This window comes from Marinovum sp. 2_MG-2023, assembly GCF_030548265.1.
Lineage (GTDB): Bacteria > Pseudomonadota > Alphaproteobacteria > Rhodobacterales > Rhodobacteraceae > Marinovum.
This window is the reverse complement of record NZ_JAUOSD010000011.1, coordinates 110,761-161,111: the sequence shown is the minus strand read 5'-3', so window position 1 is coordinate 161,111 and position 50,351 is coordinate 110,761. Positions and strand designations below refer to the sequence as shown.

Annotated in this window: 49 protein-coding genes, 1 tRNA gene and 3 pseudogenes (1 of these 53 running past the window's edge); 25 read left to right on the top strand and 28 right to left on the bottom strand. The window is 59.5% G+C overall.

The window, feature by feature from the left end:
• Window positions 1-87 precede the first annotated feature (87 nt).
• Both Q4577_RS14140 and Q4577_RS14135 read right to left on the bottom strand, forming a co-directional pair.
• The gene (locus tag Q4577_RS14140; protein WP_303467951.1) at window positions 88-237 is read right to left on the bottom strand and encodes a hypothetical protein; all 150 of its coding nucleotides are present in this window, start codon (window positions 235-237) and stop codon (window positions 88-90) included.
• 226 nt (window positions 238-463) lie between these two features.
• Window positions 464-747: pseudogene (locus tag Q4577_RS14135) on the bottom strand (transposase); the annotation flags it as partial.
• A gap of 143 nt (window positions 748-890) precedes the next feature.
• On the opposite strand from Q4577_RS14135, the gene Q4577_RS14130 reads away from it, so the two are divergent.
• Complete coding sequence (locus tag Q4577_RS14130) at window positions 891-1,145, top strand: hypothetical protein (protein WP_303467950.1); 255 nt, start codon at window positions 891-893, stop codon at window positions 1,143-1,145.
• Between the two features lie 211 nt (window positions 1,146-1,356).
• Here Q4577_RS14130 and Q4577_RS14125 read toward each other — a convergent pair whose 3' ends face one another.
• The 9 genes from Q4577_RS14125 to Q4577_RS14085 form a co-directional block, all read right to left on the bottom strand.
• Window positions 1,357-2,202, bottom strand: a complete 846-nt coding sequence (locus Q4577_RS14125) for a fumarylacetoacetate hydrolase family protein (RefSeq protein WP_303467949.1) — start codon at window positions 2,200-2,202, stop codon at window positions 1,357-1,359.
• A gap of 69 nt (window positions 2,203-2,271) precedes the next feature.
• Window positions 2,272-4,053, bottom strand: coding sequence for an IlvD/Edd family dehydratase (locus Q4577_RS14120; protein ID WP_303467948.1), 1,782 nt, complete (start codon window positions 4,051-4,053; stop codon window positions 2,272-2,274).
• Between the two features lie 10 nt (window positions 4,054-4,063).
• The gene (locus Q4577_RS14115; RefSeq protein WP_303467947.1) at window positions 4,064-5,107 is read right to left on the bottom strand and encodes an aldo/keto reductase; all 1,044 of its coding nucleotides are present in this window, start codon (window positions 5,105-5,107) and stop codon (window positions 4,064-4,066) included.
• Window positions 5,104-6,138: an ABC transporter permease gene (locus tag Q4577_RS14110; RefSeq protein ID WP_303467946.1), complete on the bottom strand. Its 1,035-nt coding sequence runs from the start codon at window positions 6,136-6,138 to the stop codon at window positions 5,104-5,106. Before Q4577_RS14110 ends, Q4577_RS14115 begins: the two co-directional genes overlap by 4 nt.
• Window positions 6,135-7,670 (bottom strand): sugar ABC transporter ATP-binding protein, encoded by a 1,536-nt coding sequence (locus Q4577_RS14105; RefSeq protein ID WP_303467945.1) that lies wholly within the window; start codon window positions 7,668-7,670, stop codon window positions 6,135-6,137. Before Q4577_RS14105 ends, Q4577_RS14110 begins: the two co-directional genes overlap by 4 nt.
• 64 nt (window positions 7,671-7,734) lie before the next feature.
• Window positions 7,735-8,697, bottom strand: a complete 963-nt coding sequence (locus tag Q4577_RS14100; RefSeq protein ID WP_303467944.1) for a substrate-binding domain-containing protein — start codon at window positions 8,695-8,697, stop codon at window positions 7,735-7,737.
• A gap of 35 nt (window positions 8,698-8,732) precedes the next feature.
• Window positions 8,733-9,473 (bottom strand): SDR family oxidoreductase, encoded by a 741-nt coding sequence (locus Q4577_RS14095; protein ID WP_303467943.1) that lies wholly within the window; start codon window positions 9,471-9,473, stop codon window positions 8,733-8,735.
• A gap of 64 nt (window positions 9,474-9,537) precedes the next feature.
• On the bottom strand, window positions 9,538-10,431 hold the full coding sequence (locus tag Q4577_RS14090) for an amidohydrolase (RefSeq protein WP_303467942.1): 894 nt from the start codon (window positions 10,429-10,431) through the stop codon (window positions 9,538-9,540).
• The gene (locus tag Q4577_RS14085; RefSeq protein ID WP_303467941.1) at window positions 10,428-11,537 is read right to left on the bottom strand and encodes a LacI family DNA-binding transcriptional regulator; all 1,110 of its coding nucleotides are present in this window, start codon (window positions 11,535-11,537) and stop codon (window positions 10,428-10,430) included. Before Q4577_RS14085 ends, Q4577_RS14090 begins: the two co-directional genes overlap by 4 nt.
• Window positions 11,538-11,736: 199 nt before the next feature.
• Between Q4577_RS14085 and Q4577_RS14080 the strand changes: the two are divergent.
• Window positions 11,737-11,931, top strand: a pseudogene (locus Q4577_RS14080) (IS5/IS1182 family transposase); the annotation flags it as partial.
• A gap of 941 nt (window positions 11,932-12,872) precedes the next feature.
• Here the strand turns inward: Q4577_RS14080 and Q4577_RS14075 are convergent.
• Complete coding sequence (locus Q4577_RS14075; RefSeq protein WP_303467939.1) at window positions 12,873-13,256, bottom strand: DUF1636 domain-containing protein; 384 nt, start codon at window positions 13,254-13,256, stop codon at window positions 12,873-12,875.
• A gap of 477 nt (window positions 13,257-13,733) precedes the next feature.
• Between Q4577_RS14075 and nthB the strand changes: the two genes are divergently transcribed.
• The 10 genes from nthB to Q4577_RS14025 all read left to right on the top strand — a co-directional run bounded on the left by nthB (window position 13,734) and on the right by Q4577_RS14025 (window position 20,740).
• Complete coding sequence (gene nthB, locus Q4577_RS14070) at window positions 13,734-14,408, top strand: nitrile hydratase subunit beta (RefSeq protein ID WP_244690333.1); 675 nt, start codon at window positions 13,734-13,736, stop codon at window positions 14,406-14,408.
• Window positions 14,409-14,479: 71 nt separating this feature from the next.
• Window positions 14,480-15,100 (top strand): nitrile hydratase subunit alpha, encoded by a 621-nt coding sequence (nthA, locus tag Q4577_RS14065; protein ID WP_244690331.1) that lies wholly within the window; start codon window positions 14,480-14,482, stop codon window positions 15,098-15,100.
• A gap of 44 nt (window positions 15,101-15,144) precedes the next feature.
• Window positions 15,145-15,330 carry a CbtB-domain containing protein gene (locus Q4577_RS14060; RefSeq protein ID WP_244690329.1) on the top strand — a complete coding sequence of 62 codons (186 nt, stop codon included), beginning with the start codon at window positions 15,145-15,147 and terminating at the stop codon, window positions 15,328-15,330.
• Window positions 15,331-15,497: 167 nt separating this feature from the next.
• Entirely contained in the window at window positions 15,498-16,028 is a 531-nt protein-coding gene (locus Q4577_RS14055) for a DUF1097 domain-containing protein (protein WP_303467938.1), read from the top strand.
• 60 nt (window positions 16,029-16,088) lie between these two features.
• Window positions 16,089-17,288, top strand: a complete 1,200-nt coding sequence (locus Q4577_RS14050; RefSeq protein ID WP_303467937.1) for a transporter substrate-binding domain-containing protein — start codon at window positions 16,089-16,091, stop codon at window positions 17,286-17,288.
• On the top strand, window positions 17,285-17,956 hold the full coding sequence (locus Q4577_RS14045; protein WP_303467936.1) for an ANTAR domain-containing response regulator: 672 nt from the start codon (window positions 17,285-17,287) through the stop codon (window positions 17,954-17,956). The genes Q4577_RS14050 and Q4577_RS14045 overlap by 4 nt, the downstream gene beginning before the upstream one ends.
• 10 nt (window positions 17,957-17,966) lie before the next feature.
• Window positions 17,967-18,944, top strand: a complete 978-nt coding sequence (locus tag Q4577_RS14040) for an acetamidase/formamidase family protein (protein ID WP_303467969.1) — start codon at window positions 17,967-17,969, stop codon at window positions 18,942-18,944.
• A gap of 30 nt (window positions 18,945-18,974) precedes the next feature.
• Window positions 18,975-19,451 carry a hypothetical protein gene (locus Q4577_RS14035; protein ID WP_303467935.1) on the top strand — a complete coding sequence of 159 codons (477 nt, stop codon included), beginning with the start codon at window positions 18,975-18,977 and terminating at the stop codon, window positions 19,449-19,451.
• Window positions 19,452-19,536: 85 nt separating this feature from the next.
• Complete coding sequence (locus Q4577_RS14030) at window positions 19,537-19,920, top strand: nitrile hydratase accessory protein (protein ID WP_303467934.1); 384 nt, start codon at window positions 19,537-19,539, stop codon at window positions 19,918-19,920.
• 58 nt (window positions 19,921-19,978) lie between these two features.
• On the top strand, window positions 19,979-20,740 hold the full coding sequence (locus Q4577_RS14025; protein WP_303467932.1) for a CbtA family protein: 762 nt from the start codon (window positions 19,979-19,981) through the stop codon (window positions 20,738-20,740).
• A 255-nt stretch (window positions 20,741-20,995) separates the two neighbouring features.
• Here the strand turns inward: Q4577_RS14025 and Q4577_RS14020 are convergent, their stop codons facing one another.
• Window positions 20,996-21,823 (bottom strand): HNH endonuclease, encoded by an 828-nt coding sequence (locus tag Q4577_RS14020; protein ID WP_303467931.1) that lies wholly within the window; start codon window positions 21,821-21,823, stop codon window positions 20,996-20,998.
• 548 nt (window positions 21,824-22,371) lie between these two features.
• Between Q4577_RS14020 and Q4577_RS14015 the strand changes: the two genes are divergently transcribed.
• A complete protein-coding gene (locus tag Q4577_RS14015; protein ID WP_303467930.1) occupies window positions 22,372-23,391 on the top strand; it encodes a GIY-YIG nuclease family protein in 1,020 nt (339 codons plus the stop codon).
• A 351-nt stretch (window positions 23,392-23,742) separates the two neighbouring features.
• Here Q4577_RS14015 and Q4577_RS14010 read toward each other — a convergent pair whose 3' ends face one another.
• The 9 genes from Q4577_RS14010 to Q4577_RS13970 all read right to left on the bottom strand — a co-directional run bounded on the left by Q4577_RS14010 (window position 23,743) and on the right by Q4577_RS13970 (window position 32,343).
• Window positions 23,743-24,075, bottom strand: coding sequence for a cupin domain-containing protein (locus Q4577_RS14010; protein ID WP_244690287.1), 333 nt, complete (start codon window positions 24,073-24,075; stop codon window positions 23,743-23,745).
• Window positions 24,068-24,733 carry a cysteine hydrolase family protein gene (locus tag Q4577_RS14005; RefSeq protein ID WP_303467929.1) on the bottom strand — a complete coding sequence of 222 codons (666 nt, stop codon included), beginning with the start codon at window positions 24,731-24,733 and terminating at the stop codon, window positions 24,068-24,070. The genes Q4577_RS14010 and Q4577_RS14005 overlap by 8 nt, the downstream gene beginning before the upstream one ends.
• The gene (locus tag Q4577_RS14000; protein ID WP_303467927.1) at window positions 24,733-26,259 is read right to left on the bottom strand and encodes an ABC transporter ATP-binding protein; all 1,527 of its coding nucleotides are present in this window, start codon (window positions 26,257-26,259) and stop codon (window positions 24,733-24,735) included. Before Q4577_RS14000 ends, Q4577_RS14005 begins: the two co-directional genes overlap by 1 nt.
• A 67-nt stretch (window positions 26,260-26,326) precedes the next feature.
• Window positions 26,327-27,004, bottom strand: a complete 678-nt coding sequence (locus tag Q4577_RS13995) for a cysteine hydrolase family protein (protein WP_303467926.1) — start codon at window positions 27,002-27,004, stop codon at window positions 26,327-26,329.
• Entirely contained in the window at window positions 27,001-28,011 is a 1,011-nt protein-coding gene (locus Q4577_RS13990) for a formamidase (RefSeq protein WP_303467925.1), read from the bottom strand. Before Q4577_RS13990 ends, Q4577_RS13995 begins: the two co-directional genes overlap by 4 nt.
• 26 nt (window positions 28,012-28,037) lie before the next feature.
• Entirely contained in the window at window positions 28,038-28,964 is a 927-nt protein-coding gene (locus Q4577_RS13985) for an ABC transporter permease (RefSeq protein WP_303467924.1), read from the bottom strand.
• Window positions 28,964-30,073, bottom strand: a complete 1,110-nt coding sequence (locus Q4577_RS13980; RefSeq protein ID WP_303467923.1) for an ABC transporter permease — start codon at window positions 30,071-30,073, stop codon at window positions 28,964-28,966. The genes Q4577_RS13985 and Q4577_RS13980 overlap by 1 nt, the downstream gene beginning before the upstream one ends.
• A gap of 1 nt (window position 30,074) precedes the next feature.
• Window positions 30,075-31,193 carry a BMP family ABC transporter substrate-binding protein gene (locus Q4577_RS13975; RefSeq protein WP_244690271.1) on the bottom strand — a complete coding sequence of 373 codons (1,119 nt, stop codon included), beginning with the start codon at window positions 31,191-31,193 and terminating at the stop codon, window positions 30,075-30,077.
• 247 nt (window positions 31,194-31,440) lie between these two features.
• Window positions 31,441-32,343 carry a LysR family transcriptional regulator gene (locus tag Q4577_RS13970; protein ID WP_303467922.1) on the bottom strand — a complete coding sequence of 301 codons (903 nt, stop codon included), beginning with the start codon at window positions 32,341-32,343 and terminating at the stop codon, window positions 31,441-31,443.
• A gap of 141 nt (window positions 32,344-32,484) precedes the next feature.
• Between Q4577_RS13970 and atzF the strand changes: the two genes are divergently transcribed.
• Together atzF and Q4577_RS13960 are read left to right on the top strand one after the other, a co-directional pair.
• On the top strand, window positions 32,485-34,293 hold the full coding sequence (atzF, locus tag Q4577_RS13965; protein WP_303467921.1) for an allophanate hydrolase: 1,809 nt from the start codon (window positions 32,485-32,487) through the stop codon (window positions 34,291-34,293).
• Window positions 34,294-34,381: 88 nt separating this feature from the next.
• Window positions 34,382-35,218, top strand: coding sequence for an IclR family transcriptional regulator (locus tag Q4577_RS13960; RefSeq protein ID WP_303467920.1), 837 nt, complete (start codon window positions 34,382-34,384; stop codon window positions 35,216-35,218).
• A 153-nt stretch (window positions 35,219-35,371) separates the two neighbouring features.
• Here Q4577_RS13960 and Q4577_RS13955 read toward each other — a convergent pair whose 3' ends face one another.
• The 5 genes from Q4577_RS13955 to Q4577_RS13935 are packed head-to-tail and all read right to left on the bottom strand — an operon-like array spanning window position 35,372 to window position 41,433.
• The gene (locus Q4577_RS13955) at window positions 35,372-36,808 is read right to left on the bottom strand and encodes an aldehyde dehydrogenase family protein (protein WP_303467919.1); all 1,437 of its coding nucleotides are present in this window, start codon (window positions 36,806-36,808) and stop codon (window positions 35,372-35,374) included.
• Window positions 36,808-38,592: a thiamine pyrophosphate-binding protein gene (locus Q4577_RS13950; protein ID WP_303467918.1), complete on the bottom strand. Its 1,785-nt coding sequence runs from the start codon at window positions 38,590-38,592 to the stop codon at window positions 36,808-36,810. Before Q4577_RS13950 ends, Q4577_RS13955 begins: the two co-directional genes overlap by 1 nt.
• A complete protein-coding gene (locus tag Q4577_RS13945; protein WP_303467917.1) occupies window positions 38,589-39,452 on the bottom strand; it encodes a sugar phosphate isomerase/epimerase in 864 nt (287 codons plus the stop codon). The genes Q4577_RS13950 and Q4577_RS13945 overlap by 4 nt, the downstream gene beginning before the upstream one ends.
• Window positions 39,453-39,479: 27 nt before the next feature.
• A complete protein-coding gene (locus Q4577_RS13940) occupies window positions 39,480-40,352 on the bottom strand; it encodes an NAD(P)-dependent oxidoreductase (protein WP_303467916.1) in 873 nt (290 codons plus the stop codon).
• A 25-nt stretch (window positions 40,353-40,377) separates the two neighbouring features.
• Window positions 40,378-41,433, bottom strand: a complete 1,056-nt coding sequence (locus Q4577_RS13935; RefSeq protein WP_303467915.1) for a Gfo/Idh/MocA family protein — start codon at window positions 41,431-41,433, stop codon at window positions 40,378-40,380.
• A gap of 707 nt (window positions 41,434-42,140) precedes the next feature.
• On the opposite strand from Q4577_RS13935, the gene Q4577_RS13930 reads away from it, so the two are divergent.
• The 5 genes and pseudogenes from Q4577_RS13930 to Q4577_RS13910 all read left to right on the top strand — a co-directional run bounded on the left by Q4577_RS13930 (window position 42,141) and on the right by Q4577_RS13910 (window position 46,568).
• On the top strand, window positions 42,141-43,151 hold the full coding sequence (locus Q4577_RS13930; RefSeq protein ID WP_244690250.1) for a tripartite tricarboxylate transporter substrate binding protein: 1,011 nt from the start codon (window positions 42,141-42,143) through the stop codon (window positions 43,149-43,151).
• A gap of 69 nt (window positions 43,152-43,220) precedes the next feature.
• The gene (locus Q4577_RS13925; protein WP_303467914.1) at window positions 43,221-43,748 is read left to right on the top strand and encodes a tripartite tricarboxylate transporter TctB family protein; all 528 of its coding nucleotides are present in this window, start codon (window positions 43,221-43,223) and stop codon (window positions 43,746-43,748) included.
• A 28-nt stretch (window positions 43,749-43,776) separates the two neighbouring features.
• Window positions 43,777-45,297, top strand: a complete 1,521-nt coding sequence (locus Q4577_RS13920; RefSeq protein ID WP_303467913.1) for a tripartite tricarboxylate transporter permease — start codon at window positions 43,777-43,779, stop codon at window positions 45,295-45,297.
• Between the two features lie 113 nt (window positions 45,298-45,410).
• Window positions 45,411-46,163, top strand: a pseudogene (locus tag Q4577_RS23740) (NADH:flavin oxidoreductase); the annotation flags it as partial.
• A 6-nt stretch (window positions 46,164-46,169) separates the two neighbouring features.
• Window positions 46,170-46,568, top strand: coding sequence for a hypothetical protein (locus tag Q4577_RS13910; protein ID WP_303467911.1), 399 nt, complete (start codon window positions 46,170-46,172; stop codon window positions 46,566-46,568).
• A 332-nt stretch (window positions 46,569-46,900) separates the two neighbouring features.
• On the opposite strand, the gene Q4577_RS13905 is transcribed toward Q4577_RS13910, so the two are convergent.
• Window positions 46,901-46,984, bottom strand: a tRNA-Tyr gene (locus Q4577_RS13905).
• 179 nt (window positions 46,985-47,163) lie between these two features.
• Between Q4577_RS13905 and rlmB the strand changes: the two genes are divergently transcribed.
• The 5 genes from rlmB to Q4577_RS13880 all read left to right on the top strand — a co-directional run.
• Window positions 47,164-47,946 carry a 23S rRNA (guanosine(2251)-2'-O)-methyltransferase RlmB gene (gene rlmB / locus Q4577_RS13900; RefSeq protein WP_244690239.1) on the top strand — a complete coding sequence of 261 codons (783 nt, stop codon included), beginning with the start codon at window positions 47,164-47,166 and terminating at the stop codon, window positions 47,944-47,946.
• A gap of 83 nt (window positions 47,947-48,029) precedes the next feature.
• Complete coding sequence (locus Q4577_RS13895) at window positions 48,030-48,362, top strand: hypothetical protein (RefSeq protein WP_244690237.1); 333 nt, start codon at window positions 48,030-48,032, stop codon at window positions 48,360-48,362.
• Window positions 48,363-48,374: 12 nt separating this feature from the next.
• On the top strand, window positions 48,375-49,010 hold the full coding sequence (locus Q4577_RS13890; RefSeq protein WP_303467908.1) for a CDGSH iron-sulfur domain-containing protein: 636 nt from the start codon (window positions 48,375-48,377) through the stop codon (window positions 49,008-49,010).
• Window positions 49,011-49,091: 81 nt separating this feature from the next.
• Window positions 49,092-50,204: a 3,4-dihydroxy-2-butanone-4-phosphate synthase gene (gene ribB / locus Q4577_RS13885; RefSeq protein WP_244690233.1), complete on the top strand. Its 1,113-nt coding sequence runs from the start codon at window positions 49,092-49,094 to the stop codon at window positions 50,202-50,204.
• A 6-nt stretch (window positions 50,205-50,210) separates the two neighbouring features.
• Window positions 50,211-50,351: the beginning of a 6,7-dimethyl-8-ribityllumazine synthase gene (locus tag Q4577_RS13880; protein ID WP_303467904.1), read on the top strand. The gene runs 411 nt beyond the window's last position; the window shows 141 of its 552 coding nt (coding positions 1-141); its start codon is at window positions 50,211-50,213; its stop codon lies beyond the right edge, outside the window.

Genomic DNA, 50,351 nt, shown 5'->3' with positions numbered 1-50,351 from the left:
ACAATGCACAGCGCGACGTCCTCGATATGGTCGCGTGAAATGAAGCTAAAGGTCTCCGGTAAAACCGGGGCGATTCACGTGCAAATCCTAAGTGAATGTCCCGAAGGCGCGCACTGGCATGATATCGGCGTCAGGGTTCACAGCGGCCATGTGCATCGTCGAGCCGATGTCGATCGCGGCCGCCTGAGGGTTGACCATCTTCAGGTCCGGGTGGCCACCGGTTTTGCGCTTCGTCATGGCATCTCCTCCGTTCAAGGCAAAGGGCGTGGGCCATGCAAGTTCGTCATCTTCCTAACCGGGATCACCGCGATGGCGGCGTCACCACTCTCAAGTGCGCATCGGCCCATGTGCCACGTTTTTTAACGGGGTCCAGCCCACCAATAAGCCATCGGCAACTGCCCTCCCGGCGAAGCATAGCACAGGCTGTTTATACCGTGCACAGGCGGGTCGCGGCCCGGAACGGTTTTTTTAACACTTCCCTTTCCTCCTTGAGGATGCGGTTCTCGCGCCGAATCTGGTCATTCTCTTGGGCGAGGCTCAAATCCTCTTTCGAAATCACATCCATGTCTCGGTGTGCCGAAATCCATTTGTTCAGCGTCGACATGCCAACACCCACCCTCTCGGGACATTGCTGCGCAATACCCTGTCGGGCAATGGATCATCAGCAACTTGCTTGCGTGTCAGCCCACTCGTCAGCGCGATACGTACCGCATCCTGGCGGAATTCGTCCGTCCGTTTCAGTCCCATAGTCAGTCTCCTTTGTGGCAGTAAATGCTATCAAAGGAGCGGCATCAAACCGCGACGGGTCCACTGGGTGTTCATCGCCGTGGCGCTCTGGGATCGCAGTCCCGATCTACGCCCGCCTCGATGACTGGAAACGGGGGGCAGAGATGATCGCAGCGCTCCTCACCAGGTTAGCTGCCCGGCCATGGATGCGGTCGGCTCTGCGCTACGGCGCCATCGTCCTCGCCGTGCTCCAGTTCCTGCTTTCGCTTCGGCGGTCTGGCGAGCACGTCAGGCGGATTGCTGAACGTCTCGAAACCACGGAGAAAACCAATGGTTTACAACGCCGTATGCTGGAGGCGGCTTGTCGTCCTCGCAATCGCGACGAACTGGTTGACCGGCCGCGCGATGGCGGGTTTTGAGGCCGGCCGCGCAAAGGGATGCCCGCCGGTTTTGGATCATCGCAGGTTTTTTCTGTCCGGCTTGCGGCAGAAACAACGCATTGGACCCGAGGCGATTATCACGCAGCGTCATTATGGATGTCGGGCGCCACTAATGTCTCGAAAGTCATTGCCATGTGGCTCTCTGTAATGGTTACGCTCACCGCAGGCAGTGCCGCGCGTGTTTCAGAGCCTATTGCTTTTCCACCACGCAGACCTGAGCCTGTTCACCCAAACCTGAAATGCCCAGTTCCACGGTGTCTCCGGCCTTTAGATAGCGGGGAGGCGTGAAGCCCAATCCGACACCCGGAGGCGTGCCTGTCGAAATGATATCACCCGGGTGCAGCGTGAAGAACTGGCTCAGATAACTGATGAGGTGAGCCACTCCGTAGACCATTGTCCGGGTTGAGCCGTCCTGCATCCGCTCGCCGTTCACGTCCAGCCACATGGCCAGATCGTCGATGTCAACCTCGTCCGGTGTGACGAGCCACGGACCGATCTGGCCGAAGTTGTCGCAGGATTTGCCCTTGGACCACTGACCCTGACGTTCTAGTTGAAAGCTGCGCTCGCTGACGTCATTGATCACGCAATATCCTGCCACATGCGCCAGGGCGGCGTCTTCGGGCACGTATTTGGCGGGCTTGCCAATCACCACCCCAAGCTCGACTTCCCAATCGGTCTTTGTTGAGCCACGGGGGATGATGATCGGATCGTTGGGGCCGCAGATTGCCGACGTGGCCTTCATGAAGAGCACCGGTTCCGACGGCACCGCCATGCCGCTTTCCTCGGCGTGGTCGGCATAGTTCAAGCCTATGCACATGAATTTGCCGGTGCCGGCGACGCAGGGGCCAAGGCGGGTGGTGTCGGCCACGACCGGAAGTGTCGACACATCGATTTCTGCAATCTTTGCGAGACCGTCGGGAATGAGCGTCGCGCCGCCGATGTCCGGGACGATTCCGGAAAGATCGCGGATCTGGCCCTCTGCATCCAGAATGCCGGGCTTCTCGGCACCTTCGGGGCCGTATCTAAGGAGTTTCATATGGGGTTGGCCTTCTTTTGTCTGGTGGGGATGGGGCGAAAAGACTCCCCACACGGTATCACTGAGCTGTCAGTGGTTGTCGCGCGGCACGCCGAATGTCTGGGCAATGCGTTGATAGTTGGGGCCGTTCTTCAGCCCCATGCCCTTGTCGAATTGCTCGATCATCGACCGTTGGATTTCCTGCCACGGGGTTTGGTCTGCAGGGTAGTCATAGCCTCCGCTCTCGGCCAGCTTCACCCGGCGCTCGGTGATCTCTGCCTCGCTCAGCAGCAGATCGACGCGCCGTTTGCGTAGGTCGACCCGCAGCCTGTCACCGGTCTCGACAATCGCGAGGCCGCCAAGGATCGCGGCTTCTGGCGCGACGTTGAGGATTGAGGGCGAGCCTGAGGTGCCCGATTGTCGGCCATCGCCGATGCAGGGCAGTTCGGTGATGCCTTGCTTAATCAGATAGGCGGGGGGCTGCATATTCACGACCTCGGCGCCGCCCGGATAGCCAATCGGTCCAGCGCCGCGCATGACAAGAATGCAGTTGGCGTCGATTCCCAACGTAGGGTTGTCGATGTCGCGGTGATAATGTTCGGGCCCGTCAAACACGATGGCGCGGCCTTCAAAAGCGTCAGGATCATCGGGGTTGGACAGATAGCTGGCCTGAAACCCTTCGGAAATCACCGAGGTCTTCATGATTGCGCTGTCCCAGATATTGCCGGTGAGGTTCAGGAACCCAGCGCTTGCTTTCAAAGGGTTATCATAGGGCACGATGACATTGTCGTTGGTCACCTGCACCTCTGCGTATATCTCGCCCATGGTCTGACCGGTGACATTGACAGCATTCGGATCGGGCAGGGCGCCAGCCCGCAGCAGCGTGCCCATCACCGCGGCGACCCCGCCAGCGCGGTGGAAATCTTCGGCCAGATAATACCCTGCCGGCTGCATATCGACGATCAGCGGGACGTCATGGCCCAGGTTGCTCCAGTCCTCGTTATTCAGCGGCACCCCCATGTGCGCCGCGACGGCGTTTAGGTGGATGGGAGCATTGGTCGACCCGCCAATGGCCGAATTTACGACGATGGCATTCTCAAATGCTCCGCGAGTCATGATGTCCGACGGTTTCAGGTCCTCATGCACCATATCGACGATGCGCTTGCCTGTGAGATAGGAGATCTGGCCGCGTTCGCGGTAGGGCGCCGGGATCGCGCCGGAGCCCGGCAATTGCATGCCCAAGGCCTCGGCGAGGTTGTTCATCGTGCTCGCCGTGCCCATCGAGTTGCAATAGCCGACCGAAGGCGCGGCATCGGCCGCCAGCCGCATGAATTCCTCTTGGTCGATCTCGCCCACCGCCAGCTTTTGCCGCGAATTCCAGATCACGGTGCCAGAGCCTGAGCGTTCTTCGCCCTCCCAGCCGTTCAGCATCGGGCCGACAGACAAGGCAATCGCCGGGATGTTCACCGTGGCCGCTGCCATCAACAGCGCCGGCGTTGTCTTGTCACAGCCGATGGTCAGCACCACGCCGTCGAGCGGATAGCCATAGAGCATTTCCACCAGCCCCAGATAGGCGAGGTTGCGGTCCAGCGAGGCGGTCGGGCGTTTGCCGGTTTCCTGAATGGTGTGGACCGGAAATTCGAAACAGATGCCACCTGCCGCGACGATGCCTTCGCGGACACGTTTTGCCAGCTCGATATGGTGGCGGTTGCAGGGCGACAGGTCATTGCCGGTCTGGGCGATGCCGATCAACGGTTTGCCGGATTGCAGCTCTTCCCGGGTGAGGCCGTAGTTCAGATAACGCTCAAGATAGAGCGCGGTCATGGCGGGGTTTTCAGGGTTGGAGAACCATTGTTGCGAACGAAGCTTCATGATGATGACCTCAGGTGGGATCTTGGGTGGGGCAGGGTGCGTCCTGCCGGAGCAGGCCCTCGGCTTTCAGTTCAGCCCAAAGATCGGATGGGATTGTGGCGTCGAAAGCGGCGGTGTTCGCGGCCACATGATCGGGTTTCAACGCGCCGGGGATTACGCTGGCGACGCTGGGGTGGAACGCCGGGAATTGCAGGGCTGCGGCCACCATCGAGGTGTCATGCCGATGGCAGACCTCCTGAATGCGGGTGACCTTGGCCATGATCTCTGGCGGGGCTGGTTCATAGTTGAACTTGGCACCGGGCACGGGGCCGGTGGCCAGAATGCCGGAATTGAACGCCCCGCCAATGACGATACCGATATTCGCGGCCTCGCAACGCGGCAATTCGAGGTCGAGTATATCGTTGTCCAGCAACGTGTAGCGCAGCGCGAGCAGGAAGAAGTCCACCTCAAGATGGTCCAGAAACCACGTCATGGTCTGACGGTCGTTCAGGCCCGCACCCACGGCCTTGACGATGCCTGAGCGCTTCAATTCCTCCAACGCCTTCCAGCCGCTGGAGAGCAAGGCTTTACGGTGGTCGGCGAGGGTGTCCGGGTCGGGGTGGAACCACGTGTCCAGATCATGGATCAGCAGCATGTCAATCTGCGTCATACCAAGCCGCATATAGCTGTCTTCGACCGAGCGCATAATGCCGGAATAGCTGTAGTCAAAGGTCAGCTTGAACGGCAGCGCGCCGACCCAGCCGTCGGGACGAAAACTGATGGGGTCCGCGGGGCGACGAAAGAGCCGCCCCACTTTTGTCGACAGTGCAAAGTCGCCGCGGGGGCGTGCATAGAGCCCACGTCCGACGCGGATTTCCGATTGCCCGTGTCCATAAAACGGCGAAGTGTCGAAGTAGCGACAGCCCGCATTCCACGCGGCGTCCATCACGGCTTGGGCATCCTGTTCCGGCACCTGCTCGAACAGATCGCCGAGACCCGCCGTTCCAAGTCCCAGCGCAGAGAGCTGAACCTCGGTCGCGCCAAGCTGGCGTTTTGTGCGATGATCCAACATCATGCGGCCTGACCCGAAAGACGTTTTTGCAGTGCGTTGAGGATGACCGCCCCCATGATGATAGCTCCGGTGGCAAAGTCCTGCCAGAAGATGTCGATCCGGGCGAGGTTGAGGAAATTGCGGATCAACACGATGATGATCACTCCGAGGATCGTGCCCAGCACATTTCCGCGTCCGCCGGACAGCGACGTTCCACCAATGACCACGGCGGCGATCACCTCGAACTCCAGCCCCTGGCCCGAATTTGGCGACACTGCCCCGATGCGGGCCACGTTCAGCACTCCGGCGATCGATGCGCAGAGACCGACGATGGCAAAGGAGGCCAGCTTGATGCGAGTGGTGTTGATCCCGGCTAGCCGTGCGACAACCGGGTTGGCGCCGACAGCATAGACCTTACGGCCAAAGGCCATGCGGCTCATCAGGAACCAGCCCAGCACGTAGATCGCCACGGCGACAAGAAAGACGCTTGGCACCTTGAGGGCGGCGTCGTTCAATGGCAGCGGAATCTCCAGCGGGCGAGAGACGCCGAAGGCCTTGACCGGGTCGGGAATGCCGGCAATCGGCTGACCGCCGGTGACCACGAGGGTCAGCGACCTGGCGATCATCAGCATGCCCAGCGTCACGATGAAGCTGGGGATGTTGAACTGTGTTACCAGAAGCCCGCTGATCACCGCGAGGATCGGCCCGACGGTCAGCGCGACCAACACACCGAGGACGATCAGAAGCGCTTGGTTCTGTTGCCAGAAATCGACGTCGCCATTGGCTGGCATGACCACCAGAAACCAGCCCATGACCGCGCCTGTCAGGCCGAGAAGCGAGCCGACCGAGATGTCGAACTCACCGTTGATGATGATGATTGTCATGCCCAAGGCTACGACCAGAATGGTTACCATCTGGCCCAGAAGATTCGACAGATTCACCACCGACAGGAACCTCGGGTTTAGGCTATAGATGGTGATGCAGAGGACGATCAGGACCAGCACCAGCTGGATGGTGTTCAGGTGCTGGCGCACGAAGGGGGGAAGGCGTGTCACAGGGCGTTCTCCATGATGTTTGCGGCGCGGTCCCTTTGGACGTCCGCGGAATTGTTGGCGGCAGTGGTCAGGTCGGCCTGCGTGAAGCCGGGCTCATCGAGGCGCGCCACCACATGCCCGCGGAACAGGACGATGGCGCGGTCGGCGATCTCGGCGAGCTCTTCCATCTCGCTCGACAGGATGATTACTGCGCAGCCCTCAGCGGCCTTCCGGCAAATCAAATCCTTGATCGCCTGTTTGGCTCCGATATCGACGCCAATCGTCGGCTCATCGAGGATCAGTACGCGCGGCGAGGTCATGAACCATTTGGCCAGCATGACCTTTTGTTGGTTGCCACCCGAGAGGCTCGACAGAGCGGCCTGAGGTCCGGTGCATTTCACCGAGAGGCTGTCGATCTGTTCGGTGACCTTGCCCTGCAACCCGGCCATCTTCAGCACCCCGGCGCGGTTGGAAAACCGAGCCAGCGAAGGCAGCGCCATGTTCTCGGCAATCGAGAAGTCCACCAGTGCGCCGGTGCGGTGCCGGTCGTTGGTGACCAGCGCCACGCCGGCCTGCATTGCATCGGCTGGGGTTTTCCAACCGACCGGCTTGCCGTCGATCAGGATCTCGCCTGCGTCCTTGTGATAACCGCTGTCGGAAAAGATTAACCGCGCCAGATCGCCCAGACCGGCACCAATCAACCCACCGATCCCGAGGATTTCCCCGGGGCGCACGGCAAACGAGATCTCAGTCAGTTTCTCGCCCAGCGAAATGTTACGCAATTCAATGGCGTTTTCGGCGACCCTGTTGGCGGTCGAAACCCGGTGCTCGCTGTTGCGAAGGCGCTCGCCGATCATTTTGTGAACGGCCTCTGACACGGTGATATCTTTGGTTCGTCCATGCCAGACGGTGCGGCCATCCCGAAGCACGGTAAGTCCCTGGGTGTGCTCGAAAACCTCGTTAAGGTAATGCGAGATGTAGAGCACGCTGACCCCGGTCGCGGCGATGCCCTTAACCTGCTTGATCAGGATATCGACTTCGGCTGCTGTCAGCGAAGACGTCGGCTCATCCAGCAGCAGAACCTTGGGGTTTTGCCGCAGTGCGCGGGCCAATTGCACCATCTTGCGCATGTCGGTGGGCAGGGTGCCAAGGATTGTGTCTGCCGCAGCCTCGACTTCCAGAAGCTTCAGCAAACGCGCGGTTTCCGCAAACATGTGCTTGCGATCCAGCACGATCCCATTGAGTTTTTCGGCATTGAGAAAGACGTTTTCGGCAATGGTCATCGATTCAATCAGGTTAACGTCCTGATGAACCGTCACCAGCCCCGATTGAATGGCCGCTTCCGGTGACCAGCGTGAAATGCGAGTGCCGCCGATCTCGATTGTGCCGGAATCTGCCGTGTGAACGCCGCAGAGGGTCTTGACCAGGGTGGATTTGCCAGCGCCGTTTTCGCCAATCAACCCGTGGATTTCACCCGGTTCCAGCCGTATGCTCACATCGTCCAGCGCCAGCGTTGCGCCGAAGGCCTTGGTTATGTTCTGTGCTACAAGCATTTGGAAAAGCTTTCAAAGCGCAGAGGGAAGACCTCCCTCTGCTTATTGATATTGAACGGGTCGCTTATTTGCCCGTCACCTGCGGATCGTTGGCGAAATCATCCGCGTTTTCCGGGGTCAGTAACTTGGTGTCGAGACCGATGAACTCCTGCGCTTCTCCACCAGAGATGACCGCCATCACCTGATCGAGGCCGGCTTTGCCCATGGCGTAGGGGTCTTGCACCACCAGCCCGTCAAGCTTGCCCTCCTTGACCATCTGATAGGACACCGGGTCGAGATCGAAGCCGACCAGCTTGACCTCGCCAACCCTGCCACCGCTTTCCAGCGCAGTATATGCGCCTTGCAGGATCACCTGATTGAACGAGAACATGCCGGCGATGTCAGGTTCGGCCACCAGCAGATCCTCGGTCGAGCGGCGGCCGTTTTCCAGCGTCATGTCCGGCGGCAGCGCCGCTTCGGGCAGAACCGTCAGCCCCAGTTCGGCGGCGCGTTCTTCAAAACCCTGCTGGCGCAGTTGCGCATTGTCGTTGGTGGGGGCGAAATCCAGCGTGATGACTTTGCCGCCCTCTGGAAGAAGCTCGGCCATACGCTCGGCGGCCAGACGGCCACCGGCGAGGTTGTCGGTGATCACCAGCGAGGCGATCTTACCCTTGCGCACGCCAATGTCGGTGACGACCACGGGCAGATTGCTGTCATTGTAGAGGTTGCTGATCGGCTCGCCCACCAACACGCTGTCGCCGGGAAAGATCAGCAGGCCATCGACGCCTTGGGCAAACAGGTCTTCGAGATCGTTGACCTGCCGGGATTTGTCGGTATCGCCGCCGTTGGTGACAATAATGTCGATGTCGTAACCCTTGTCTTTCCACTCGGCCGCGGCGGCCTTGGCGCCGTTGACCATGGTCACAAGAAACGGGTTGGTGCCCCAGAACACCGAGTAGCCGATGGTTACGTCCTCGGCAAAGGCCATGGGGGCGGTCGCCGCCCAGAGGCCAAGGGCAAGGGCCGATTTTCTCAAAGTATTTCGCATGTTAGTCTCCTCCTTGATGAATTCTGTAAAGTTGGTCAGATCGTCCAGCCGCCGTCGACCGCAAGTGCTTGACCGGTGATGAAGTCGGCGTTGGGGTCGGCAAGGAACACCGCAAGTGCGGCAATTTCCTCTGGTACGCCCAGTCGCCCCATCGGTTGCCGCGCGATAAAGGCGTGACGCTGGGCTTGGACGTCAGGGCCGCTATCCTCGATGCGCTGACCGAGCGAGGGGGTCTCGACCGTGCCGGGGCAGATGCAGTTTGAGCGGATGCCCTGTTTGACGAAATCCGCCGCTATGGATTTCGACAGGCCGAGCACCGCGGCCTTAGACGCGCCATAGACCGCGCGGTTGGGCACGCCCTTGATTGAACTGGCGACCGAAGCGATGAACACCAGCGAGCCTGACTGGCGCGCCACCATGCCCGGCAGCACGGCCTGGGCCATGCGAAAGGCGGCTCTGACGTTGAGGTCGAAGCTGAAGTCATAGTCGGCGTCAGACAGATCAAGAACGGTGCCGCTGTGCACGAAACCGGCGCAATGGAACAGCATGTCGGTCTGCGACAGCCTCTCTTGCAGCGCGGCAATCGCGGCAGGGTCGGTGACGTCGAGCTGGGCGGTTTCAATGCCATGATCGCTGCGCAGATCTGCGAGCAAGTCGGCGCGCAGGTCGGTGGCAAAGACCTCGTGACCCGCGGCGCGCAGACCGATGGCAATGGCGCGCCCGATCCCCTGGCCGGCGGCGGTCACGAAACATGTTTTGGCGGTGCTCTGGGTCAAATTTCCAGTCCTTGATCTATTTTAACGTTAAAATTCCCGCGCAAAAATGCGCAAAGTCCGAGTGTCATATGCGGTAGACCCGTTCAGCGGTTGTGCGGAAGAGGGCGTCCTGTTCGGCAGCGGGTCGACCTGCCACAATGTCGCGATAGGCGGACCACAGGGTGTCAAAGGACGAATACATACCATCGACCGGAAAGTTGCTGGCGAACATGCATCTATGGGCGCCGAAGATGTCGATTGTTTCGGTCACATAGGGACGGATTGCATCAACCGTCCAATCGTGAACCATCATTCCAAGGCCCGAGATTTTGACCACGACGTTCGCGCAGCCCGCCAGCGCCTCCATTCCCCGGGACCAGTCGGCAAAGCCTGCGGCGCTGTGGTCATGTGGCATGCCGGTGTGGTTCAGCACGATCTGCGTCTCAGGGAACCGCTGCGCCAAGGCTGCGGCATCTGCCATCTGATGTGGGTAAATCTGCAGATCGAACGACAGCCGACGCGGCGCCAGCCCGGCAAAGCCGGCGTTCCAGCTGTCGAGCGCCATATAGTCCGTTTCGGTAAAGCGCAGGCGCGCGTCGTCACTGGTGTTGAGGATCTGGCGAATGCCGCGCATGTTGCGAAAAGTACAATGGGCGTCGAGAACGTCATGCGCATCAGTCGCGCTCAGGTCGCAAAAGCCGACAATGCCGTTAGGCAGGCCCTTTGAGAAGGGATTCCCTGCGATATCCTGCAGCCATGCCGTTTCTTGCACTGATTGCCTGTCGGTGATGGCCGCCTCAACATGCACCGTTTTTTCAACGGTGAAGTCTTTCGTCTCTGCGATGAAGTCCGGCAGCAGATAGGTTTTGCGGATCGCGGTATTGTCGCCGAACACCCCGGTCGACGGCCCGGTCGAGAGCCAGGGGTAGGCGTGTCTGGCCAGATCCCAGAGGTGAAAATGCGGGTCGATGATCTTCATGTGGGATGTACCGGAGTGGGGAAGGGCAGGGTGCTGCCGCGTTCGATTAGCGTGCATTGGGTTATGTCGTGCATGGGTGCCAAGGCCCCGTCCGGCGATTCAATGATTGCGATCAATCGCTCGATAGCCCGTTTCGCCAGTTGCGCGGGGGCAAAGGACACGGTGGTCAGGTTGACCCCGGGCAGGGAGGACATGTTCATGTCATCGAATCCGATCAGCGACATGTCATCCGGCACCCGCAGGCCCCGTGCTGCAAGCGCCTCCATGGCGCCGTAGGCCATCAAGTCACTGGCGCAGAACGTGGCGGTGACATCTTCCGCCTCGGAAAGCAGTCGCTCGCAGGCCGCGCGCCCACCTTCGCGCATGTATTGGCCGCAAATGATCAGGTCCGGATCGACCGCGATGCCAGAGTCGGTGAGCGCCTGTTCATAGCCCTGTTGGCGCGCTTGCCCTGTGGAATTGGACAGGCCGGATATATGCGCGATGCGCCGATGGCCCAGCGCAATCAGATGGGCGACGGCAATGCGCGCGCCATTGAAGTTGTCGGCTTCAAAGACATCGCAGCCGTCCTTGACGCCCCGGTTGAGCATTTCGACAATCGGAACCCCGATCTGGATCGCGGTCTTGCCGGCCGCGGCCTCTGGGTCTGACGGAGAAATCAGGATGCCGGCAGCACTGTGATCGATGATGGTGTTGACCAGCTCGACCTCGGTCTGTGCGTCGCGTTTGGTGACGGCCATCATGACCGTATATCCGCGCTTTTCGGCCTCATGGACCACAGATTCGGCGACCTCAGCATACATAGAGTTTGTAATGCTCGGCACGACCAGCCCGATGAGCTGCGACTTATTGGTTTTGAGAGATCTCGCCAAAGCGTTGCTGCGGTATCCGCAGAGTTCAAGGTGCTCCAGAACCAGTTTGCGGGTCTCTTCCCGGACAACCGGTTTCATGTTCACGACGTTTGAAACGGTTTGCAACGAAACACCTGCGGATCGAGCGACTTCGCCAAGGGTAGTTCTTCTTCTCAAGGCGCTCCCTCCTCGCAAGTAAATTTTAACGTTAAAATTACTCTTAGCGAGCAACCAAAATTCTGTCAAGCCGGCCAAAAAGAATTTCTTGCGAGGTGAGTATGCACGAGGCTTTGAAATCGTGACATTTAACTGAAAGATATATTATCCAATTCTTCAAGCTCTCGGCTACAGCCTCTGTTCTGATTTTCTTCTTCCAAGACAGGTGTATTGCCTTGTTGCAAAACTCGGCTTTTGGGGGATCCTCATCGCGAACCCATGCAGTTAGACGACTCGCATGAGCAGGCAACCTGGCGCTCGCTATCACACGACGCACTGGTCCAGCTACAACGCATAGCTTCGCAAGAGGTAGTTCAAGTTTGTCGTGGTCAACAAGGACATGATCCGAACCGCGCCGAATAGTGGGCGTTCGGGACGCCCGCCGGTCATTTTCGACGCGGCAATCCAGTTCTGTCTTTCGATCGAAGTGCTATCAAGCCTAGCACCGCCGAGATCGTACGCGTGGCATGAAGTCAATGGGGACGGGTGCAGTCTCGCTTTAAGCGAGAATGGCGCACCAGCGCCTATGTGCATGATCTGTGCATGCCGAAAAACTTGCCTGACAAAGCCGAAAGCACGTTCTCAACGACCGACCTGGGCCGATTTGCCTAGACCCATCAGGGAGTCGCTGAGAAATAGAGCAAGTTGGCAACACGATTGGATTGATTGTACACCAGTTTTTGTTGGAGAAGGTTAGACAGGGGTAGCGTCCCCTCCGCCACTTGCCGTTTCGGGCTCTTGGCGTAAGCCGCTTAGATGTAGTTGAAAATTGCTAAGAGATGTCGGGAGGGTTGGCGTAACCCTCTGTTTTTGCTGTGCATTTTTCCATACAAATCGGTATGCGTTATTCGCCGGCCGCGGAGGTGAACATGGCGATCAAGCAGCGCGGGAGAGATCACCGTGTCTTTCGCGCTGGTGCTCTAGTGGGAGTTCGCGGGGGGACCCGAAGACCCGGGGCAATTGCCCCGATCAACTTCGCAAGTGGCAGAACCCGCGCAAGAAGGTGGTGAACGCCTTCAACAATGTGGTGATGATACGCCGTTTGCACCAATGAACCCTCGCGGCAAATTGATCAAAGCAACCGGCAGGGGGGCGGTCTTTCTTTTGCCACAGCGTTTGGGCGAGGCTTGCAGCCCCTTCATGGGTCTTCGCGGCGAGGGGTGGGTCTAGCGCATGAGGTCAACACACGACAGCGCGGTGAGAGGTGTCACGGTTGCGGTGCAATCTGTCCGCAGTTGGCGTCCCGCATTGGATCGCGGTAACACATTTCCCGTATCCAAAAATCACTACGCAATCCAAATTACATCCTTTGATATACCTTTGAAAACAATGGGATGTAGGTGCCTGACACACCTTTCAAAGGCTCCTCTTATCTCAATCTGTAAAAGGCGCTGGCAGACGTCCTTTTAGGCAATGGCGCAAGCGTCCGATGGGGCGCGCATCGTTTATGGTGCCGCTAGGGCTTGCCATGTAAAGCCGCACAAGAGCCAGCAAGTTGTCCAGATCGTGCCCCGGGTCCACGTCGGCGAAGAGATAGGACATCTTTTCAGGGCTGGTCAGACTGACGGCAACCGGTGAGCCGCAGGTCAGCATGCAGCGTGCGTCGCGCACCTTCACGGCTGAAAATGCCGCCTCTTTGGTGAGAGCTGCGCGTAGCCTTTGGGCCAGAGCGGGCCCTGTGGGGGCTTCGTCCGTCTTGCCGCAGGTGCGGCATATATGGATTTCGTGCAGGTTTGCGGTCACGTGTTCAGCGATCATTTCGGGCAGGTAGTCTGAGCCATGAAGTATGAAGAGCGTGGCGCAAAAGGGTCAAGTCGAAATCCCCCGCAAGCCTGCAGGTCGGGGCGTCGCGACCCGAAAAACAGGCGATTCTGGTGCGGGGTACGCGATTTCGAATTGAAACATGCAGATGGCCTGAACTTTTTTGCACGCGCGCCGTTGAAAGGCCAAATGGCGACGACCTGCGGCTAAAAAGTGCATAAAATTAATCGCTTAGGTCAAAGATTAAAATTTAGGCGACAACCGTCAGAATCCGCTGATTTTGGGTTGATTTCCGCGTTTCAAGGTGGCTGTCCCAAAAAAGATCTTGTTGGATGAAAATCATCATGCCACGATTTGAGCGTGGACCAGAGACGATCCGGTCCGGAAATAAGCGCATTCAGCGCACGGCAATGTGGCCTCCAAGATCCGACGGATCATGGGGGCTTTTTTTGTGCTCAACACGGAGGAGCGACTATGAAGTTGCAACAATTCCTGGGTGGCCTCGAAAACGTGGGCCCCGTCAGTACTGAAAAGAAGGTCTTTGTCGAAGAGTGGGAAAAACAGCTCTTCGGTGTTCACATGTGCATGATGGGGACGGGTATCTGGGCCTGGCCGCATCTGCGAGTGAAGGCAGAGGGGATGAACCCGCTCGATTACTTCAAGTACCGCTATTACATCAAATGGCTGGGCGGGATGACCGCCTATCTGGTCGAGCGGAACTACATCAACGAGGCCGAGCTCGAAGAGCTGACGGAATACTACCTCGACAATCCGGATGCGCCGCTGCCGGAAAAGGGCAACCCGGCCGTCACCGACCAGGTCGTCGACTATATGTTCACCGGCGACAATCCCTATCGCGATGTGGCGCTGAATCCGGAATTCAAGGTGGGGCAGCTGGTGCGTGTGCTTGATCCGGCATCTGCGGTGCACACGCGGTTGATCGGCTATCTGCGCAACAAGGTTGGTGTCGTCGAAGAGGTCTATCCGAAGGCGATCCTCTATACCGACAGCGTTCCCACCGACAGCATCAGCACGCCCCAGCCAATCTATCGGGTCAAATTCATGACCCGCGACATCTGGCCCGAGCGGCCGGACACAGATGACGCGCTCTTTAGCGAAGTTTTTGAAACCTACCTGGAAGCCGCCTGAGCCGCGCCTCGAGGCCCGCATGACCGGTGCTTGCGCACTGACCATGCACCCAAGAAACCAAGGAAACGAACATGTCAGACAAAGACCACGGCCACCATCACCACCTGCGCGAGACCGAGTCCTACTATGCCGCGCGCACCAAGGCCCTGGAATCCCTGTTCCGGGAAAAGAACCTGATCGGCCAAGACACGGTCGACCGCGTCATCAACTTCTTCGACACCGAAATGGGGCCGTTCAACGGCGCCAAGGTTGTCGCACGTGCCTGGACAGATCCGGCGTTCAAGACGCGGCTGCTGGCCGACTGTAACGCCGCGATCGCCGAACTGGGCATCCGCGATGGCATTGAGGGGGAGAACCTCAAAGCGGTCGAGTCCACGGCCTCGGTGCATCACATCGTGACCTGCACCCTGTGTTCCTGCTGGCCCTGGCCGCTGCTGGGACTGCCGCCGTACTGGTTCAAGGACCCGGCCTTCCGGGCGCGTATCGTGCGTGAACCGCGCGAAGTACTCAAGGAGTTCGGAGTCGAACTGACCGCCGGAACGAAGATTGAGATCTGGGACAGTAGCGCGCAGATCCGCTTTTTCGTCATTCCCGCGCGCCCGGACGGCACCGAAGGATGGAGCGAGGAAAAGCTGGCTGAGCTGATCTCGACCGAGGCGATGCAGGGGCTGGACGTTGTGACCGTCAACTGACGGCCAAACTATCAATCGAAACCACGAATATGGATATGAAAACAATGCAAAATGGAACCATCACCGTTCAGGACAACCGGGTCGCCGGGATTTCCGAACGGCTGAAATTCTCTCTCGTTCTCTTCACGCTGGGTGCTGTTTTTGTCTTTGGTGTGGGGCTGTCCAACACCTCGATGGCGCATAACACGGCACACGACACGCGCCATGCGATCGGCTTTCCCTGCCATTGATCGCGCGCACAGGGTCTGACCGCCAAGGCGGCGGTCAGACCGGCGGCAGATCTGTCCCGAACAGGTCGTGCTGCCTGCCCTGACTGAATGGGTGCACCGCGAACCCGCGGACAACGAACAACAGACACCCGGGTCGCGGACTGCGCGCGGGAAACAAGGAGGACACCATGTCCAAGATCACGTCACTAGCCATCAGTGTTTCGGTATGCGGGTTTGCCGCAGTCTGGTTCTTTCTCACGATGGGGACCATCCTGATCTGGGCGGCCTTCGTGGCCTGGGCCTGCTTCTACGCCCTCGGCGGCGACACGGCGGCCTTTCGGACGACGATTATTTCCAACGCTTTCGGCGTCTTCGTTGCCTCGACTGCCGCGTTGGTCATCGTTGCGGTCCCGATGGGGGCGGTCATCGGCAATGCGATCTGGGCGGCACTTGTCGTCGCGGTCAGCATCGCGCTCTATATTCTGGCCGCAAACATCCCGGCGTTGACCTCCATTCCCGGCACGACCTTTGGCTATGCCGCGACCTTCGCCTTTTTGCTGCAAACGCCGGACCGGTTCACCGTCGAGGCGCTTTGGTCGCTGTCCTTCCAAAGCTCTTACGTGGTGGTGCCGGTGTCGATGGTGCTGGGCGCCTGTTTCGGGCTGTCCTCGGCCAAGGGATCCGAGCTGCTGGCAGGGCCGGCAGAGGTGGCCGGTTGAGGCCGACACAGATTGGTTCAGGGGTCCGGTATCGAGTGAGAACAACAAAGGCGATTGCAGATGCACACATCTGAAAACACCCAGACGACACCCACGTCGTCAAAAGAAAAGATCAGCATCGGCATCGTCTTTTCGACCACCGGCCCCTACGCCGGGATTGCGCAGGAACTTCAGAACGGCGCGCTGCTGGCCCTGTCCGAAGTCAACGCGGACCCGCAGTTCGATTTTCAGCTGGATCCCGTGATCCTGGACCCGGGTGGGGATCTCGAAGCCTATCAGGCCATCAGTCGCAAGCTTCTGAAACAGGGGGGGCTGAAGCACGTGGTCGGCTGCTATACCTCGTCCAGCCGCAAGGAAGTCATCCCGGTCTTCGAAAAGTACGATGGTCTGCTGTGGTATCCCTCACACTACGAAGGCTTCGAGCACTGCAACAACGTGATCTACACCGGGGCATCGCCGAACCAGCACATGGTGCCGCTGATGTCCCACATGTTGCAGCATTTCGGCAACCGCGCCTATTGCGTCGGCTCGGATTACATTTGGGGATGGGAAAGCAACCGGATCATGCGCGAATGCGTGACCGAACACGGCGCAAGGGATTTCTGGGAGCGGTATGTGCCGGTGGGGTCAGTCGAGGTCGACAAGATCATCGACGAAATCGTTCAAAGCCGACCGTCCTATATTTTCAGTTCGCTGATCGGGGTGTCCTCCGAAGCTTTCATGCGGGCGATGCAGGCGGCGCGGCAGGCCAATCCCGAGTTGACCTGCAACGTGATGCCGGTGTGCAGTCACACGCTGTCGGAACCGGAACTGGCCCGGCTGGCCCCGGACGCGGCCGACGGACATATCGCGTCGAGCGTCTACTTCCAATCCACGCCGGGCGAATGCAATGCGCGTTTCATCGCCGGATACCGGGCGCGATACGGGGCGGATATGGTCACATCGGCCGACTCCGAGGCGGCCTATAACACGACGCATCTTCTTGCACGTGCCTTGCAGAAGGCGGGCACGCAAGAGCTCGATGCCGTGAAATCCGCACTCTACGACGTTCGGTTCGATGCCCCGCAGGGCAGGATCTGGATCGATCCGGGCAACAATCATTGTTTCCTGACCCCGGCGCTGGCGGTTTCGAATACCTCTGGACAGTTCGACATCTTTCACACCTGCGATGCCCCGATGCGGCCCGATCCCTATCTCGTGGATTTCGATGCCCATCGCCTGGGAGACGCACCTTCGCCCGATGAAAGGGCGGCCCAATGAAACGGCGTGGACTGCCAAATTTCCGCAATGTGCGGGCGTTGATTGTTCACCCGCCCGGCGACAATTCCGCCGTTCTGACGGCCCAGCTCGGGCGACTTGGGCTTTGCACGGAAAGCATCTGGCCTGCCGACAATGTTTCGCCCGAAGGCTATGACGTCATCTTTTTCGACGCGGACCGTGGCTATGATCAGCAATTCGGATGGGAACGGGGGCAGGCGCCGATCCCCCTTATCGCCCTGATGGGCAGCGAGGCACCGGGGCGGATCGAATGGACGCTGGGTCAGATGCCCTCGGCCTATCTGGTCAAACCCCTGCAACCGACCGGCATCTTTTCGGCCCTTGTGGTTGCGTTCCATGATTTCGAGGTTCGGACTAGATTGATGCGAAAGGTCGAGGACTTGAATGCACGGCTGCGCGCCCGACCGACGGTGGTGGCTGCTATCACGTTGGTGCAGTCCTGCATGACTATCGACAGTCAGGCGGCCTATGACCTGCTGCGGTCCGAGGCCATGCGCCTGCAAGTGTCTGTCGAATTCCTCTGCGAGCAGATCGAAACGACAGGTTCGCTGACCCCGCTGAAGACACTGGCGGAAAGCGGAACAAACCCAAACTCACCAAACAAGAGGCTTGGCGCAGGCGCGTCAGCCAATAAAACAGGAGGATCCTAAAGTGGATTGGATGAAGAATTCCTGGATGACGACCAAGGGTGTCGCCCAAGGCGTTGCAGGCAAGACCCATCGGCTGACCGCCGAGGTACAGGGCACCTATCATTATACCTACGGTCCCTTTGCGAAGCCGGTATTGCATATCCAGCCCGGGGACATCGTGGTGGCCGACACGCATGATGCCTTTGAGGGTCAGCTGGATTCTACGACAGCCAGCCCGTCAGAGCGGTTGAATGTGCCGTTCCTCAACCCTCAGTGCGGGCCGATCCATGTGGCCGGCGCCGAAAAGGGGGACGTGATTGCCGTTCGAATTCACTCTATCCTGCCACGCGGTCCGCAACCGGTGGGGACCTCTGCGTTGATCCCCGAGTTCGGCGGATTGGTCGGCACTGCCAACACCGCGATGCTGAACGATCCGCTGCCCGAAAAGGTCATGAAGATGAATGTGACCGAAGAGGGCATCCAGTTCAACGACCGGATAACCCTGCCGTATGAACCCTTTATCGGCACGCTCGGCGTCAGCCCGGAAATCGAGGCGGTGTCATCGCTGCAACCGGACTATTGGGGGGGCAACATGGATGTGCCGGACGTGGCACCGGGGGCGATCGTCTATTTCCCGGTTCTGGCCGAAGGCGGTTATGTCTATCTGGGCGATTGCCACGCCACACAGGGCGATGGCGAACTGTGCGGTACGGCGGTTGAAATGCCTGCCACGGTGACCATCCAGATCGACCTGATCAAGAAAAGCCCGATTGCCTGGCCACGGCTGGAGAACGAGAAATTCATCATGACGCTGGGCTCTGCGCGTCCGCTCGAAGATGCGGCAAGGATCGCCTATCGCGAATTGATCCATTGGATGATCGCCGATTACGGCTGGGACGTCTACGAGGCGTATTTCTTCCTCACCCAGGCCGGAAAACTGCGTGTCGGCAATATCGTCGATCCAAAATACACCGTCGGCGCTTCGGTGCTGAAAACCTATCTGGCCTGAGCCTTTCAATGCAGCGAAGGAGGAAATGACATGATCAGGATTCTGGGGACGCTGGTTCTGGGCATCGTCTTGGGCGGTGTGGGCTATGTGGTGGCAAACGAAACCCTTGCCCTGCAAACCGGAACGCCTGCCCATGGTGCGGGCGACGGGCACAGTCATGCACATGCAGCGCATGCGATGATTGATATCCCCGCAAAAGGCGCCCCCACGATCCGCATTTCCGCCCAGCCCGATCCCGAAACCGGTTGGAACCTTCATGCCAAGACCGCGAACTTTGCCTTTGCGCCCGCCCAAAGCGGCACGGCGCATATCCCGGGGCAGGGCCATGCACATATCTATGTGAACGGACACAAGCTGGCGCGGCTTTACGGCAATTGGTTCCACTTGGCTGACCTGCCGACCGGGAAGGTCGACCTCAGGGTCGGGCTCTATTCCAACGATCACCGGATGCTGTCGGTGGCGGGCACGCCCATCGCCGACAGCATCACCCTGTTCAACCAGCCCTGACGTCCGGGGCCACCTCAAGAAGGGGGCCGCCGGTCTTTGGACCATCGGTCACACCCCCCAACACCCAACACAAGGAGTACCAACAATGCGCACTGAAACCATCGCCGGCATGGAAGATAGATTTGTCAAAGGACTGGAAGACAGCAAGGCGGCTCCGCCGAAACGCTGTGACCGGCTGCAATTTGACGAACCCTGGCAAAGTCGGGCCTTTGGTATCGTCCTGGCGTTCTCTGAGGAAAAGGTCATCGACTACGAGGATTTTCGCAAGAACCTGATCAAATGCATCGGCGATTGGGAAAACGCGCACGACCTGAACGACGAGTCTTGGGTTTACTACGAGCAATGGTTGGCGGCGCTGGAGCGGCTGGCCGTCGATAAGGGCCTGGTCACGAAAGAAGAAATCGACAAGCGCACGACCGAGATCACCGACGGTGAACACGAGTATTCGTTCTTCGCCAACTACGCCTGAGTGCCGCGCGGCGCGGCCAAGCGCGCGCTTGGCGGGCGACTGAAAAAAGGAACATGAAATGATAAAGAAGCTTGTCAGCATCGCGCTTCTCGCCGGGCTCCTGAGCGGGATCGGAGCGACGATTTTCCAGACCATCTACGTGCTGCCGCTGATCCTTGAGGCGGAAACATTCGAGGTTGCGGCCCCTGTCACAGAGATGGCGGCCGCTGACGGTCACGATCATGACCACGGCCATGCGCATGGCGAAGAAGGTGAATGGGCGCCGCAGGATGGCCTTCAAAGAACCATTGTGACCGCCGGGGCCAATCTGTTTGGGGGGATGGGGTTTGCCCTGCTTCTGCTGGCGGCAATTTACCTGCGCGGCGGGGAGGTCAATGCCCGGTCCGGCCTGATCTGGGGCGCCGCCGGTTTTGTGTCCTTCAGCCTTGCACCGTTCTTTGGTTTGCCGCCGGAACTGCCCGGCATGTCCGCTGCGGCCCTCGAAAGCCGACAATTGTGGTGGGTGGCCACCGCCGCTTTGACCGCAGGCGGGCTGTGGGTGATGACAAGCCGCTCTGGCGTTTTTTCAACGCCGATGAAACTGGCATTGGGACTGTTGCTGATTGTCGCGCCACACGCCTTTGGGGCGCCGCAACTTCCGCACGGCGGATCCCTGGTTTCTGCGGTTCCGGCCCACCTGTCGGCTGAATTCGCCGTTGCCGCGCTGGCACATGGGTTGATCTTCTGGCTTTTGATCGGCGGGGCGGCGGGCTGGCTTTGCCAACGCTTCAATATTGTCGAAGGCGGACACTCGGCAGATCCGGTGCCAAACCAAGGGTAGCCTGTCCTCTTGTCGGCTTTCTGAGGCTTTTCCCCGTAGCGATGTGAAACGGCGTCCAAGAATTTCGGCTGCCGTTTCACAGACGAAACTCGACATGTTTGGATCTGTCGCGGTTCGGGGCCGTTCCAAGTGCTGGTTCAAGCCACCCGTTCGTTCGACCGCGACCGGGTTTTTCGAGCCCAGTGCTGAATGCCTGCGACGTGGATTGTAGACAGACGGGGTTCTGGGGGGGCATCCCACTTCTCCAGGGAATACTTATGTTTTGTCGTCTTCGTCCGCCAGTAGGGTGTCGATTATCGCCGCATAGCGGTCTGCAAGCTGGCGCACGTCTTGATGAGCGAGATCGATAATCTGTTTGAGCTTTTGGTTTTCCCCAATTGGCACATAGTCATGTTTCGCCATATGGGCCTCTATCGCGGCAATTCGGTCCGTTTCGTGAGCGAGGAAAACGCGATAATCTTGCTCCGCTTTTGTGGCGTTACAGGATCGGCATGCGGGAACGAGATTGCCGAGCCGGTGTTCCCCCAGGGCTGTTCGGTTGATTGGGATGACGTGTTCCATCACCAAATCCCCCTTCGCACCGCAATAGGCGCAACGTTGGTCGAAATCGGAAACGACTGTCTGCCACTGGTCTGCATTGAACTGTTCGTCGCCAAGGCGACCCAGAAGGTGCCGGACAAAACCGTTTTGGGCGTTGCCGATCGCATAGTTCTTGTAGCGCCCCCGGGCCGCCCGTTCATTGGCGGCAGGCGGGGTTGGCTCTTTCTGCGGGCTGAGGTCTTGCGCGATTTCGCGCTTTGCCAGGTATTGGCGCAAGAGGGGAAGGCTCTTGCTGGTGGGGGGATTGAACCATTGGCTTGTCACCCGGACCGGGACGCGGTGCACGACATATGTGGCATTGTAAAACCGCACATGCTCCTCAGGAGTAATTTTCGATACGGGTTTGCAGAAGGGAAAATTGATATCGAGCGTTTCTTTTGAATATTGGGGGTCCTGAAGACGGGCAAATTCCGAAGGATCGCTTGTTTCGCAGTAATCAAAAATTGCGGGAACGTGGCGCTTGACGAACTGACCGATCTTCATTGCGGGTTTTCTCCAGAAATATAGAGGAACCTTAACTGGGTCGCAGGTTTCAAGCGACCAATACTTGCGATGTGGCAGGACCAGGCATCAATCAAACCGCTTTTCCAACGGCGCGGCCCAAGGCCGTTTTGCCACGCCACAGAGGTCGAAATTGAACAGCAGCTCAGCCTGAAACTTTGCCCAACCCGAATTTTGCCCGGCCTTAATTTATTCCAGCCTGAATTTTGGGACTGTGTTGTAACCACGGCCCGGATCGTTGGCCCCATGTTCCACGATCAGGGCCATTTCCCGGAGCCCAACTTCTACCTTATCCTTGCCTTCGAAAAGGATCTCACGGCGGATGGTGAAATCTTGCAACTCCGCCTTTGTGAAGTCCGCTTCGACGCGGGCATAGTTCCAGCTTCCAAAGTATCGGATTGTATGCCCATCTTTGCCGATGTCCTTGCCAATGTAGATTTTTCCGTTTGGGAAAGTGATCTTGTAAACAACCTAAGCGAACTTCCGGGTCATTCTTGGCTATGCCTTACATGTTCTGAGTTGACGACAGTATGCGGTCCCGCTTCGTCGTTCTTCGGGTTTCCAACTGCCACCTGCTGTTGTACGAGGATTTTCAATCAAAGTGGTATCAAGGGTCTTCGGAAATGGGAAATGGTCGGTCTCTGAAGTTGTATCTGGTTGATGGGTCTGCTTCTGGGATCGTGACGGTCGAGATTGGAAATTGGAGCGGCCATATCCTGTTTTCACCACGAACTCGGATTGAAACGGCGCTCGCTCGCGTTGAGGTTTCACGCACTGGGGTCTATGTTTTGGTCGGACCTGATGAGAACGATCAAGGCGATCAAAAGATATATGTCGGCGAAGCCGATGAGTTGAAGAGCCGTATTGTCAACCACAACAAAGAGAAGGATTTTTGGGATAGGTTCGTGTCGGTCAGCAGCAAGGACATGAATTTGACCAAAGCACACGTCAAGTATCTGGAAGGTCGTTTGCTTGATTTTGCTCACGAATCTGGAAAAGTCACCGTTGATAACAAGACCAACCCAAATTTTGACAAGTTGCCTGAGGCAGACATTTCCGACATGGAAAGCTTCCTTGAGGAAGTTAGGTTAGCGCTCCCTGTTCTTGGCATCGACTTTTTCCCCACCCGAAAACTGGCCAGTAATAAACTTGAAGCGACATCCAGGGTTAATTCCGCGGTTGAAGACGATGTATTTTTTACTCTTCAAAACGCCAGGGCCGGAATTGACGCAAGAGCAACCGAGATTGACGGCCGGTTTGTGGTTCTTGAGGGCAGTACAGGTAGCCTGAAAGAGAAGTCATCGTTTTTGGCATCTGCCAGCAAAGTCGTAAGAGATCGGTTGCTGTCCAGTGGCGTTGCCGCGGACATGGGTAACGGTAATTTTGTGTTGAGAAAAGACACCGAATTCAAAAGCCCAAGTGGCGCTGCCGTGTTTCTCTTCGGTACATCGCGCAATGGCCGAACTGATTGGTTTGTAGAGGGAAAAAGCCTCACTTATGCTGATTGGAAGGACTTGGAAATTGCAGAAGCAATCGGCAGTGATCAATAGGTCATTCTGCCCCGAAGTCGGTTGTAGTTTTTTTTGTGCAATCCCTGAGCTCAGAGAATTCTATACTGGATTGGGAAAGAGCGGTGAGCGCTAAATTGCAATCCCGCCGTCCTTTGTGGCCGATCCCTGTTTTTTCTATTCGATTGGCCCATTGGCTTCACGATCCTGCAAGCCGCATTTCTGATTTCGACGCGCGCAAGGGCAGGGGATAGCCTTGGAAATCGTTGATTTCACCCCGTCGGGTGATCGAGCGGGGTGCAAGCGCAAGACGAAACGGGTCCGTCTTGCGAAGCGTCCTTTCCGCCACCAGAACCCATTGAACGGGCGACACAGGATCAATACCGCCCGAACCTAGATAAATTCGACCGGCTTTTCCCATTGGATCAGGACGGTACAGCCTTCGTCCGACCAGACGCGGTGTTCCGTTCCGTTTGGGTTGAACACAAGTGAGCCGGCCGCAAAGCTGCCTGTGTCATCACTTTGGGTGCCTGCGAGGACAAGAATGGTTTCAAGCCCCGTGTGGCGATGGCGCGGAACAGATGCGCCGGGCGCATATCGCAGAAGAGCGACATCCGGCCCCCCGCGCCAGAGATGGCAGATTTCAACTCCCTCCCGGAAGGGTTCAAAAGGCAGGTTGGCCCAATCGTCGGGCAAAAGGTTTTGGAATGATTTGGGATCAGTCATCGAGGGCCTCCAGGATTTTATTGGTCGGAGCGGCCCAGCCGACGATGCCCCCCTGCGCTGTGATCATCTCGATTGCTGCGGCTTTGAATGCGGGGAAATAGCTTTCGGTGGCATCCGTGGCGATCAAACAATTATAGCCACGGTCATTGGCCTCGCGCATTGTGGTCTGAACACAGACTTCGGTGGTGACACCTGCGAAGATCAGAAATTGTATCCCGCGGTCGCGCAGCATCGCGTCGAACCCGGTGGCATGGAACGCGCCCTTGCCGGGTTTGTCGATCACGACTTCTCCGGGGGCGGGGGCCAATTCCGGGATGATGTCTGCGCCGGGCTCGCCCGCTATCAATATGCGGCCCATCGGCCCGGCGTCGCCGATCCTGAGCGATGGCGCACCACGTTGGCGTTTGGCATCCGGGCAATCGGACAGGTCCGGCAAATGGCATTCTCTTGTGTGAAAAATCGGCAGGCCCGCCGCGCGAGATCCCTGCAACAGACGTTGGGCGGTCGGCACTATCGCGCCAAGCAGGCCGACGTCATTGCCAAGGCTCGCGCCAAAACCGCCCGGCTCGATAAAGTCGCGTTGCATGTCGATCATCACAAGGCCGATTTGATCGCGCGCAAAGGGAAAGGGGAAGGGGGCCGCTTGAATCTCTGTCATCAGTGATGTCCTGCCATATATTGCCCGATCTGTTCGACATTGGCCGTCGCAATCGGGGTTTCATAGGCGATGCGCCCTTCGGACATCACCAGGATGCGGTCGGAAAGCTCCATGATTTCGTCCAGATCCTCGCTGATCAAAAGGATTGCCGTCCCTTGATTTCGGGCCTCGACAAGTCGATCGCGGATCGACGACACCGCGGCGAAATCCAGCCCGAAACAGGGGTTGGACACGATCAGCGCCTTGACGTCCCCGGTCAATTCCCGCCCCAGCACGGCGCGTTGCACATTGCCACCTGACAGCGACGCGATGCGCGCCGCAGGCGAGCTGGTTTTTACATTGAACGCTTCGATCAGGGTTGCGGCATTGCGGGCAATGGCGCCGCTGTCTTTCCAGAACGCGGTCTTGCCGTCCTTGCCCGCGTCGAACATGCGAAACGCAATGTTTTCCGCCACGCTCATACGTGGGGCACAGGCGTTGCGCAGCGGTTCTTCGGGCAGATAGCGGATGGCATGGGCGCGCGCCTCGGCGCGGGTGGCGCCATATTGCGCGCCGTTGACGCGGATGTCGCCCTGTTCCATCCGGCGTTGCCCGGTCAGGATTTCCATCAGCTCCATTTGGCCATTGCCGGAAATGCCCGCAATCCCAAGGATTTCGCCGGAATGAAGCGTCACATCGTCGATTTCGATAGGCTTGAGCCCGGTGCGATCCCGCGCTTTGATGCCGTTCATTGTCAGAAGCGGCTGTTTGACCGTGTCGCGCCGGCTTCGGGTGCTGATGACGGGGGCCTGGCCCATCATCGCGCGGCTCATCTCTTCGATGCTCATGTCGGCCACGGACCCGCCGCCGACATATTTACCACGCCGCAGGATCGACACATCATCGGCAAAGGCACTGACCTCGCGGAATTTATGCGTGATCATCAAAACCGTAATTTCCCCCGCCTGCGTCAACGCACGCACATGGCCCAGCACCTCATCCGCCTCTGCCGGGGTCAGAACCGACGTCGGTTCGTCCAGAATGAGGAACCTGTTGCCCAGATAGAGCTGTTTGATGATCTCCAGCTTTTGTTTTTCCCCCGCCGCCAGCCGGCTGACAGGTTGATCAAGCGGCACGTGAAACGGCATCTTGGTCATAAAGGCGTCAAGCGCGCGGGTTTCGCGCCGCCAGTCGATCAATCCCGGCGTATCGGCGCGGCTGATCACAAGGTTCTCGGCCCCCGTCAACGACGGCACCAGCGTGAAATGCTGATAAACCATTCCAAGGCCCAGCTTCTGCGCCACCTTGGGGTCGGTCATGCGCGCCTCTCGGCCTTTGACCAGAAGCTCGCCAGAGGTGGCATTGTAAAACCCCATCATGCATTTGACGAGCGTAGATTTCCCGGCACCGTTTTCGCCAAGCAGGGCATGAAATGTGCCCGCCGGAATGTCGATCGACACATCGTCCAGCGCCGTAAACGCGCCAAAGCGCATGGTGGTATGCAGGGTTTGCACGCTGATTGCGCCGTTTTCACATGTGTGGATCATGCGGCCCCCTGACCCCGGGGCGCGGCAGACAGGGCCGCAAGGCAGGGGGGCGAAATGTTGATTTGCATCACACCAACCCCGCGATAAGCGATGCGCTGTCCGTGACCGCGCCAAAGACCCCGCCCTGCATCGTGACCATTTTGATCGCGGCGGCGTGGTTGCCCGGATCGGTTGCGCCACAGCAATCCTCGGCGATGACACATTCAAAACCGCGATCATTCGCCTCGCGCATGGTGGTCGAGACACAGACATCGGTGGTGATCCCGGTCAGGATCAGATTTTCAATGCCCTTGGTGCGCAGGATCAATTCAAGATCGGTCGCACAGAAACTGCCCTTGCCGGGTTTGTCGATAATGATCTCACCGGGCAGGGGGTAGAGTTCGGGGATGATGTCCCAGCCTGCTTCGCCCCGGATCAGGATCTTGCCACAGGGTCCGGCATCGCCGATCCCGGCGCCGATCTGTTGGCTGCGCCAGCGTTTGTTCGGTGGCAGGTCGGACAGGTCGGGGCGGTGGCCTTCACGCGTGTGGATGATGTAATACCCTTTGGCGCGCATATCGGCCATCAGGGCCTTGATCGGGGCAATCGGCGCCTGTGTCAGCGACAAATCATAGCCCATATGATCGACATAGCCGCCCGCGCCACAGAAATCGGTCTGCATGTCGATCACGATCAGCGCGGTGTTTTCCGGGCGCAGATCGCCGTTATAGGGCCAGGCATAGGGCGTGCTGTTGATTGTGGTCATTGGCCGGGTTCCTTTTCGCCAAATTTGCGGCTGGGTTTTGGAAAGCCGAAATCGGTGCCGTCTGTCACTTTGACCTCATCCTCCCACGGCAGGTGATAGGCCCCCGCCGCAAGGTCGGTCATATAGGTATAGGGGCAGTCCTGAGCGCCGCCTGCGACGGCGACATAGCCGCGATGGCCGAATTGATAGGGATTGTTTTCCACCCCCCAACCGGCCCGTGCCTCGCGCACCAGATCGGGGCGGACCTCTGCGGTGATGATCTCATCCACGCGGCCGGTTTTGCCGTGGGCAATGACCGTGCCTTCGTGGTCGATGATCATCCCTTCGCCCATGCTGTCAAATGTGCCGTCCGACCCGCACATACAGACATTTGCCGTGATCATCAGATTGCAAAAGCTGTTGGATTGATTGGTGAACCGCCATGCCTGGCGGATGGGGGCGGTATAACCCGCAGTGCGGATCATGATTTCCGCCCCCTTATAAGCCGCTTCACGCGACATTTCCGGGAACATCCCGTCATGACAGATAATAAGGCCGATTTTCGCGCCCTTTGGTCCGGTGCAGACCGGAATGCCCATATCGCCCGGCTCCCACGGTTCAACCGGCACCCAGGGGTGCATTTTGCGGTAATAAAGCTGGACCTCGCCCTGATCGTCGATGATCAACCCGGTGTTATAGGGATAGCCGCCGGGGTTCAGTTCCATGATGGAAAAGCAGCCCCAGATCTTGTTGTCGACACAGGCCTGTTTCAGCGCGGCCACCTCTGGCCCGTCCATGGTGCACATGATCTCGGGGTTGGTGTCCATCGACAGGCCGTGCAGCATGTATTCCGGGAACACCACCAGATCCATCGTGCCAAGATTGCGGCGTGCCTTGGCCACCAATTCGACCACCCGCGCGGTTTGCGCCGTCAGCTGCGCTTTGGTTTCCACCACCGGCAATTGCAATTGCACAAGGCCGATCACCACGCCGTTTTCCGATTTGTTCAATCCACCAAAACCATTCATGGCGGTTCTCCTTATTTCGTCAGGTGCTATTTCGTCAGGGAAAGTTCCAGCGGCGCGCCCTGCATGGCGCGGTCTGGCGAGCTGGTCATGATCAGCAAAATCAGCGTCAGCACATAGGGCGCGGCAAAGAACAGATAATAGCCCTCGGAAATGCCGACCGATTGTAGCGCGGGGCCAAGCGCGCCGGTGCCGCCAAACAGCAGAGCCGCCCAAAAGCAATTGATCGGGTTCCAGCGGGCAAAGATCACCAGGGCAATCGCCATAAGACCCTGGCCCGATGACACGCCTTCGGTCCAGCTGCCGGGATAATAAAGCGACAGATAGGCCCCGCCGATGCCCGCCAATGCCCCACCTGCGGCGGTCGACAAAAGACGCACGCTGTTGGGGTTGATGCCCATGGCGCGGGCCGCATCGGTGCTGTCGCCAACCACACGGACGGTCAACCCGACACGGGTTGATTTGAACATCCACGCCATCGCCACCGCCAGAATGGCCCCCAGAATGAACAGGATGTTGACCTGCAACGCCGCTTGCACCTGTGGTGTATCGGACCACCAGCCGAACGGTATCGCCGGCAGATCGGGCGCTTGCGGTTGGATGTAGGGCTTGCCGAAAAAGAACGCGAGGCCCATGCCAAACAGCATCATTGCGATGCCGACCGCGATGTCATTGACGCCTTTGAATTTGCAGATCCAGCCGTGCAAAAGCCCGAAACAGGCCCCCGCCAGTGCCGCGGCAAGGACGCCCAGAAACGGATTTCCGGTTTCATAGGCAACGGCATAGCCGCTCATCGCACCAAAGACCAAAGTGCCCTCAAGCCCAAGGTTGATGCGCCCGGACCGTTCGGTCAGGCATTCGCCCAGAGAGACAAAGATAAACGGGGTAGAGACGCGGATCGCGCCGCCAAGAATGGCAAGGGGCACGCCCCAAAGACCGATTTCAACAGGTTCCATCAAGAGGCCCCCCTGAGACCGGGATTGAAAATACGAAGGCGACCATAAAGAGCCTCACTGAGCAGAATGATGATGAAGACCATGCCCTCGAACACCAGAACGGTTGCATCCGGCAGGTCCATGCGGCGCTGAATCAATCCGCCAGAGGCCTCGAACCCGGCCAGAAGCACGGCAACCGGGATGATCACCAAGGGATTGTGACGCGCGAGAAACGCGACAAGGATACCGGTATAGCCATACCCCGCGATCAGGGAGGCATTGGCCGATCCGTGTACGGCGGCCACTTCGAAATATCCGCCCAGCCCGGCACATGCGCCGCCAAGCGCGGTAAAGCCGATCACCAGTTTGGAAACCGGCAAACCCTGGATCTGCGCCGCGCGCACGTTGTCACCGGCGATCCGGGCGGCAAAGCCGATTGTCGTGCGCTCGATCAGAACCCAACACAACAGACAGGCAACAATCCCCGCAAGCACCCCCCAATGCGCCGCGACAAAGGGCATATCCCCGACCTGCAATGCGGTCTCGATTGGTGCGGTGGATGGTTTGTTCAGGCTGGCAGGATCCCGGAACGGGCCTTCGACAAAATGGTTCAACAGGGCGATGGCGATATAGGCCATCAACAAAGAGGCAATGGTTTCATTCACGCCGCGTTTGATCCGCAGCGCCCCGATTGCCCCGATCCACAGACCGCCAAGACACATCGCCGCCACGGCCATCAACACCATGCCCATGGCCGACGGCAGCCCGACGACCAAAGTGCCGGTCACCGCCGCCGCCAATCCGCCCAGCACAATCGCGCCTTCGCCGCCAATCACCACCAGACCAAGCCGCGCGGGCAGGGCGACGCACAGCGCCGCCAGCACAAGGGGGGCGACGCGCGACAGGGTGTTTTGCCACGAAAAGGCAGAGGAAAACCCACCCTTCCAAACCAAAGCAAAGAATTCGACCGGGGATTTCCCGAGAAAGAGCAGAAACAGACTGAAGGCCACAAACCCGGCCAGCAGCGCGCCGACGGGGATCAGGACCGCCTCGGCGCGCGACGCGATCCGGGCCACGAGCTGTGCGGCGACCGGTGACCCGGTCGCCTTTTGTGGGAATGCGATGCTCATATCAGCTGGTGGAACCAATAACGCCTTCAACAAGGTAGCCCATGCTTTCAATCGCAACATCGGTTTCGACAAAAGACTGGCCTTCGGCGGCAATCACATTGCCTTTGTTGTCTTTCAGCGGGCCTTTGATCGCGGCAAAACCGCCGGCTATGATTTCGGCCTTGGTGGCCTCGAATTGGGCGCGGGCCGCATCGGAAACGGCGGGGCCAAGCGGGCTCATCTTGATGAAATTGTCGGCCAGACCGCCGCGCACAAAGTTGTCGATCGGTGCGCCTGCCATCGTTTTGCTGACCATGTCGGTATAGATGCTGGCCCAATTCCATTCCGCCCCGGTCAGGTATTTGTCACCGGCCAGCGGGCTTTGATCGGCGTGATAGCCACAGACAAAGGCATCGCGCGCCGCCGCCGTTTCGCACACCACTTTTGGCCCATCGACATGGCAGGTGATGACGTCACAACCCTGATCGGTCAGGGCGTTGGTGGCCTCGGCCTCTTTCACCGCCAAAGACCATTCTCCGGTAAAGATGACCTGACAGGTGATTGTTGGATCGACCGACCGCGCGCCAAGCAGGAAGGAATTGATGTTGTTCAAAACCTGCGGGATGGGTTTGGCAGCAACGAAACCGATCTTCTTGGATTTTGTCGCATGGCCGGCGGTCACGCCGTTCAGATATTGCCCCATGCCGATATAGCCGAAATAGGATCCGGCGTTGGTCGGGTTGCCCTCGGTCCACAGACCGCCGCAATGTTCAAACCGGACATCGGGATATTTCGGCGCGACTTCAAGGATATGCGGGTTGAAGTAGCCAAAGGAGGTCGGGAACAACAGCGACGCACCATCGAAATTGATCATGGATTCCATGGTGTTTTGAACGTCCTGGCTTTCTGGAACGTTTTCTTCTTCCAGAACGGTGACGCCGGACATGGCTTTGACGGCGGCGGCGCCTTCGGCGTGGGCCTGGTTATAGCCAAAATCGTCCTTGGGGCCGACATAGATAAAGCCGACTGTCAGGTTGCTCTGGGCCTGGGCCGACTGCGCCAAGCCAAGGCTGGTTGCCCCAAGGGCCATTGCGGAGGTGCCAAGAAAACGGCGACGATTCATGGTGTTAGGGGGGGTCATAGCTGCGCTCCAACTGCTTCCACGCGCCTCAAGCGGCGCCGATGAATTTCAACGACTCAAATCTTAAGAGAGTTTAGTGCTGTTGACGTCTGCTTATTTTTTGGCAAAGCGGTGCAAAAAAAGCATCGCTTTGATCTGGGTCCTGTTCGGGGCTTTGCCCGCAGTTCATCTGTGATTTGCCCGCAACTCACCTGTGCCGCGCCAGTGCACTGCGCCTATCATGAACCCGACCAGTCTCATGTTCTGGTCAATCTTCCTGCAACGCCTCCAGCGCGCGGGTCAGCTTTTGCGCAAAGCGGGCAGAGGCCACCGGCAGGGTGCGCCCGCGTTGTTGCCCCAACAAAAGACTGCCGACAGGCACGTCGCGGGTCGACAGCGGGCGCGAGACAAGATCGTCATCAGCCGCGATGTTAAGGCCAATCGGGATCTGAAAGGCGATGGCATTTTCGTGCCGCACATAATGGCGCATGAAATCGAAACTGTCGCTTTCCACGCTGGGCCGCAGCGGGCGCGATCCCCGTTTCGCACTCATCTCCAACAGGGCGCGCGCACCATAGCTCGCACTTGGCAGAACATGGGTTTGGTCAATGCAATCACGCAGGCGCACCTCGGCCTTGCGCGCCAGCGGATTGTCCTTGCGCATGATGGCATGGATGATCTGCGGGCAGTGTGAGATGACCTCGAAATCAACCATATGCACCGGCTCGAACACCAGGGCGAGGTCGCTTTGGTATGTGCCGAGGTCGCGTTCTGCGGCCTCGCGGTCGCGCACCGACACGGAAAAGGTCACGCCGGGATGTTCGTTGCGATAGGCCGCAATCTGTTCAGGCAGAAAATACGGGATCAGCGCCTGGGAACAGGCAATCGCGATGTGGCCGCGCCGTTCACCCGAAAGATCGGCAACCTGATCTTGCACGCGCCGCAAATCGGACACCTGAGTGCGAAAATGCTGCATCAGCAACTCGCCCGCCGGGTTCAGCCGCACACCTCTGGGCAAACGTTCAAAGATCTCTGATCCGAACTCTTCTTCGAACCGTTGAATGCGTCGGTTGAGCGCCGAGGCGGTGATATTCATGTCGTCGGCGGCCTTGCGGATGGATCCGGCGCGCACAACGCCCTCTATATATCGCAGGGTTTGAAGATGTTTCATGCGCGGTCTTTCAGTCTCAAAGGGCGTTGGACAAGCGATGCATTTTTTGCAGCACTTTTGTGTATTATTAGCATTTGCGTCAAAGGTCGCAATAAAACACAACTCTCAGACACAGGTGGAACGCATAAAGGACGCGGCGCTATGACTGAGATTCGGATGACGATTAAGGATATTCACGCGGCTTATGCGGGGGGGCATACGCCAGCCGAGGTGGTCAAACAGGTGTTCGCGCGGATTGATGCGGTGAATGATCCGCATATTTTCCTGGCTCTTGCGGATCCGGAACAGGCCCTGACAGAGGCGGCCGCGCTTGGCGCGTTTGACCCGGACAAGCCGCTCTGGGGCATTCCATTTGTGGTCAAGGACAACATTGATGTCGCCGGGATCGAAACAACCGCCGCCTGTCCGGCCTATGCCTATACCCCGCAACAGGACGCTTTTGTCGTTGCACAACTGAGGGCGGCAGGGGCGATATTCATTGGCAAAGCCAACCTTGACCAGTTTGCAACGGGTCTGGTTGGCGTCCGCACGCCCTATGGTGCGCCGCTCAATTCGATTGACCCGGAAATCGTTCCCGGCGGCTCGTCTGGCGGCTCTGGGGTGGCGGTCGGTCATGGCATTGTGCCGCTGTCCCTTGGGACGGACACCGCCGGGTCCGGTCGGGTGCCTGCCGCGCTGAACAATATTGTCGGGTTGAAACCCACGCTTGGCGCGCTGTCGGCCAGCGGGGTTGTGCCCGCCTGTCGGTCGATCGAGACGATTTCGATTTTTGCCCTCACGGTGTCAGATGCCTATGCCGCCTATGAGGTATGCTGCGCCTATGATCCTGCGGATGCCTTTGCCCGCCCGATCAAGGCCGAACCACTTGCCATCCGCAAAGCCCCGCCTGTGGTCGGCATCCCAAGCAAGGCCAGCATCGCGTTTTTGGGTGATAAAGTGCAGGAGGCATCTTTTTATGCCGCGATTGATTTGCTCAAGGCCAGAAAGGCAGAGATCAAAGAGATTGATTTCACACCGCTCTATGCCGTCGCGGATATGCTGTACGAAGGGGCTTGGGTGGCGGAACGGTATTCGGTGATCGAGGCGCTGCTGAAGCGCGATCCGGGGGCCATTTTCCCAGTGACCAGCCAGATCATCCGCAAGGCCGAAGCCTTGAGCGCCGTCGATGCATTTCGCGGTATCTATCGTCTCAAAGAGCTGGCCCGTGCCGCAGAACCCGCGCTTGCAAGCGTTGATATGCTCTGTGTGCCCACGATCCCCACATTCCACACCGTGGCAGAGCTGGAGGCCGATCCCGTGACGCCGAATTCCAATTTCGGCACCTATACCAATTTCGTCAATCTTCTCGACATGTGTGGCATCGCCGTGCCTGTTCCGGCGCGGTCTGATGGCCGCCCCGGCAGCGTGACGCTGCTTGCCGCGCGCGGTCGCGATGCTGAAATCGCGGTTGTCGCGCGTGACCTTGAGGCGGCAGGACAACGCAGCCTCGGCGCGACGGATTGGGCGTTTGAGCCGCCGAACGCACTCTTGCCTGATGTTATGCCGGAACATGCGTCTGATACGCTGACAGTGGCGGTTTGCGGCGCCCATATGACGGGGTTGCCGCTGAACCATCAACTGACCGATCGGGGGGCTGTATTTGTGGGCACATCCCGCACGACCGACGCCTACCGTTTCTATGCGCTGGCCGGTGATCCGCCTGCGCGGCCCGGGCTTGTGCGCGGGGCCGACGGATCGGGTGCGCCGATCCTGGTCGAGCTGTGGGATCTGCCGCTTGCACGCGTGGGGGATTTCCTGGCGGGCATTCCGTCACCGCTTGGTCTTGGCAATGTAGCCTTGGAAGATGGATCAACGGTCTGTGGATTTGTCTGCGAAGCCATCGGTGCCAGCGGCGCGCAGGACATCACCTCCATCGGCAACTGGCGCGATTTCGTCAGCCCAGCACCGTAAAGTCGCAATCGCCAGGTTTGGAATGGTTGCGCTGCCCGATGTATCCGGTAATGTGAGGTTGAGTTTAATATTACGGATGGTGCGCTTTGTGACTCAAGCCAAGGATAAACCGAAAGGCAAGGAAGCCAAGCCCGAAGCCGGGGTTCAGTCGCTGGTGCGGGCGACCAATATACTTCAGGCCGTGGCGAAGGCCCGCGAGGGGATCGGATCGGCCGACATCGCCAAGGAAGTCGGCCTGCATTCATCGACCACCTTTCACCTGACCAAGACATTGCATACGCTTGGATTGTTGCGTCAGGACGTGTTGACCAAGAAATACCGCATCGGGCCGCGGATCTTCTCCTTGGCTTTTGGGGCCTTGGATGAACAGGAATTGCTGCGGGTCGCGGCACCCTTCCTGAAGGATCTGACGCAAAAGACCGGCGAAAGCAGTCACATAGCGGTTCAGATGGGCGATGAGGTCGTGATCATTGATCGCCATGAAAGCGCGGCCTCGATCCGAATGGCGGAACGTGTCGGCTCTGCGCGGCCCGCGCATGCGACGGCAATCGGCAAGGTGGTTCTGGCCGGTGCGACGCCGGGCGATTTGGACGCCTATCTGCAAAAGGCGCCTTTTGATGCGATCACGCCCAAGACCATCACCGAAGCCGAAAGCCTGGAGCGCGAAATCGCGCAGGTGCGCGAAAATGGCATTGCCTTTGACGACGGCGAATTCGATCCAGAGGCCCGCTGTCTGGCGGCGCCGGTCTGGGATTTTCGCGGGCGGCTGATCGCGGCCATCGGCATTACGGCACCGGTCTGGCGGCTGGGGCTTCAGCACGTGGGCGAAGTTTCGATGACGCTCAAATCCGTCGCGGCGGCAATGTCTGCCGACCTTGGCCACGAGGTTGACCAAGCCGCACAGGAAAACACAGCCGAAAAATGAAAACCCCGCCCCGAAGCAATTTCGGCGCGGGGCAGGATGCCGGACGAGGGGGAGCACCTCTTGTTCCGGCGGGTTTTCCGGCGTGTGTTCTGGCGGTGTGGGCGGCAATCACAGTCTTCCGGGTGTTCCTGCCGCCCTGTTGTCGACCCCGATTTACATGTTGAACAGGATCATGCGTTCGTCGGTCATGTCGCGGATCGCATAGCGCGGGCCTTCGCGGCCGATGCCGCTGTCCTTGACGCCGCCATACGCGAGCTGATCTGTGCGCCAGGTCGAGGTGCCGTTGACAATCAAACCGCCGGTGCGAATGGCGCGATAGGCGCGCATCATCACTTCGTTCGAAGCGGTGAAAATCCCGGTATGAAGCCCGTAGCGCCCCGCGTTCATCATGTCGAAGACCGCTTCGATATCGTCATAGCCGACCACGCTGACCACCGGGCCAAAGACCTCTTCGCAAAAGACTTTGTCGGTGGGGGCGGGGCCACGGATCACCGTGGGCTCGATTGCCGCGCCATGACGGGTGCCGCCGATCAACACCTCGGCACCACCGGCTGCGGCCTCGCCGATCCAGCTTTCCACGCGTTTCGCGGCCGCGTCGTCGATCAATGTGCCAACGTCGGTGGTCGGGTCCTGCGGGTCGCCGATCCGCAGTTTCGCAACCTCGGTGACCAGCAGATCGGTAAAATCCTCCAGCCTGCTGTTGTGAACAAAGACCGTCTGAACCGACAAGCAGCTTTGCCCCGCCAGACGCATGGCGTTTTTCGCCGCCAGAGGCGCGGCTTTCGCCACGTCTGCATCGGAATGCACGATGGTCTGGCCTGCGCCGCCCAGTTCCAGCGCCACCCGGCGCAATCCGCTGGCGGCCTTGATCGCCGCACCCGCAGCGGAAGATCCGGTGAAGGTGACGAAATCGACCCGCGGGTCCGACACCAGCGCCTTGCCGACCTCGACACCGCCATGCACCACATTCAAGGCCCCGGTGGGCGCGCCGGCATCCTGAAAGATTTCGGCCAGTTTGTGCACCGTGGCGGCGGCCTGGGGTGGGGGCTTCAGGACGCAGGCGTTGCCGGCGGCAAAGGCCGGCCCGATCTTGTGGCAGGCCAGGTTGAAGGGCGCGTTGAAAGGGGTGACCGCCGCGACAACCCCCACAGGAAAGCGAGTCATGAAGGCCAGCTTGCCCGAGCCCATGGCGCTGGCGTCAAGCGGCACATGGCTGCCCTCGATCCGCACGGCCTCTTCGGCGGACAGCGTCAACGTGTCCTGGGACCGGCTGACTTCGGCCACGGCGTCGCCAATGGCCTTGCCGGTTTCGCGTGACATTGTCAGACCGATCTCTTCGGCGCGTTCCGTGATCAGGGCCGCCGCGCGATGCAGGATCGCCGCCCGTTCATGCGCCGGGGTCGCCGCGATTTGCGGGGCGGCCTCGCGGGCCGCCTCCAGTGCTTTGTCCATGGTCGCGAGTGTGCCACGCCCGACGCGCCCCACCGGGGTGCCGTGAAAGGGATTGAGGGTGGTGTCGCTGTCGTCGCTGTCGATCCATTGGCCGCCGATCAGGTGGCGGACCTCAACGATGTCCGGGTTGTCTTTCATCATGGTCTCCATGGGGCCCCAAAGGCCGGTTCCGGGTGCCGCAGCGGCGGCAGTTCCCATGTCCCGACCGAGGTGGGTTTCACGTTCACATCGACTTCGGCGTCGATGACAAAGGGTTTGTTTGCGGCAATGGCCATTTGCAGGGCAGCGCCGAAATCGGCCGCATTCGATACTTTGACCCCGTCGATCCCATGCGCCCGCGCCATGGCGCTGAAGTCCGGGTTATAGGGCTGGGAATTGTCGGCGGTGGTGAAGCTGGTGTTCAATTCCCGGCCTTCGAACGGTCCCAGTTGCAGATCGCGGATCGCCCCCCAGGCATAGTTGTTCCAGATCACCCAGACGACGGGGATGTTGTATTCCACTGCCGTGCACAAGACATGCGGTGTCATGGTGAAACCGCCGTCACCGACAACCGCGACCACCGGGCTGTTCGGCGCGGCCAGCTTGGCCCCAAGCGCGCCACTGACGCCAAAGCCCATGGCCGAAAAGCCCCAGGTGTTGAGCATCCGTTGCGGGCGCCGGGCCTGCCAGTATTGCATGAACCAATTGTGGTGCACGCCACTGTCACACACCAGGATCGCATCCTCGGGCAGCACACCCTGAACTTCCTTCACCACCCGTTCCGGGCGCATGGGCGCGGTATCGGCGGCAAAGGCGGGCGCAATATGGGCCTCCCACTGGGCTTTCCATGCGGCAATCCTTTGCCGCCAAGGCTCGCCCGTGGCCCGCGCCTCTGTCGCGCCGCCACGGCGTTCAATCTCGGCCAGAAGCTGACGCAGGAAGGTGCGGATGTCGGCACAGACCCCCAGCGTCGGGTCATAATTGCGGCCGATCTCATTCACGTCGATGTCGACATGGATCAGACGGGTGGGGGGAATGTTCCAGCTGTAACCTTGTTTCCACGAGCTTGACGACCGGTCATCAAAGCGCGCCCCCAGCGTCAGCAGCACATCACAGCGCCGACCGGCCTCATTCGCGGCATGGGTGCCGTTGCGACCAATAAAGCCAAGGCTCAGCGGGTGCTGCATGTCCAGAGTGCCCATACCGTTGGGCGACATGGCAACCGCAATGCCCAGCCGATTGACCAGCTCGGTCAGTTCGACGCTGGCCTCGGAAATGGTAACGCCGTGGCCGATAAAGATCAGCGGGCGTTCCGCCCCCAACAGCATGTCAGCGGCGCGGGCAATATCCTCGGGCGATCCACCGGTGCGATTGATCGGGCTCAGCGATCGCGGCGCGGGCAGCTCGACCATGTCTTCTTCCTGAAAGACATTGTAGGGCACATCCAGATGCACGGGCCCGGGGCGGCCCGAGGTCATCATATGCATCGCCTGTCGCATCGCGGTCGGCAGCATATCGACGCGCGACGGCTGAAAGCTGCGTTTTACATAGGGCCGCACGACCGAGGGGAAATCTGCCTGGAAATGCTGGTAGCTTTCCTGGAACGGCGCGCGGTTGAACTGTGATGTCGGGACGTTGGCGGTGATGGCCAGAAACGCCGAACTATCCGCCTGGGCGCAGGCAAGTGACATCGGCATATTGGCCGAGCCGGGCCCACAGGAGGTCAGCGTCGCCACCGGTTTATGCGCCACCCGATAATAGGCGTCTGCCATGTGCCCGGCGGTCTGTTCGTGCCGTGGCGAGATGAATTTGATCTTGTCCTGCCGCTCGTGCAGCGCGTCGATCATGCCGACATTGCCATGGCCACAGATGCCGAAAACATACGGCACCTCTTCCTGAATCAGGACATCGGCGATGACGTCGGCTCCCTTTCTGCGCTTCATGCCGCGCTCCTCCCTTTTGTGTGCCGTTTCTTGGCAATGCGATCCCAGCCAGCAGCATCCAGTCTGGCGCTGCTGTCCTTGATTTCGGCGGTCAGATCCTCGGACAGGCCGATGATTTCGAGCACCGGGGGATGCGACCAGCCAAAATCAATCAGCTCTTGTCCCAGTGTCGTCCAATCCATGTCGCCGCGTCCGATGGGATCGTGTTTATAAACCTCGCGGCCCGTATCCGACGCATGAACCAGTTTCAGCCGGTCGCCGATCCGGTCCAGCGCGGGCCGCAGCGGTTCCGCGATGAAATGACCATTGGCCACGTCATAGATCACGCCGACCTCGGTTGCGGTGTAGCCCGCGATGGCCGACACCAGCGTTTCGGTATCGGGCAAAAAGGCGAAGGGCATGTTTTCGACCAGCACCTGAACCCCATGACCCCGCGCAATGGGGATCAGCCGGTCCAACGCACGGTGGAAATGGCCCAACCGTTCCTGTTCCGCCATCGGCATCAACGGGTTGATCTTGCCGGGGCCGATGATGACATATTTGCCGCCGAATTCGCCTGCGGTTTCGATCATCCGCTGGACGGTCAAAAAGCTGTAGTCGCGGGCCTCGGGCGAGGCGGCGGTCAGGTTCACGTCAAGGTTGGGTTGGTTGATCGAAATCACCTGCGTGCCGGTGTCCGCCAGCGCATCGCGCAGCGCGCGGCGCTCTGGCGCGCCCATTTCCGGCGGCCACAGATGGCCGGGGAACATCATCAGCTCTACCCCGGGAAAGCCCATTGCGGCGGCTTCGCGCACGGCTTCGGCTGCGGTGTAATCGAAGGTATAGGCATAAAGATTCAGGCCGTAGTCGGCGGTGGACATTGCAGTTCCTCTCAGGAAATCAGGGGCTTATTCGGCGGTGGCCGCGACTTTGGCGACCATGTCGCGCCAATTCACGCGCGGTGCATAACCAAGCTTTTCACGCGCCGCAGAGATGTCGAGCAGGCTTGCCGTCGGGTTGGAGGCATAGACTTCGGGCTTGAGCACTGCGTCGCCCGTGATGCCCCAGCGTTTGCGCACCCGATCAAGCAGCGGCTCATCGCCCAGGGAATCTTCGGCCGAGATAAAGAAGATCTCTCCGTTGATGCCGGGCACCTTTGCGGCCTTTTCGATGCCCTGCGCCACGTCCCAGGGCGACACATAGGTCCAGAAATGATAGTTCTCGAGATCGGCCCCCCGATCATGTAATTCCGGGTATTCAAATTCGAACACGATATGCGTGGGGCGGATCACCACGATTTCGGTTTTGCCGCGCAAGGCATAGGAACGGCACACCACCTCGGTCACCTCTTTGCTGAGGCTATAGAAATCCGTGGGCCGCAGCGGGTGTTTTTCGTCGACAGGCACATATTGCGGCCGCCAGTTTTCGGGGTTGTAGTGCAGCCCCGTCGCCGCATCGCTGGAGATCACGACAACCCGGCGCACCCCGGCCTCCTCGGCGGCCTGAAGCACGTTCCAGGTGCCCTGGACGTTGGTTTGAAATGTCACGTCGGCGGGGGCGGTGCGCGGGTTCGGGATGGCGGCAAGATGCACAACCACGTCCTGACCCTGAAAGCTTTTCTGCAGCAATCCAAAGTCCAGAACCGAACCTTCGATGTAAGGCAGGTCCTGTCTTGGCGCGCAGATGTCCAGAACGGTCAGCTCGGCGCCGGTCTTCATCTCTTCGACGACGTGCCATCCCAGACGGCCGGCGCCGCCGGTTACCAAGATCTTGTCGGTCATGTTTCCTCTCCCTTATTGCCGCGGATCAGGCCGCGTGCGTCTCTTGTATGATTGTTTCGATATCGACGGTCCGTCGTAGGCTGTCGGACCGGTAACATGCCTCTTCTATCAACATGCTTTGCAGATACGCGTCGGCGGTGTTTTCGACCGCCGTTCCCATGGTCAGATGGTCGACCACATGCCGTTGCAGCGCGTGCACGCAGTCGCCGGCATAGCCGCGGTTGGCCCATTGATAGCTGTGCTGGGCAAAGCTGCCGCCATTCGGGCGGATGTAAATCCGTGCCCGTCCGTCCAGCCGGATCTGACCTTCTGCACCCTCGATCAGCATTTCGCCGACCGTCAGACGGGTATTGTCGGCCTCGTGATCGACAAGACGATTGCCATCCAACAGCCCGGCAAGCCCGGAATTGAAGTCGAACATGACATAGCCTGCATCCTCGCCTGCGATGGCCGGGTTCAACCGGCGCAGTCTGGCGGTGACCGCATGCACCTCTCCGAAAAGGAAACGGAACACATCAATCATATGCACGCCGGTTTCATGCAGCAGGAACCGGGGCATTTTTTGAAAATAGGGCTGTCGGTCGAGATAGGCATTTGGCCCCTGGCCGTCGCCGGGCCGCATTCTGAAGGTGACATTGTACAGCGGGCCAATGGCCCCCCCGTCCAGAAGCCGGGCGATTTCGCGAAACCACGGCTTGAACCGCCAGTTGTCATGAATGATGAGGCTGGAGCCGGGTTGGCGCGCCAGTGTCGCCATCGCCCGGGCTTGATCCAGGTCGGTGGCCATCGGCTTTTGCGAAATCGCATGAATGCCGCGCTGTTTGGCCAGTTGCGCAAAGGGCAGGTGGGTGTCAGGCGGCGAAATAATGTCAAGGATGTCGGGCTGAAGCGTGTCGAGCAGCCCCTCAAGGTCATCGGACACCACCGGAATATCATAGGTGTCCGCAACCTTCTGCGCCTTGGTCCTGTCTTTTGCATAAGCAATGCCAGCGACCTCCACCTCGGGGATTCGGGACCATGCGTCATAATGGTAGTGGCTGAAGTATCCGGCGCCGACCGTGACGATCTTTAGCTTTGACATCCCATCCTCCCTTTCCTGATGAATTGCTAGCATCCCGCAATGCTGGGCGTCAATCTATAATGCTGGATGTAACTTCATAATTTGGGATTGGGTTGTGGGGTTAGCCGCGGTTGGCTTGCCACTTGTGGGCCAAAGGTGTGGGAATATGACCCCAACGGGTATGCGGGCATTAATATGTATGGGGTTCGGGGGTGAGGGGGTCCCGTGGCAGGTCGCGCGGGTGGTGTTATCACCGGTGAGCTTGTGCAGGGCGTCGTCTTTCCCTGGGGTATAGACACGGTTTCGACGGGTCTTCGGGTGGATAATGGGCCATGTGAGGTCCGATTCGGCATTTCTGGCCCGCCAGACCCCGAGTCGCCGAGAATCGTCCGGAAATATCGCCAAAGCATCCCCAAAATTGTCGGATAAACCCCGAAAAGCCCCTTTGTGTTTGCGGTCGGTGGTGGCCTGAGGGCGGCCAGACTCTTTGTAAGGTTAATAAAAACAACGGCTTGTTTCTGAGTTCCTTGTTGGGGCGCCCCCATCCGACCTTTCTGAATTCAATATCATAATGTAGTTTGACATACGGCTATGTGAGCTATTACGCTGTTGGTCGAGGAGAACTGCACCACACTGCACCAAAATTTCGACCGTCCCGTATTCGGGCGGCGGAATGCCCGGCCGGACCCTTCGGCGCGGGGCTTTAAACGTATGTACGGGAGGTACGCATGAACAGAACAACAACAGCACTCGGGCTTGGCGCGCTGGCGCTGGCTTTGTCCGCATCCACGGTCTTGGCAGAGGATTTCCCAAGCCGACCAATCGAGGTTTCGGTCTGGGCGTCGGCCGGCGGTGGCACCGACACCACCAACCGCTATCTCGCAGAGGCGATGCAAGAGCAACTTGGCGGCCGCATCAACGTCGTCAACCGCACCGGCGGCGGCGGCGGTGTTGCGATGAACCAGGTCTGGAGCCAACCGCATGACGGTTACGCATGGTTGGGCGCGTCCGAGGGCATGCAGGTGGCCAAGGTGCTGGAATACCACCAAACCGGCACACAGGACTGGCGCTGGTACATCGTGGGGGGCTCGCCGGGCGTGATCAGCGTCAATGCGAATTCGAAATATGAAACCCTTGACGAACTTATCACCGCATCAAAGGAAAACCCCGGCAGCGTCAAGATCGGCCATTGCGCCCTTGGCTGTGTCTGGCACATGAAGGCGCTCTCCTTGGGGCAGGGCGCACAGGCCGAGTTCAATTATATCCCCTTTGAGGGCAGCGCACCGGCGCAGGTCGGTGCCTTGACCGGCGAAGTCGATGCAGTGGTGTCGAGCGTGTCCGAGCAGGCCGAATACATCAAGGCGGGCAAGTTCCGGCCATTGGCGATGATTGAAATGCAGCCCTATCAGCTTGGCGATATGGATCCGATCCCGGCGGCGGGCGTGACCTATCCCGACATCCAGAAGATCCCGGCGCGTCAGTGGCTGGGCATGGCGGTTCCCAAGGATCTGCCGGAAGAGGTCACCGCCAAGATCGATGCGGCCTTTGAAAAGGCGATGAAGGCCCCGAAGATCCAGAGCCTGGCGAACGAACGCTATATGGCCTTGTCCGGGGCCTATGGCCCGGAGGCCGAGGCGGAACTGGACGCGATGGAACGCGCGATGAGCTACAAGCTGCACGAATTGGGCATCGCCGCGACCGACCCGGCAGAGCTTGGTATTCTGGCACCTGACGCCTGATCCCTCCCTTCGCACCTGCGGACCGGCACCGACATGTGCCGGTCTCTTGTTACATCACAGGAGAATGCCATGTTGCCGCGTCAGGCCCGTCGCAAGGCGGATTTCGTCGTCTGTTTGCTCTTTATCGCCTTTGGGGGGCTGGTGCTTTATCAGTCCAGCTTGATGCCGTGGGAGACCTCGCGCACCGGTGCAGAGGCACAATGGTATCTGTCGCCCGGTCTTTTTCCCGCGATCCTCGGGATATTGCTGATCCTTTTCAGCCTGCGGGTTCTGGTGTCTGCCGTGGCCGAGGGCGGTCATCTTGACATCGCCGGACCGTTGATGGCCTGGGTCTTGGACCTGCCAAGGAACGTCCGGGTGCACCGGGTTGTCTTTATCGTTGTCTGGAGCGGTCTTTACATCTTTGGCGCGCTGGGGCGGGTGAATTTCCAGCTGGCAAGCGTGGTCTTTGTCTTCGTCATGATCGCGGTCTTCTGGTTGCCGGGCTCTGGCGCGACATTGGCCCGCCGCGCGGCCATCGCTGCGCTGGTCTCTGTCATCGTTCCGGTCAGCATCGCGCATGTCTTCTCAACCTATCTTTACGTGCCCGTGCCCTGAGGCCCGCCGCAAAGGACGCCCAACCTTCATGTTACATTCTTTCGCAGAACAAATCCTTGTCGTTGCCTCCTTTCAGAACCTGTTGGTGCTGGCCGGTTCCGTTCTTGTCGGGATGGTTTTCGGTGCCCTTCCGGGCCTGACGGCAACCTTGGCCGTGGCTTTGCTGAGCACGGTTACCTTCAATCTTTCGACCGAATTGGCCATGTTCGCGCTGATCGGCGCCTATGTCGGGGCGATCTATGGCCCGGCGCATTCTGCCATCCTGCTTGGCATTCCGGGCACCGCCGCAGGGGCGGCGACGGCGCTGGATGGTCACATTCTTGCCCAACGGGGCCAGGGCGGAGAGGCGATTGCCACCGCCACCATTGCCTCGGTGGTTGGAACGGTCTTTGGGCTTCTGGCGATGATCCTCGTGTCACCGTTGCTGATTGACATGGCGTTGCTGTTCACATCGGTCGAATTCTTTTTGCTTGCGATCTTTGGCGTTTTGATCTGCGGGTCACTCACCGCGCCGGACATGCCGGCCAAGGGCTGGATCTCGGGCATTCTGGGGTTGATGCTGGCCTCTGTCGGGATCGAGACAATTCAGGGCTATCAGCGGTTTACCATGGGAATCCCGGAATTGGCCGGCGGGATCGAGGTGGTGCCGGTCATCCTTGGGGCCTTTGCAATTCCACAGATCATCCGCGTGTTGCGGGACCGAGAGGTCGTCGGCGGCGCGCGCCCACATATCGGCAGCCTGCGGCCCCGTCTGGGATTTCTTTGGCGCAACAAGGGCAGCGTTCTGCGCTCTGGCTGTATCGGTGTGGGCGTCGGCACGATCCCCGGTGTGGGCGAGGATATCGCCTCGTGGGCGTCTTATGACACCGGCAAAAAGCTCGATTCCGATCCCGAAAGCTTTGGCAAGGGCAACATTAAGGGCGTGATCTGTGCCGAGACCGCCAATAATGCCTGTATCGGCGGTGCGATCATTCCTGTTCTGACACTTGGGGTGCCCGGCTCGCCGCCGGCGGCGATGCTGCTTGGCGCGTTGAACCTGCATGGGGTGCGCCCGGGGCCAATGCTGGCTTTTGAGGCGCCGAATTTCATCCCACAGATGGGGGCGATGCTGCTTTGGGCGTCGGGATTTATTCTGGTGCTTGGCCTTCTGATGGCACGGGCCTCGGTGCAGGTGCTGCGCCTGCCGGTCGAGGTGCTGATGCCGCTGGTGGCCTTCCTTGCCGTGCTCGGATCTTATGCGCTTGGTCTGAACGTGTTCAACGTCTACCTGATGTTCCTGTTCGGGGTTGTGGTCTATCTGCTGGAGGAGCTCGGATATCCCGTGGCCCCGGCGGTGATTGGCGTTTTGCTGGGCACCATGGCCGATTTCAGCATCCGCCGCGCACTTTTGGGATCGGGCGGGTCGTTGGAACCCTTTGTGACCCGGCCGGTTGCGCTGATCCTGCTTGCATTGATCGTCCTTTCCCTGGCCCTGCAAAGCCGTCTGCTCAAGGGGGCTGTCCGCTGGTGCTTTGGCAAGTGGGGGGCGGCGCGCAACGGGACCGCATGAGCGGCGGTTGCAAGTTGCGCCCGGTGATCGCGCCAATTTGATGCAATCGGGCCACGCCCGGCGTGTCATGAAGCGCCGGGTGCGGTGAATTCGGTCAATTTTTGTCCGACCATATGCTTTTGATTGAGGATCGACCACCTTGGGGCTACACAGGCCAAAAGGGTATTTCCGAACCGGGTGGATCTGATCACATGCGCAATCTCAACAAGCCGATTTCCTTTAAACACGGTAAAGGAATGAAAAACGGCTTTATGCTGGCCCCGCTGACCAACCAACAGAGCAACGAGGACGGCACGCTGTCTGATGACGAGTACAGGTGGTTGGTGAAACGGGCAGAAGGCAATTTTGGTCTTACCATAACCTGTGCGGCAAATGTTCAGGAGGTCGGCAAAACCTGGCCCGGCCAATTGGGCGTTTTCGGGGATCAACATCTGAAAGGTTTGACCCGATTGGCCGCCGGCATTCACCAACATGGCGGTCATGCGTCGGTCCAGCTGTTCCACGGTGGCCGCCGCGCGACCCGCGACCTGATCAACGGGCCTCTGCAAGCGCCCTCCTTTGATCGTGAGACCGGCGCCGAGGCGATGAGCCTTGAGGCTGTCAAAACTCTGCGGGATGATTTCATTGCCGCCGCCGTTCGGTGCCACAAGGCAGGGTTCGACAGTGTTGAACTCCACGCCGCGCATGGCTTTGTCATTTGTCAGTTTTTGAGCCCACAGTTCAATCACCGCGATGATGAATATGGTGGCACGGCGGAAAATCGCGCCCGTCTTCTGCATGAGATCCTTGCCGGAATCAGAAAATCCTGCGGAGAGGATTTTGCAATTGGTGTGCGGCTGTCGCCAGAACGCCACGGTCTGCTCTTTGGGGACATGCTTGCCCTGACGACAGAGATCATGACAACGGGGCAGGTGGATTTCGTCGATATGTCGATGCGCGACGTGTTCAAATATCCCGATGATGAAAATTTTCAGCAGAAAACGCTGTGCCAATGGTATCTGGACTTGCCGCGCGGTGATGCGAAAATGGGCGTTGGCGGCAAAATTCGCACGGCAGAAGATGTCCTGCGGATCAACGCGCTGGCCCCGGATTTCGTGGTTCTGGGGCACGCGGGCATATTGCACCACAACTTTCCCGACCTTATGGCGGACAGCCCCGATTTTGTCGGGCGGCAGACGCCGGTTGGCCCTGATATTTTGCGTGAAGAGGGGCTGTCAGAGACCTTTATCACCTATCTGGAAACATTCCCGGAATTCGTCGCGCAGAGCTAGCGGCGGTTCCTTTCCGCGGCTCTAAACACCCGGTCATCGACTCCCGGCCATCGACGCGAATGTGACTCGGGTTCTCATGCCGCGAGGCGCGCGGAGCGTTGTTCCGCGCGCGCGTGATGACGTGTGCGCATGCCCCGCATCCAACTCGGGAGGGGACGCGAAATGAATTCGCTTTTGAATTCTTCAGTGAAAGCCTGCGAAATCCGGTGAAAGCCCCGGTGGTCCCGCCGCCGTCAGATTTGCGCATTAATGTCGCGCAAAATGACACCGCCCGGGCAATGCCCGGGTCGTGGCCCCAGTGGGGGTAATTTTCCATTCAAATCAATGATGAATGGTGGGCGACCCTGGAATCGAACCAGGCGTGCGTCTCCGCGAGGGAGTTACAGTCCCCTGCCACACCTTGCGGCCTGTCGCCCACTGTGTCGGGCTGATTAATGATGAGCCGGGGGGAGGTCAAGGCGAAAAGCCGGGAAATTTCACGACTTGGCATCTTTTCTTGCGGGGAGGTTTTTCGCCCGGTATGCGCATGCCAAGCGGCGGTGCGTTGCACGGGCCTGAACAAGGGGCCATTGTGGTCGCAACGAAAGGATCAGCCATGAAGAAACCCAAATGGGTCGTTGAAAAGGAACAGGCGAAACGGGTGGCGGCGGCAGAGACCGTCTGGCTGTTTGGCATCCATGCGGTGCGCGACGCGCTGGAAAACCCGGCGCGCGAAAAATTGCGCCTGATCGTGACCCGCAATGCGGCCGACAAACTGGCTGAGGCGATCACCGCCAGCGGCATGACCCCGGAAGAGGCCGATCCGCGCAAGTTCCCGGCGGTGATTGACCCGCAATCGGTGCATCAGGGCGCGGTGCTGGAGGTCAAGCCGCTGAACTGGGGCTCGCTGACCGATGTGGCGCTGGCGGATGGGCCGGGCGCACAGCGTCTGATCCTGCTTGACCGGGTCACTGATCCGCATAACGTTGGCGCGATCCTGCGGTCGGCCGAGGTGTTCGGCGCCCGCGCCGTGATCGCCCCGCGCCACCATTCCGCACCGGAAACCGGCGCCCTGGCAAAAACCGCCAGCGGGGCGCTGGAACGCCAACCCTATCTCAAGGTGCGCAATCTGGCCGATACCATCGTCGAACTTCAGGCAATGGGTTATCTCGTGCTTGGGCTGGCCGGTGAGGCAGAGCAAACCATTGAACAGGCGCTGGAGGGCAAGACCGACCGCCCGGTGGCGCTGGTGCTTGGTGCAGAAGGGCCGGGATTGCGGGAACGAACCCGGGAAACCTGTGATGCGCTGGTGCGGATTGAATTTGCCGGGGCCTTTGGCTCGCTCAATGTGTCGAATGCGGCGGCGGTGTCGCTTTATGCCAGCCGGGGGCAAAGCTGAGGGGTTAAAATCCCGGCTGCGCTGCATAGCTAGCACAGATACAGCCACAGACAGAGACCCAGACAGGGGCACAGGAGCGCCAGATGCCGCAAGGGACCAAGATCGCCACATGTTGTTATTGCGGCACCCGCGCGGCGTTGGTGCTGCGTGGGGACAAGCGGCATGAGCTCAGTTGCGCATCATGTGGTGCGCCGCTGCATGATCTCAAACTGATGCCGGCGGCGCGGCTGGATGGCAAAAACCTGACCCGCAAGCCGGTGAAATCGCGCGGCTCCAAGGGGGCGACCCCCAACCCCTATTGGGAAACGCGCCCGGAAAAATCCAAAAAGAAAAAGAAAAAGAAGAAGTCGCGCAAGAGCGGTGTAAGCTGGTTCCTGGACGAGGCGTTCGACGCCATCGAAGATATATTCGACTAGGGAGAGTGATTGATGGGCAAGGCGAAAACCTATGAGGGCAAGGATATTGCCATCAGTTTCGACATGGCGCGCTGTATCCACGCGCGCAATTGTTTCCTGAAATTGCCCGAGGTGTTTGACCCGGCCCGCCGGCCCTGGGTCGCGCCCGACGCCGCCAGCGCCGAAGAAATCGCGGCGATGATCCGCACCTGTCCCTCAGGCGCGCTCAGCTATGAACGCCGCGATGGCCAGCCGGGCGAGGCCGCGCCGCGTATCAACCGCGTGGCGGTTCTGGAAAACGGGCCATTGGCGCTGGGGGGAGAGGTGCAGATCGGCGGTGACACGGTCACGCGGGCAACGCTGTGCCGGTGCGGCATGTCAAAGACCAAACCCTTTTGCGACTATTCCCATGTCGACGGCGGATTTCAGGCCACTGGCGAACCGCTGAGTGCTGAGGGGGAGGTGCCCGATCTGTCCGGTCCGGTTGCGGTGGCGGCACGCGAAAACGGCCCGCTGGTTCTGACCGGTCCGGTTGAGGTGATAACCGGCACCGGGCGGCGGGTGAAGCAAACCGAGAAAGCGGTGCTCTGTCGGTGTGGCCAATCGGCGAAAAAACCGTTTTGTGACGGCAGCCACAAAGACGCCGGGTTTGTCGCCGACCCATTGTGACGCCGCGCACCGAACCCCACATAGGCTTTTCAATCTGCGGCCCATCCACTATTGCGGCCCTGTAGCAAGGAGATGCGGCCCATGAAGTATGAAAATCCTGGCCCGGTTGAAAGCAACTGGGGTGATGCGATTTCACCGGTGGAAGAGATCATCGACGAGGCCCGCAATGGCCGGATGTTCATTCTGGTTGACCATGAGGACCGCGAAAACGAAGGCGATCTGGTGATCCCGGCGCAGATGGCAACGCCCGACGCGATCAATTTCATGGCCACCCATGGACGTGGGCTGATCTGTCTGACCATGCCGGGTGATCGGATTGATGCGCTTGGCCTGCCGCCGATGGCAACCAATAATTCCTCGCGCACGGAAACCCCGTTCACCGTGTCGATCGAAGCCCGCGAAGGTGTCAGCACTGGGATTTCCGCCGCCGATCGCGCCCGCACCGTGGCCGTGGCCATCGACCCGCGCACATCAGAGGCCGATATCGCCACGCCGGGCCATGTCTTTCCCCTGCGCGCCCGCGATGGCGGTGTGTTGATCCGGGCCGGTCATACCGAGGCTTCGGTCGATGTCTCGCGTCTGGCCGGGTTGAACCCGTCGGGGGTGATCTGTGAGATCATGAATGAAGACGGCACCATGGCGCGTCTGCCGGAACTGGTGGCTTTTGCCCAGAAACACGGGCTGAAAATCGGCACGATTTCCGACCTGATCGCCTATCGTCGGCGCAACGACAATCTGGTCAAGGAAACCGACACCCGGACCGTGACCTCGACCTTTGGCGGCGAATGGACGCTGCGGGTGTTCACCGATCTGGTTAAGGGCGTCGAACATGTGGTGCTGACCAAGGGGGATATCACCACGCCGGACCCGGTGCTGGTGCGGACCCATGCGCTCAAGGCGCTGGAAGACATCCTTGGGGTCGGCGGCACGGACGAGCTGCACAAAGCCATGCAGATCATCGCCGCAGAGGGCCGGGGGGTTGTGTGTCTGTTCCGCAATCCACAGGCACGCGTTCTGAGCGAACCAGAAGAAGACGGGCCGCGCACCGTGCGCGAAGTGGGCTTGGGCAGCCAGATCCTCAGCGCGATGGGGTTGTCGAAACTGATCCTTCTGTCCGACAACGAAGCCACGAAATATGTTGGCCTTGATGCCTATGGGCTTGAAATTGTGGGCACGCGCCCGATCACGGAGTAATTGAGAATGGCCGAAGCCGAAGCGCATTACATCCTGCCACGTCCCGAGTTTGACAAGCCGGTCAAGCTTTTGATCGTGGTTGCGCCTTATTACAAGGACATCGCCGACAATCTGGTGGCCGGCGCCAAGGCCGAGATCGAGGCCTGC

Coding starts and splice junctions, on each gene's coding strand:
- Q4577_RS14140 (WP_303467951.1), bottom strand. CDS start 237: ATGACGAAGCGCAAAACCGGTGGCCACCCGGACCTGAAGATGGTCAAC.
- Q4577_RS14130 (WP_303467950.1), top strand. CDS start 891: ATGATCGCAGCGCTCCTCACCAGGTTAGCTGCCCGGCCATGGATGCGG.
- Q4577_RS14125 (WP_303467949.1), bottom strand. CDS start 2,202: ATGAAACTCCTTAGATACGGCCCCGAAGGTGCCGAGAAGCCCGGCATT.
- Q4577_RS14120 (WP_303467948.1), bottom strand. CDS start 4,053: ATGAAGCTTCGTTCGCAACAATGGTTCTCCAACCCTGAAAACCCCGCC.
- Q4577_RS14115 (WP_303467947.1), bottom strand. CDS start 5,107: ATGATGTTGGATCATCGCACAAAACGCCAGCTTGGCGCGACCGAGGTT.
- Q4577_RS14105 (WP_303467945.1), bottom strand. CDS start 7,670: ATGCTTGTAGCACAGAACATAACCAAGGCCTTCGGCGCAACGCTGGCG.
- Q4577_RS14100 (WP_303467944.1), bottom strand. CDS start 8,697: ATGCGAAATACTTTGAGAAAATCGGCCCTTGCCCTTGGCCTCTGGGCG.
- Q4577_RS14090 (WP_303467942.1), bottom strand. CDS start 10,431: ATGAAGATCATCGACCCGCATTTTCACCTCTGGGATCTGGCCAGACAC.
- Q4577_RS14075 (WP_303467939.1), bottom strand. CDS start 13,256: ATGATCGCTGAACACGTGACCGCAAACCTGCACGAAATCCATATATGC.
- nthB (WP_244690333.1), top strand. CDS start 13,734: ATGAAGTTGCAACAATTCCTGGGTGGCCTCGAAAACGTGGGCCCCGTC.
- nthA (WP_244690331.1), top strand. CDS start 14,480: ATGTCAGACAAAGACCACGGCCACCATCACCACCTGCGCGAGACCGAG.
- Q4577_RS14060 (WP_244690329.1), top strand. CDS start 15,145: ATGCAAAATGGAACCATCACCGTTCAGGACAACCGGGTCGCCGGGATT.
- Q4577_RS14055 (WP_303467938.1), top strand. CDS start 15,498: ATGTCCAAGATCACGTCACTAGCCATCAGTGTTTCGGTATGCGGGTTT.
- Q4577_RS14050 (WP_303467937.1), top strand. CDS start 16,089: ATGCACACATCTGAAAACACCCAGACGACACCCACGTCGTCAAAAGAA.
- Q4577_RS14045 (WP_303467936.1), top strand. CDS start 17,285: ATGAAACGGCGTGGACTGCCAAATTTCCGCAATGTGCGGGCGTTGATT.
- Q4577_RS14040 (WP_303467969.1), top strand. CDS start 17,967: ATGAAGAATTCCTGGATGACGACCAAGGGTGTCGCCCAAGGCGTTGCA.
- Q4577_RS14035 (WP_303467935.1), top strand. CDS start 18,975: ATGATCAGGATTCTGGGGACGCTGGTTCTGGGCATCGTCTTGGGCGGT.
- Q4577_RS14030 (WP_303467934.1), top strand. CDS start 19,537: ATGCGCACTGAAACCATCGCCGGCATGGAAGATAGATTTGTCAAAGGA.
- Q4577_RS14025 (WP_303467932.1), top strand. CDS start 19,979: ATGATAAAGAAGCTTGTCAGCATCGCGCTTCTCGCCGGGCTCCTGAGC.
- Q4577_RS14020 (WP_303467931.1), bottom strand. CDS start 21,823: ATGAAGATCGGTCAGTTCGTCAAGCGCCACGTTCCCGCAATTTTTGAT.
- Q4577_RS14015 (WP_303467930.1), top strand. CDS start 22,372: ATGCGGTCCCGCTTCGTCGTTCTTCGGGTTTCCAACTGCCACCTGCTG.
- Q4577_RS14010 (WP_244690287.1), bottom strand. CDS start 24,075: ATGACTGATCCCAAATCATTCCAAAACCTTTTGCCCGACGATTGGGCC.
- Q4577_RS14005 (WP_303467929.1), bottom strand. CDS start 24,733: ATGACAGAGATTCAAGCGGCCCCCTTCCCCTTTCCCTTTGCGCGCGAT.
- Q4577_RS14000 (WP_303467927.1), bottom strand. CDS start 26,259: ATGATCCACACATGTGAAAACGGCGCAATCAGCGTGCAAACCCTGCAT.
- Q4577_RS13995 (WP_303467926.1), bottom strand. CDS start 27,004: ATGACCACAATCAACAGCACGCCCTATGCCTGGCCCTATAACGGCGAT.
- Q4577_RS13990 (WP_303467925.1), bottom strand. CDS start 28,011: ATGAATGGTTTTGGTGGATTGAACAAATCGGAAAACGGCGTGGTGATC.
- Q4577_RS13985 (WP_303467924.1), bottom strand. CDS start 28,964: ATGGAACCTGTTGAAATCGGTCTTTGGGGCGTGCCCCTTGCCATTCTT.
- Q4577_RS13980 (WP_303467923.1), bottom strand. CDS start 30,073: ATGAGCATCGCATTCCCACAAAAGGCGACCGGGTCACCGGTCGCCGCA.
- Q4577_RS13975 (WP_244690271.1), bottom strand. CDS start 31,193: ATGACCCCCCCTAACACCATGAATCGTCGCCGTTTTCTTGGCACCTCC.
- Q4577_RS13970 (WP_303467922.1), bottom strand. CDS start 32,343: ATGAAACATCTTCAAACCCTGCGATATATAGAGGGCGTTGTGCGCGCC.
- atzF (WP_303467921.1), top strand. CDS start 32,485: ATGACTGAGATTCGGATGACGATTAAGGATATTCACGCGGCTTATGCG.
- Q4577_RS13955 (WP_303467919.1), bottom strand. CDS start 36,808: ATGAAAGACAACCCGGACATCGTTGAGGTCCGCCACCTGATCGGCGGC.
- Q4577_RS13950 (WP_303467918.1), bottom strand. CDS start 38,592: ATGAAGCGCAGAAAGGGAGCCGACGTCATCGCCGATGTCCTGATTCAG.
- Q4577_RS13945 (WP_303467917.1), bottom strand. CDS start 39,452: ATGTCCACCGCCGACTACGGCCTGAATCTTTATGCCTATACCTTCGAT.
- Q4577_RS13940 (WP_303467916.1), bottom strand. CDS start 40,352: ATGACCGACAAGATCTTGGTAACCGGCGGCGCCGGCCGTCTGGGATGG.
- Q4577_RS13935 (WP_303467915.1), bottom strand. CDS start 41,433: ATGTCAAAGCTAAAGATCGTCACGGTCGGCGCCGGATACTTCAGCCAC.
- Q4577_RS13930 (WP_244690250.1), top strand. CDS start 42,141: ATGAACAGAACAACAACAGCACTCGGGCTTGGCGCGCTGGCGCTGGCT.
- Q4577_RS13925 (WP_303467914.1), top strand. CDS start 43,221: ATGTTGCCGCGTCAGGCCCGTCGCAAGGCGGATTTCGTCGTCTGTTTG.
- Q4577_RS13920 (WP_303467913.1), top strand. CDS start 43,777: ATGTTACATTCTTTCGCAGAACAAATCCTTGTCGTTGCCTCCTTTCAG.
- Q4577_RS13910 (WP_303467911.1), top strand. CDS start 46,170: ATGCTTGCCCTGACGACAGAGATCATGACAACGGGGCAGGTGGATTTC.
- rlmB (WP_244690239.1), top strand. CDS start 47,164: ATGAAGAAACCCAAATGGGTCGTTGAAAAGGAACAGGCGAAACGGGTG.
- Q4577_RS13895 (WP_244690237.1), top strand. CDS start 48,030: ATGCCGCAAGGGACCAAGATCGCCACATGTTGTTATTGCGGCACCCGC.
- Q4577_RS13890 (WP_303467908.1), top strand. CDS start 48,375: ATGGGCAAGGCGAAAACCTATGAGGGCAAGGATATTGCCATCAGTTTC.
- ribB (WP_244690233.1), top strand. CDS start 49,092: ATGAAGTATGAAAATCCTGGCCCGGTTGAAAGCAACTGGGGTGATGCG.